Source organism: Dyadobacter crusticola DSM 16708, assembly GCF_000701505.1.
Taxonomy (GTDB): domain Bacteria; phylum Bacteroidota; class Bacteroidia; order Cytophagales; family Spirosomataceae; genus Dyadobacter; species Dyadobacter crusticola.
Genome location: NZ_JNJB01000012.1, coordinates 57,672 through 115,342, shown reverse-complemented (window position 1 = coordinate 115,342; position 57,671 = coordinate 57,672). Strand labels below are relative to the sequence as shown.

Genomic DNA, 57,671 nt, shown 5'->3' with positions numbered 1-57,671 from the left:
TCACTCATTACCTGCTCCGCTAAGTCGATCGGCGATGCAGCGTTTCTCCATTTTTCATCAAAGTAAGCCGCAGAGTCGCAACGGATCGAGTAGGGGCGGCCGTCCAGATCTCCGTAGTAATTCCCGTCTTTATGAACTACCGGCTTCATGAAATTCAGAAAAGCGGCGAAACCTTTCGCAAATAACAGCGGCGGCTGGTCGGAGTGCTTGTAGTGTTCCAGCAAGGTTGGGATATTCCGCATTTTCATCTTTGCGGTGTATTGTACGGTAATATCAATCAGCTGGTGCCTGATAAATGGGTTGCGGAAACGATCCAGCACCTGACTTCCGAACTCACGCGCGCGAACAGGATCTACCGGGTAAGGTATCGCCGGAGCGAGCTCATTGAGCATCAGATTTGTGACGAAACTAGCTGTTTCCGGCGTCTCCATATTCTCGCGCACAGTTTCCAGTCCACGCAAAAAGCAGAGTCCCGAAGACAGCGTATGTGTACCATTAAGCAGGCGAAGCTTCAATTCGCGATACAGGTCAATAACGGGCTCAATAACTACGCCGCTATCCGCTTCTGCAAAGCTGAGCACCGAGCGGATATAAGCGTCGCCTTCAATTGCCCAAAGGCTGTATACTTCTGATATAATCATCAGATCATCCTGAAAACCGAGCTTTTCTGAAAGTTCTTCAATGCTTTCTGCGTCAGGTTTGCCGGGAACAATGCGGTCTACCAGTGAGCTGCAAAAGTGATTTGAATTTTCTAGCCAGCTGATAAATGCATCTTCAAGCTGGTGACGGGAGGCTTGTTCGATGACAATGGAGCGCAGCTTTGCCCCATTTCCCACTATTAGTTCAGTAGGTACAATCACCATTCCCGATTCTTCCGACCCGCCAAATGCTTTGAAACGCTCATATAAATAGGCGGTCAGTTTGCCTGGGAAAGAAGCAGGCGGCGAGGCAAAAATATCGTCATCGGTGAGCTGAATGCCTACTTCTGTTGTATTTGAAATGACAATTCTTATCGCAGGGTCAGTAGCGCACTTCAATATGTCGGCCCACTCGGCACCGGCGCTCAGGGTCCGGCTGATCGATGTATTGATCACAGTCTCGTCAACTTGCCGGCCATTCTCAATACCGCGAATGCTATGCGAGTATAGGTTTTGTTGTTGTTTAAATGCGTCCGTTCCGCCATTATTGGTGGATTTCACTACCACAATCCTCCCATTGAAAATTCCTTCCTGATTTGCTTTGTTCACGAAATAGTCAGGGAGTCCGCGCAAAAGCACGCCAGTACCAAACTGAATGATTTTTTCGGGCAAAGCGAGCAGCTGCCGGTGGTTCGGCAGCAAGTCAGGACGTTGATCCAGAAGTTCGGATGAAAGTTGCGGTAAGGACATTTTTAAAGAAGTAAGTACATTAATGTGACGCCAATTATAATTATTAACCCCTAATAAAAAAGAGACGCCATTTCAGCGCCTCTTTAACTAGATAACTTCAAAAAAACCGAGCCTAGGCATCGATCGTAACAAAACCGCTTTCTTCTTTTTCTTTCCGCTCTTCCGGGAAAACAAACTTGATAGGATTCTTAACCGTCTCCGGAAGCAATGCAATCGCAAGTACTTCATCAATCGTGTCAACATAATGGAATGACAGATCCTTGATGTAATTCGCCGGTACTTCTTCCACATCCTTGCGGTTTTTAACACAAAGAATGATCTCTTTTACACCCGCTCTGCGAGCTGCCAGTATCTTTTCTTTCACACCTCCCACTGGAAGCACTTTTCCGCGCAGTGTTATTTCGCCCGTCATCGCAATGTAAGGCTTAACCCGGCGCTGCGTGAAAATGGACGCCATTGAAGTCACCATGGTAACCCCGGCCGAAGGTCCGTCTTTCGGTACCGCGCCTGCAGGAACGTGTACGTGAAGATCGTAGTGGTTGAAGATCCGGTAGTCAATGTCGAGCCTGTCTGCATTCGCTTTCAGGTAGGACAATGCAGCTACCGCCGATTCTTTCATTACATCCCCCAACTGGCCGGAAAGCGTCAGATTGCCTTTTCCGCGGCTCAGGCTTGTTTCAATAAAAAGTATCTCACCACCCACCGAAGTCCAGGCGAGACCTGTAACAACGCCGGCAAAATCATTGTCCTGGTAAAGATCCTTGTCGAATATTTCGGGTCCGAGGAACTTCTCAACATGATCAGCCCGGAGTGTCTTTGGATATTCCTGCTCCATTGCCACAGATTTGGCGATTTTCCGCACGACGGTACCCACTTTTTGTTCAAGGTTCCGCACACCGGATTCTCTTGTATATCCCTCGGCAATGCGCAATAATGCAGTATCGTCAATTTTCAGGTCGCCGGATTTCAGTCCGTGATCTTTGCGCTGCTTCGGTACGAGGTAGCGTTTTGCGATCTGCAATTTCTCTTCAATCGTATAGCCGGTCATTTCGATGATCTCCATCCGGTCTCGTAAAGCGGGATGGATTGTGTCAAGCGAGTTGGCAGTTGCTACAAACAATACCTTCGAAAGATCGTATTCAACTTCCAGGTAGTTGTCGGTAAAAGAAGAGTTTTGCTCGGGATCAAGAACTTCCAGCAATGCAGAAGAAGGATCACCCCGGTAGTCGGAGCTTACCTTATCTATTTCATCCAGGATAAAAACCGGATTTGCAGAACCCGCTTTTTTGATGTTCTGAATGATCTTACCCGGCATTGCACCAATGTAAGTCTTTCTATGACCACGGATTTCAGCCTCATCGTGAACTCCGCCGAGCGCCATCCGGATGTACTCCCGGTTCAATGCTTTGGCAATGGACTTACCCAACGAGGTTTTACCCACTCCCGGAGGTCCGTAAAGACAAAGGATAGGTGCTTTCAAATTACCCTTCAGCTTCAAAACCGCCAGGTATTCGATGATCCTCTCCTTTACTTTTTCCAACCCGAAGTGATCGGCGTCGAGTACTTTCTGCGCTCTTACCAGGTCAAAATTGTCTTTGGTATATTGTCCCCAAGGCAGGTCCACCAGTGTTTCCAGGTAATTCATCGTCACCGGGTACTCGGGTGCCATCGGGTTAATGCGCTGGAGTTTATTCAGTTCTTTGTCAAAGTGAATGCGAACCTGGTCAGACCATTTTTTCTGACTGGCTTTCAGGCGGATTTCGTCGAGATCCCGCTCAGGACTATCCATTCCCAGTTCGTCGTGCAAAACTTTGATCTGCTGGCGGAGGAAATAATCCCGCTGCTGCTGGTCAATATCCGAGCTCGCTTTCGTCTGGATTTCCCTTTTGAGTTCCAGCATTTCAATTTCCCGCATCATATACTGAAGCAGAAGTGTTGCCTGCTTGTGTCCGTTTCTTTCTTCGAGAAGCTTCTGTTTATCAGCTACTTCTACATTGATGTTGGAAGAAAGGAAATGGATCAGGAAAATGGGGCTTTCGATATTGTCTAATGCGATGCGGGCTTCCTGAGGTATCTCCGGGTTTAGCCGCATGATCTTGTGTGCTCCGTCCCGCAATGACTGAAGCAGCGCCTTCGACTCTTTTTTGGTCGGGCCAACGAATGAATCCTCTATCGCACGCACCTCGGCTGTGAGATAAGGCTCTTCATGGATGATATTTTTGATCTCAAAACGCTGCCTTCCCTGTACGATAATCGTCACATTTCCGTCTGGCAATGTGATCATTTTCAGAATTTGGGCAACTGTACCAATGTTGTAAAGATCTTCCGCAGTAGGATCCTCCTTGTTAGGAATAGCCTGTGTCACGGCACCAAGTATCCGTTGATTGATATCAGAATTACGATATATCTTTTTAACCAGACGAATCGCTTTTTGGCGCACTACAGTGACAGGAATAACCATTCCCGGAAAGAGTACAGTTTGTCTGATTGGTAAAATGGCAAGTTCATTCGGGAGTTCAAAAGGCTCATCGGAACCGTCGGGTCCGCCAAGTGGAACAATTTCGAGGCTATCCATGTCGGAATCAGACATCAGTAGCCGACTATATAAGTCAGAAGGTTCAAATTTCATAGGCATTCTGTCAAAATGACAGATAATCTTTTCCCAATATATAAATAAGGCCTTTCAAAAGAAAGGGAATAATAAAACAAAATAGCTATGCCAATCGTTACCTGTCAGGTTGATTTTGGCCGGTTTCAGAGCGCGTGTATCGTCTGGCCTTTTTTGAAAAGGAAGGTCTTTTTGTCTGACAAAAGCTTCAAATTCGTCATATTCACCTGGTCATCGAACACCTCCAACAGCGTGCTGTTTTGTAGACGGTAACCCTCGGTTTTTCCCTGAAACGGAATTTCCAGATAGATCCAGGTTGCATCCTCTTCCTGCTCTTTTCCCACATAATGCATAGCCACGGGATTTCTGTTCGCGTCAGTGAGCACAAAGCCTTTCCGGATGTACTTTTCAACCAATTCATCGTTTTTGTCATTGTCTTTAACAACAAAACGCTGGTTGCCGTTGCTCCGGGACAACCCCTTTTCAAGATCATCAGTAAAAATCCGGATGCTTACCTCAAAAGACTTTTGAGATGGATTAAACTGCATGTGCGTCACCGATACGTGGTATTCGTGTTTCGGTGAGAAAGAGGGAAGAAGGAGGATGGAGGAAAGGAGGATGGATAAAAGAACAAGGAAAAAACGAAGGCTTTTCCCTTTCCTCCATCCTCCCTTTCCTCCTGATATCCCTTTAAAAAACAGCTTTCCAAACATCATTGAAGATCGCAAAAGCCATCAGGCCGAGCAGTAAAACCATACCTACTTTCTGTGCATTTTCGAGGAATGCATCAGAAGGTTTACGGCCGGAAATGAGTTCGTAAGATAGTATAACCGCGTGACCACCGTCCAGCGCGGGAATTGGAAGTGCATTCATAAATGCAAGTACCATGGAAAGCAAGCCGGTAAGATACCAGAAGCGGCTCCAGTCCCATACCCCGCCGAACATACGCGCGATACCGATCGGTCCGCTCAATGCTTTGGAAGCTGAAACTTCACCACGGAAGATCTTGCCAAAACCCTTAATGTTATCAAAAACTACATTGAATGCATCCTTGGTACCCACGGAGATCGCTTCGCCAAGTGTGTATTCAACCGTCGTATATTTCAAGAGACTGTTTCTGTAAAATCCGATTGTCCCGTCTTCCGAAACATTCATTGGAATGCTTTTCTGTGCACCGGCTCTCTGAACAACAATGGTAACCTGCTTGCCTTTCACCTTGTTCAGCTCGTCTTGCATTTGATGGAAAAACTGGATCGGCTGTCCATTCAGCGAGAGTACCTTATCGCCTGTCTCCAAACCCGCTTTCTCAGCAGGCGAACCTGGGATCAGTTCTCCGATTGTAAACGGTTCCTGTGCACGAATGAAATTTCCTTTCTCTTTTGGATCTGAGAGTTTCTCGATGAAATTGTTTGGTATCTCAACGACCACTTCTTTTCCGTCGCGGTTAACTGTATAGGAGCTGTTGCTGCCCAAAAAAACTTCCGAGCTCACGATCTCACTGAAATTGGTAAATGGTTTTCCATTCACCTTTACAATCTTATCGCCGGTCTTCAACCCGATTTCCTGTGCAAGATCACCTGCAACAATACCATATTTGTTAACCTCCGAGCTCGAAAGGAACTGATCTCCCTCGCGGTATGCGATCAGGATGAAAATGAAAATTCCGACAATTACATTCACGATAATACCTCCCAGCATAACGATCAGGCGCTGCCAGGCTGGCTTTGAGCGGAATTCCCAGGGTTGTGGCTCCTGGTTCATCGTAGCGGTATCCATCGATTCGTCGATCATACCCGATATTTTCACAAAACCTCCCAACGGAATAGCGCCAATCCCATATTCTGTTTCGCCCCGCTGGATACTGAAAATTTTAGGAGGAAAACCGATAAAGTACTTTTCAACCCGCATTCCAAACATTTTGGCCGCGGCCATATGTCCCCACTCGTGTAGTCCTACCAAGATGGACAAGCCCAGGATGAGCTGTCCGGCCATTATTAATACTTCCATTCAGGTGTTTTCGTAATCGTTATTGGTAATTTATTTTATAAAGCTTATCCGGGCGGATATGCACTCTCCGCATTAGAAACGTAAATGTAATCAGTAAAGTTACGTAAAAGCTTTGATTAGGCTAAAAATGGCCTTCACTCTGATGCAGCGGTATTTTTATCCGGAAGCGCTATTTCTATGCCCATCATCCGCATTAATTCGGAGGCATTAAAACTGCGGCAAATTCCCTTGTAAAGCCGGTAATCAAAATGCAGTTTGCCCTCCTCTACATCGGAGCGGAAATGATAATTATGCACGTACTCCTCTGTTTCTCCCCATTGACCAAGTTCCAGATCATGCGTGGAAACCAACCCGGAGGCATTTTTTCCGTGTAGTTGCCGGATCAGTGCCTCAGCGCCACGGTGGCGGTCTGCGGAGTTGGTACCTTTCAGGATTTCATCAAGGAGGTAAAAAACAGGCGCTGCATTTTCACTGGATAGTTCGAGCAGTAATCTGAGCCTTTTTAATTCTGCGTAAAAGGATGATGTGCTTTCTTCGAGCGAATCCTGGGTGCGCATACTGCTGAAAACGCGCAACGGCGAGCAGGAGAATGCAGTTGCACTTATCACAGCGCCAATCTGCGCCAGCACCAGATTAAGCCCGATTGTGCGGAGGAATGTACTTTTTCCCGACATATTGGAGCCTGTCACCAGCATTGTTGCGCCGGTGCCGGTTAATTCAAAGTCGTTGCTTACGCGCTTTTCCGCCGGGATAAGTGGGTGGCCCATTGATTTTGTCTGAACAAAAACGGCCGCGTGTTCAGCTACCTGGGGTACTATGTACGTAGGATTCGCAAATGCGTGCCCGGCCAGCGAGTTCATTGCCTCCGTATCTGCAAGCACATCGAGCCAGTGCCACATTTTCGATTGATTGGACTGCTTCCAATTTTCCAGCCCAGCGAGGCAATGCACGTCCCACAGGGTAGGTATACCTACAAAAATTCCGAAAAATGGATTGTTCCGATAGTCGAGCCGCTCGAATAGTGCGCCTGCACGGCTCAGGGATAGGGAAGAGCCTTCAATCAGCGCCTTTCTTTTGATCCACCAATCTGATTGATAATGCGCATTCTCTGCTATTTTCAACAAGTCTGCGTAAGCGACCAGTGTTTTGCCCAGCGTTGTTGTCTTGTTTGTAGTGACCTGGATAACAGCCTGAAACTGTCTCAAAATATAGAAATGAATCCCAAAGCAGACCAGTACTGCCCAAAATGGAACGATTTGCGAAACAGCCAGAATGATTACCGCCAGGGTTAGCAGCGGGAACCATCGCATTTTCAGAAGGGTCACAAGTTTGGGGGCGAGCGTCTCGGTAGACCAGGCGCGGAATGCACCTACCTGCGCCGCTGCATGTTCGTGAAGCAACGCAGTTGCTTCCCAGGTTTGCATTAGCTCCGGATGTTGTTTGAAGTCAGCCGAGGCTTGTTGGCGGGCCTGTATATCGCCAGGAGCTGCGTGATTTTTGAGCCAGTTTGAAAGTCTTTTACTTCCCTCTGAGGTGCGTGTGCGGTTCAGCAGTTTATAGAGTGAATAATCGCCGAAAATATCGAGGTCCGATAAAAAAGCGTGTTCTTTTTCGGTGTACTGCATTCCATTATCGGTGCGTTTGAAGCGCAGTGAAAGTCTTTCCAGCTCGTCTTCATTCACCGTTTGCAAGTTTTTATGAAAATCGCGGGTCTGCTTCACCTGCTGGTGTTTTCGCATGAGAAACAAAAAGGCAATAAGCAGTCCCGCGATCGCAATTGCCCAAGCTGCCTGGCCCGAGTGGTTCCATATCCAGGCAGAAAGAAGTATCAGAACAAATACAGCCAGGCGGGCCACAGAAAGTTGGTTAGACTTCGCTTGTGCTGCCGCTTCGGCTACACGGGCTTCGCTGAGTTTGGCTTCAAAAAAGGTTTTAGGAGCAGTTTGTGCGGTTACGTTTTCCATCAATTGCTTTGGGCAGTTTCAAACTGCAATTTGATCAGATTGGCGTACAATCCGTTATCCAGCAGTGATAATTCATTGTGAGAGCCCGATTCGGCGATCATTCCCTCCCGGATTACATAGATCATATCCACTTTACGGATAGTGGCCAGCCGGTGCGCAATCACAATCGTGGTGCGATCTTTCATTAACTCGTCCAATGCAACTTGTACCAGCTTTTCAGACTCGGCATCCAATGAGCTGGTTGCTTCATCGAGGATCAATATTTTCGGATTTTTGAGAATAGCGCGCGCGATTGCAATGCGTTGCCGCTGACCGCCGGAAAGCTTGATACCTCTTTCGCCTACAACAGTTTCAAATTTTTCTGGAAACGATTCGATGAAGTCCAAAGCGTAAGCGCGTTTCGCCGCGTCGTAAATCTCTTCCCTGGTTGCATCGGGCTTTCCGTAAGAAATGTTTTCGTAAATGGTGCCGCCAAAAAGCATTACCTCCTGCGGCACAATTGCTATGTTTTTACGCAATTCAGAAATCCCGAAGTCGGAGAGCGGTTTTCCATCAATCATAATTTGTCCCGATTGATAATTATAAAAACGCATCAGCAACTGAACAATCGTAGACTTGCCCGCGCCGCTGTATCCTACCAGGGCAATTTTCTCACCGGCATGAATGCGGAGCGATATCCCTCTTAGTACGGGCAGATCGGGGCGGGAAGGATAGGAGAAATGTATATTATCGTACAAAATATCACCGCGAACCACACTTGTGCCCGCATTCCTTGCTCCGTCAATTGTAATTTCAGGCTCTTCTTCCAGGATTTCAAAAACCCGTTCCGACGCACCGATGGTTTTATTAACCTGCGCATACAAATCTCCCATTCCGCCGATGGAAGCACCGATGAACGTGGTATAAAGGATAAAAGTAAACAGATCAGAAAGCCCGAACTCTCCTGCCTGCACCAGTCCGGCCCCGTACCAGATCACGGCCACAATGCCGCCGAACAATGCGAAAATGATAAAGGATACAAACCCGCCGCGAAAGCTGGCCGCGTAGAGGGAAAGCTTTACTACCCTTTGCAGGATAGTCCCGTAGCGCGAAACTTCCAGCGGCTCGTTGGTAAATGCTTTGACAACGTGAATGGACTGCAACGTTTCTTCAACCACCACATTAGCCGCGGCAAGTTCATCCTGCGCCTTCCTGGAAAGCTGCCGCATTCGCCGGCCAAAGAAAACCGACGCAACTACCAGCACCGGAAAGGTGGCGAGCATGAAAAGGGTCAATTTCCAGGAGGTATAAAAAAGGATCGCCATACCGACCACAAGTGTCGCGATTTGCCGGAAAATCTCTGCCAGAGTAAATGAGAGTAAGCCCTGTAATTGGGATACGTCGGCAGTAATGCGACTTGTCAGCTCGCCCACGCGCCTGGATTCCAGGAACGTAAGCGGCAGGGTGATGATCTTGCTGAAAACGTCCAGGCGAATGTTCGTCATCGCCATTTCGCTTACTTTGGTAAACAGGTAGATCCGGAAGTAAGAGAATATAGCCTGGCAAACCAGTATAACGAACAGGAAAATTGTGATCTGGTTGATCGTGTAAGGAGATTTTCCTTCAATCACTTCGATGATACTGCCCACAAGTTTCGGGAATGCAAGGGAAGTGCCTGTTGATAATGCGAGGAAAATCAGTCCTATAAAAAACATCCCGCGGTAAGGCCGGAGATATTTAAACAGACTTACTGTGGTTTTAAGACCCGCCCAGCTGATCTTCCGTACTGAAAAGAAAGAAGTGGGTGTATTGGTTTGCTCATTTGTAGCCATCGGAATCGGACATAGTGCATGAGAGGTGCGGTGCGCTCCCCCGAATATACGTTTGTATGTGGGGCAGCAAAAGTAACTAATAAATCAATGGTTGCGGTACCGTATGAAAACGGGTGTGGATCAGTGGATCGCCAGATCCTGATCTTGCTGGCGGTATACAGGCTTGCGAATCTCCTCGTACCAGTTTCTGACCAGTTCGTAGCAGGGAACTTCTATAAACCGGGTTACCAGGTAGGCCGCCAGAATGCAAAGGGCCACGGTCAGTACAAGCGCGGGATAAATATGCAACCCGAAATTGGTAGTGAGCTTCGAAATGACCTGCAAACCTACATACTGGTGAATGAGGTACAAAGAGTAAGATATCTTTCCCAGGAAAAACAGCGGGCGCAGATTGATGAATTTCAGGTTCCCGGTAAGGATCAGCGCGAAAATCATATGAAATAATGTGATCGCAATGCAATGCCCGAAAAACGAAATATGGTACTGCGAAGTGCCGCCTTTGTCGTGCAGGTAAAATGCTGCCGCAAGACTGAAAAAGAGCAGCAGCATGTTCTGTTTGATGTTTTTGCCGCCATTTAGTCTGAAAAACAAGATTCCCGAGAAGAAAAGCGGGAAGTGGTTCAGCAACTGGATCTTTTTGATTGCAAATGCGTAAAAGCTGAAATAATAGCCGCTGAAAAAGTGAAATGCAACGATTGCGACAATTGTAAGCGCACCAATTTTTTCCACACTTTTGAGTTTGTGTGAAATGAAAACCGCAAGAATCCACAGGTAGAATATGAGTTCTACCAGCAGCGTCCAGTAAGATCCATCCAGATCCTCAACTCCGAAATAGGCGGCTGCCATTGTGGCATTTGCAAGAATACGGGTGGGATTGATGTTCGCAGGCTCTATAAGTACCGCAACAAAGGCGGTGATCAGCATACAGTACCAGAAGGCCGGATACAACCTGGCAAAGCGTTTCACCACGAAATCCTGCCATTTTTTTGTATTTTCAATGGATTGAAAAATAACGAAGCCGCTGATCATGAAGAAAATATCAACCGCGGTTACCCCATAGCTGAACTCCCAGCCAAGCAGCTGTTTGTTGTTATTGATCGAGAAGTGGAAAATGACAATACTCAGCGCCGCAAGCCCCCGCAATGAATCCAGTTCCGTAAACCGGTGTTTTTTGACCGTATTAAGATCAGGAGAATAGTTAAACATAAACGCACTTGTCTCTGTGGAGCCGATTAAATATTGGGGAATATTTTACGCTGTTATAAGAATTTACGCTGTTATACGAAAATGGCAAAATTTCCGGTTTTTTAAAAGTGCTCAGTAGAAAAAACGGATCTTTATTTGAGTATAATAGTTTTAAGAACAAGGAGTTATAAACTTTTAATAAATTCTCCTACTTGTAAAGCAACCCTGCCAACTCTTTGCCCGTATTAGGGATAAAAAACAAATAGCATGCCCGAGTATAACTCCGCCGTTCTTCATGAACTACTCGCCGGCTGTTTACAGAGAAACCGCCGTAGTCAGGAGCTGTTGTACAAACAGTTCTACGGCTATGCCATGAGCATTTGTTTGCGCTATACACGCAGCCGGGAGGAGGCCAAAGAAATACTCAACGATTCGTTTTTGAAGGTTTTTACCAAGCTGGAAAGCTTTGATACAGACCGTTCATTCAAAACGTGGTTGAGCAGGATCATCATCAATACAGCACTTGACCATTATCGTCAGGAGATTCGGAGGGATGTGTTTGAGAATGTGGAAATTGCGGAAAATGTGTCCGTAGATGAAACAGTAATCAGCCGCCTTTCTCACGAAGAGCTGATGGGGTTGATCCAGAAATTGACACCCTCCTACCGGATTGTTTTCAGCTTATCGGTTATTGACGGCTATACACACGAAGAAATTGCAGAACAGCTGGGCATTTCGGTTGGAGCGTCAAAGTCTAATTTGTCGCGTGCAAGAGAAAAACTAAGAGAAATGTTATCCAGGATAAATATCGACGATTATGACAGAGTTACCAGATGACGAACTGGACAAACTCTTCAGAAAGTCTTCAGAAGAGTTTGATCCGCAGTATGATCCCGAAGATTGGAATAGTCTGAGGAGGAAGCTGGACCAGCAGGACGGCCGGACTGGCGGAGCGTGGTTTAAAAAGTGGTGGCCGATAGGATTGTTGCTGCTACTGATCCCGGCAGGGATTGTGGGATACCTGTGGCGTGAGAATGCAACGCAGAGTGATCGTGCAGCAAATGAAAAAGTGCTTCCAGGTAATGCGAAGTCCGGTTTTAGTAAAGAGCAAGAAACGCCGGCAGTGGGAGATAATGGAAAGTTGACAGATACAGAATCAGATAAAACAAACAACACCGAGGCAGAGAATGCAAATGCGGCGACAGTTAAAGCAATCCCGAATTCCCCTGAAACGGGCAATGCGACAGAATTGAAGAAAAATGAAAATAGGGTAGCAACAGGAAATACTGAAAAGACTTTTAGTAAGCCACTCTCTCGATCAGAATTGAAAGCTGCTGATGTAAAAAGCAGTCCATTATTGCCCCGGAGCCGATCTAAGGCAGGCGGAGTGTACTTAGAGCCTAACCGCTCAAAGACGGAAGGAGGCGACGGGGCTCTTATTTTGAATGCTGACGAAAATGCGCGCAGAAATAATCCTAACGGAACCAGTGCCTCCGAACTTGGGGCAAGGCAGGCTACTGGTTCCAGCGGGGTTAAGTCCAGTGCTGCCAGGTCAGCAATTAGCGAGAGCACGACAAAGGAACGTGCAGGTGAATACGCGACGGAACAAACCAGATTCGGGGATGAAGCTGACGGATTTCAGTATAATGTCATGAGTTTGCCAAACAAACCTGTAAACTGGCAAAATCAGATTGCTTACCCGAACATTGGTGTTCCTGCAACTGAGCTGGTTAAGTCAGATACAGAAGTTGAGGCAGATAAGAAAAAGGAAGAAGTGGCGCAGGCAAAATGGGCTGTGAGATTTGGGTATTCACCTGATTTGAGTACAGTTGGAGGTGAAAAGCTCACCAAACCAGGTACTGCGGTATCACTGCTTGCTGAGTTGTCTATTTTGCCGCGGCTATTTGTTCAAAGCGGCGCTGTATGGAGCAGAAAAGACTACCGGGCTAATGGAGGAGACTACATTTTGGATCCAAGGTGGGGCTACTACACCAAGCCGGAAAGCATTGAGGGAGTTTGTAAAGTATTGGAAATTCCCCTGAACCTGAGATACGATATTGTTTCCGGCAGCAAATCAAGAATTTTCGCGGGATCAGGGCTGTCGTCTTACTACATGCGTGGAGAGAAATATAAGTACAACTATAAAAACCCTTACGACCCGCACATTAAGTATAAGGATTGGCAGGGCAAAACAGGCTGGTACCTTTTCAGCCACCTCAATGCATCCGCCGGATATGAATATAGGGTTTCAGATAAACTCTCTCTCGTCGCAGAACCTTATGCAAGAATGCCGCTGAAACGAGTGGGCTACGGGAAAGTTAATCTTTTCACTGCCGGATTCTGGATTTCAGTTCGCTATGTACCTGCATTCAGGTAAATCCCGGAATTACCGATACCAAATCAGAACAACTAATTTAAATTTCAAACTATTCACCATGGAGACTACAAACCAAGAGAAAATGAAGCGGGGAGAATTTCTGAGAAGTCTGGGATTGAGTACCTCAACATTAATGGCTTTTTACTGTATTGGTACAACAATGACCGCCTGTGGATCGAGCAATGAAGACGATCCTGCTCCGGTGGACCCGGTTGTCGACCCGAGCGGTATCACTGGCACGACAACAGGCAATGCGATCAATTTCACCATTGATCTGACCAAAGTAACCAACCTGAAAACGAAAGGTAAGTTCGAGATTATCGGCGATACGATCGTGGCGCTTACTGACGCGGGAACTTATGTGGCACTTGCAAGAAGATGCACACACGAGGGTACCAATGTACAATACCGTTTGGCGCAAAATGATTTCTGGTGCCCGAATCACCAGTCTGAATTTTCTACAACCGGCGCTGTAGAACAAGGCCCTGCAACTACTGCGCTCAGAACATATAAGACCAGCCTGTCAAACGACGGCAACACTGTTACAGTTACCGCATAATATCACTGCATCTATGAAAATGCTCCGCTTTGTACTACCATTGGTGGTTTGTACAACAAATCTCTATGCCCAGGACGATCTGCTGAATGAACTTTCCCAACAGGATAGTGCGCAACGGGTCCCTGTGACGGCCACCTTTAAATCTACCCGGGTTGTGAATGGACACTCGGTGGAAACGATGAAAAAGAAGCATCTCGATTTCCGGATCTCGCACCGTTTTGGCCGGCTGAACTCAGGCGCTTACCAGTTTTTTGGACTCGACCAGGCGACAATGCGAATGGGATTTGAGTATGGACTTACCGACGATTTCATGATCGGAGTGGGCCGGAGCACATCCCAGAAGGTTTATGATTTCTTTGGAAAATATAAGCTGCTGAAACAAAGCACAGGCGCGCATTCCATTCCGGTTTCTGTAACGCTTTTTGGAGGTACAGGTGTCGCTACTGTGAACAAGGAACTGGAATTTCAGGATAAGCTGTACTACTCCGCGCAGGTACTGATCGCCCGGAAGTTTGGGGAGCGGCTTTCGCTGCAACTCTCGCCCACATATCTGTTCAGAAATAAACCTGAAATATCGGGTGATGAAAAGTTGCTGCTGGCTGTCGGGATTGGCGGCAGGTTCAAGCTTTCGAAACGCGTCTCGCTCAACGGAGAATACTTTTACACGGCCCGGGAGAAAAACACGCGTACCGCGCCTTACCACGATTCAATGTCGTTCGGAGTTGATATCGAAACAGGCGGACACGTTTTTCAGCTGCATTTTACCAATTCGCTGGGGATGATCGAAAAGCAGTTTATAGGAGAAACGACAGGTTCCTGGGGTAAGGGTGATATCCATTACGGCTTCAATATTTCCCGGACTTTCAGTTTTGATAAAAACAGTAAAAGGCGGAAATCAACAGATCAATAACAAACTATGAAACTTCACTTATTGTGCGCGGTAGTTCTGACTGCGCTAGGGATCGCTATATCTTCTCCGAAAACATTTGGACAAGGCGGCAAGTTTTCTACTTCCACGGGTAATACCCGTTTTTCATCGGAAACACCTTTGGAAAACATCAATGCAGAAAATAAAAAGTCGCAGGCTATCCTGAACACTGCCAATGGAGAAATGGCGATCCGGATGAACATGCGCGATTTCGTTTTTCCAAACAAGCTGATGCAGGAACATTTCAATGAGAACTACATTGAATCCGACAAATACCCCACAGCCACATTTACCGGGAAGATTGATAATGCGCCTGATTACACCAAAAACGGTCAGTATGATGTATCTGCAACCGGTAAGTTCACAGTACACGGAGTAACCAAAGAGCGGACTTTAAAGGGTAAAATGAAAGTGGATGGGGATAAGATTACTATTACTTCCAGTTTTGAAGTACCACTTACGGATCACAAAATCGAAGTCCCGCAAGTTGTTTTTGTCAAAATCGCGCAGGTGATCCAGGTAAAGGCTGAATATGTTTTAACAGCTGTAAAAAAGTAGTACTTACCTTCTTCGTCTTCTTTTTGAAGAGGTCTTTTTCCGTACAGGCGCTTTTCGTACACTCGCTTTCCGCACTGCCGGCTTGCGCACCGGCGTGGCTATTTCTTCCTCTTCCACATCGTCTTCACTGGCGACCGGCGCATTACTACTTTCAGTAGTCGGAGTTACATAACTGCGGGATGTTTTGGAAGTGAATGGAAGCTGTGAGCTGAGGATCTGTTCAATATTAGAAGTGCTGTTGATCGCTTTCAGCCGGAAACTGTACGAATAGGCTTTGGCGGGAAGCAAATATTGTTCGTGTACTCTGGGCGACCAGCTGTCGTCTCCCCCGAGTCCCATTTGTGCGAGATCAATGTTTACAGTTGTGGAAGTACCACGAGCAAGTACAGCTGCCCGCTTTTTGGCGGCAAGTAAATCCTTGTCCGTATAATCGTGTACGTTGAAGCTGAATGCCGAATCGCTGGCTGCGAGCAAGCCGTTTCCTTCTGCATTCACCACAGTTGCCCAGCGCACTTCTGTTTTGTTTCCATTCTCCTGCGGGGTAATGTAAGGGAAATGCTGGTCAGCGACTGAACCTGCATAAATGCCGATTTTTCCGCTTGTTTTTCGGTCCGCATAAGTTTCATGCGGGCCGTTTCCATACCATTGCGTTTTGTTAAAGGTAGCCGGCATTTGCAGCTGAAATCCGACCTTTGCCAGCGTCGGCCACTCACCTGTTGGTGTGAATGTATTCTGCACGTAAATATCTCCGGAGGTATAAACAATGTACTCCGAATTCACTGCCATTTCTCCTTTCAGGCTTTTCAGTTTTTGGGTCAAAGTAACGCGGTAAGCTTGTGAAGTAAGGCGCTGCGTTTTGATATCACTGGATGTAATTTCCAGCGTATCCAATGCGGCGTTGCGCCAGCGGCTTGCGTAACTTTCGGCACTGCCGCCTTCGTCATTATCAGTCGGTACCCGCCAGAAATTGGGGAAAGGTCCCGCTTCCAGCATTTCGTCTTTTTTGTTTTTGAAAGAAATAATGCGGCCTGCATTCTTATCGAATGTAACCGAAAAATCGTCGCCACTCAGCTGAACGCGACCTGCGCTCAGCTGCACCACGCGCAACGGTCTTTCCCCATATAGATTCAGAACAGGTCGCTCCGGGGCTGGCTTTACAACAGGTACCTGGTGCCAGGCTACTTCATGCCCTTTCGCAGCCCAAAGTGCGGGTTCTTTTAACCTTACACTTAGATTCAGAAAGTATTCGCTGTTTGGTTTTGAGGTTGCAGGAAGCTCAAATGGGATATTGATCTGCTGCTTTTGTCCGGCTGGGATATTCAGATTGGTTATCGTTCCGCCTTTCCCAATTGCCTTTCCATTCTCCTGTAACGACCAAACCAGCTCGTACCCGCTAAGCGATTGAAAATCGTACTTGTTGGCGATTGTTACCTGCGTTTGTCCCGGCCGCAAAGTGTCGGGTACTTCGAATTTTATGTATTGATATACTTTTTTGACCTCGCTTAATTCCGGCTGCGGGGTTCTGTCGGGATTTACCAGTCCGTCGCCTGCATTGGCTCCGTCGATGTAATTGAAATAGTCCCAGTAAACAGTTCCGTCTGGTCTTTTCAGCTGTAAACCCTGGTCAACCCAATCCCAGATAAAGCCCCCCTGCATGGTTGGCGATTTTTCGATCAAATTCCAGTATTCGTTCAAATTGCCAATGCTGTTGCCCATTCCGTGTGCATATTCACAGATGATCAGCGGCCGCGTTTTATCTTTTTTGACCAGCTCTGTCATATCCTGCGTCGAAGGATACATTACCGAAATAATGTCAAAACTGCTCAGGGTAGTAGGTTTATAGTCCTTTCTTCCTTCGTAATGAATGGGGCGGGTTGGATCGGCGAGGCGAATGAAGTCGGCCATTGAAACAAAGTTCTGCCCCATTCCCGATTCATTGCCGAGCGACCAGATAATAATCGACGGGTGGTTTTTATCTCTTTCCACCATCGCATTGCCCCGGGCCAGAAATGCAGGTTTCCATTGCGGGTTATCAGCCAGAATAACGTTTTGTCGCCAGAGTTCGTGGCTTTCAATATTGGCCTCATCAATTACGTACAGGCCATATTGATCGCAGAGATCGTACCATTCCGATACATTGGGATAATGCGAAGTGCGTACTGCATTGATATTGTGCTGCTTCATCAAAGTAATGTCCCTGATCATCGACTCACGGCTGATCACGCGGCCAGTTTCAGGATCGAACTCGTGGCGGTTAACGCCTTTGATCGTAATCGCTTTTCCATTAACGAGCAATTGTCCGCCTTTAATCTTTACCTCCCGGAATCCGACGCGCTGGCTCGCCGTTTCAAGCACTTTCCCGTCCGAGTTCATCAGCTGCACGGTCAGGGTGTATAGGTAAGGTGTTTCAGCACTCCATTTGATCGGCGCAGCTATTGGTACATCCACCCGCACAGCCCCTTCTTTACCGGTTTCCAGGGTACCTACCATTTGGCTCACCGGCGTGGTTACTACCGTTTTGTTGGCATCGTAAAGTGTAAAGAGTACCTGATGTGCATGGATTGCCTGTTCGCTATAATTTTTAATATAAGCACTCAGTTTCAGTGTTGCATTTTCATTGTTTGCGTCTAGAATTGTCCGCACCGAATAGTCGGTCAGGATTACTTTTGGTAAAATCAATAAGTTGACATCGCGGAAAATACCTGAGAGGCGCCAGTAGTCCTGATCTTCTAAGTAACTTCCATCTGACCAGTTGATTACCTCAACTGCCAGGTGGTTCAGTCCGGGTTTTACATCCTCTGTTACATCGAATTCAAATGGCGTCATACCGTCTTCATGGTAACCAATCGCGACGCCATTTAACCAAACATAACAAGCCGACTGCACGCCGCCGAATTGCAGGAAAATCTGCCTGTCTTTATTGTCCGCAGCGACTGTGAATGTAGTCCGGTACATCCCCACTGCATTGGTATCGGCTGTAATCCGCGGTGGAGTTGCTTTGAATGGATGTTTGATGTTGGAAAAAATCGGTCGGTCGTATTTACGGCCTTCCCGCGCGCCTACTACCTGCCAGTTGGAAGGGACCGGGATATTGTCCCAGTTGGAATCAGGAATATTCGGGTCAAAGAAATTGAGCTGCGCTTTCGATGGGTGTGACGCCCATTTGAATTTCCAGGTACCATTGAGTGACTGGACAAATGGAGATTTTTTGCTCAAAGTCAACGCACTCTTTTCATCTGGATAAGGCGTGAAATCGGCACGCGGTTTTTCTGTATTAATGCTGATCACCTGCGGGTCCTGCCACTCCGGAACAGCCTGAGCGCGCACTTCTGAGAGAAAGCAGGTAACGAAAACGAGAATGACAGACGTGCAAAAACGGGTATGAAAAGACATTTTTATCAAGGTAGATATAGGTATGTGTCTGTTAGTGTTCGGCTGTTTCGGCCGGTTCTTTTTTTGATAAAATTATGGATAATCAAAAAGAAACAGATGTTAAAGCAGGGAATGATCAAGTTTTATTTGAATAATGGCTTTATTTGCCCCGACACGTAAATGCTCTTTTCATGTTGTTAGCGGTGGATGTCGGCAATACCGACACGGTTTTCGGACTTTATCAATTTGGCTCCTGGGAGCACCTGTGGCGAATGCGGTCGCTGCCGCAGGAAAGTGAGGCGCATTATGAATCTAAGCTGCGGCTGCATTTCCTGGAAGCTGGGCTCTGGTTTGGTGACATGGAAACGGTCGTGCTGAGCAGCGTAGTGCCTGCATTAACGCCCGTGATTTTGAAAATGCTCCGGTCGCTGTTTGGTGAACATATCATTGTGGTCGGTCCGGATATTTATCCTGACTTGGAAATAGAAATCGACCACCCGCACGAGATAGGAGCAGATCTGATCGCCAATGCAGTGGCGGTGAGATCAAGATATCAGCAAAATTGTGTGGTGGTGGATTTCGGTACCGCACTTACATTTACAACCGTATCCAAAGACAGCAAGATCTTGGGCGTGGCGATTTTGCCGGGACTTGTCACTGCTGTAAAAGCGCTTTTTGCAAACACGGCGCAGCTCCCCGAAGTGCCGCTTGTGCTTCCTTCCACGGCAATCGGAAAGAACACAACGGAGGCGATCCAGGCCGGTATATTATTGGGATATGAAGGTCTGGTGAAGTCATTGATCAGCCGCATTCGTGAAGAACTTGGCGGTGAATGCATTGCCGTTGCAACGGGCGGGCTTTCTTCCATTATCGAAACCCTGAAAGATGAATTCGTTGAAATCGACAATAAGCTTACATTGGACGGACTGCGTGTAATTGGCGAAAAGGTCAAAGGTTAGCCTATGAAAATACCGGTTTCGATCAACTTCAAATCCCCGACGGGCTGGTTGTAAATGTATGTCCAGCAGTAGAAAAGACCTCCCGTCTTCAAATGCACAGGTACCTTTTTTCTGAGGTATAAACTTGCGGCTTCATCTTCCATAAGATCCTCATATTCATCTAAATCGCGTAATATTTCCGGCGATGTAAGTTGAAAAACTTCCCCATAAACCTTTGCTGAACTATCAGGTGCGAAAATTGCACCGGGATACCATTCCACCTGATACAGAAGTCCATGAAAAAAGCCCTCATCAATGAACAGGGAATGTGCATGCAGCTGCTGCGCCACAGGGTTTTTAAATCCTCTTCTCAAAGTTCCGTAAGTAAACAGATAGGGCAGATCTGGCATTGACTTCTGTTTTAAAATCATCAGTTTTTGGCAATAAATTTTAGAACTTTTCCATTCTGAATATATACGCCAACTAAATGTAGTTACATATCGGGTGTATTTTTTTTATATTTACATGTAAGCCGTTCATCTAATTCAGACAAAGTTATGTACGAAAAAAACCTTGGTACAAAACAAAAAGCGTTAAGAATCAATCTTGATCGCAGGATTTATGGCTCTTTTGCAGAGATCGGGGCAGGGCAGGAGACAGCAGCATATTTTTTCAAGGCGGGAGGCGCTTCGGGCACAGTTGCAAAAACGATGTCAGCCTATGATATGACTTTCAGCGATGCCATTTACGGTACGGAAGAGGGCGGAAGGTATGTGGTAGAATCACGATTGATGAAAATGCTGAATCGGGAATATAACCTGGTCGAAAAGCGACTTTCTGAGAAGAGAGGCGAAGACAGCCAGTTTTTTGCATTTGCCAATACCGTTGTTGCATTGAATTTTCAGAAAACCAATGAATCGCACGGCTGGATTGGGTTGCAGTTTCAGCTGACGCCCATGGGGCCGACCAACTATGTTGTTATCCACGTCCGCATGCGCGACGATGAGAATATCCTTCAACAGCAGGCGCTGGGAATTATAGGGGTGAACCTGATGTATGGTTGTTTTTTCTACTACAAATCACCGGAAACACTGCTGCTTTCATTGATGGACGATCTGACGACTGATCGCATTGAAATCGATATGGTACGTTTCAGCGGACCTGATTTCGTGAAGGTTGACAATCGTTTGATGAGCCTGCGGCTGGTTAAAAACGGATTTACTGATGCCGCATTGTTTGGCAGCGACGGCGGCGTTTTGCAGCCTTCGGAAGCTTTGTACAAAAAGCACATTCTCATGATGCGCGGCCGGTTACGACCGATCACGAATGTACATATAGACCTGATCAGCAACGGACAAAAGCAATTTCTGGCCGAGCCTGATGTAGACGAGTCGAAAGTTGTACTGATTTCCGAGCTTACATTGCATAACCTGAAAGCCGGCGACCGGGATATCGACGAAAAGGATTTCCTCGACCGTGTCGACATTCTGTGTTCATTGGGGCACATGGTAATGATCTCCAACCACCACGAATATTACAGGCTGGTAGCTTATCTTTCGAGACTTACCAAGCTGAAAGCAGGCTTACTGCTGGGTAGCCCGAGCTTGCAGGATATTTTCGAGGAAAAGCATTATGAATTCCTTCCCGGCGGCATTCTCGAATCGTTCGCAACGCTGTTTAGCCGAAAGGTGAAGCTGTTTATTTACCCGACATTGCAGCCCGACGGATCGGTTTACAGTTGTGAGAATTTCGTGGTACCTGCCCATTTGCAGCCTCTTTTCCAATATCTGATTATCAACGACAAGATCGAGGATATCCGGAACTATAACAAGGAGCACATGCACATTACAACGGACAGTGTACTCGAAAAGATCAAGCGCGGCGAACCCGGCTGGGAAAAGCTGGTACCTGAGAACGTAGCGCAGATCATCAAAGAAAAGTCACTTTTCGGGCTCCCGAATGAAGATAACTACGTAGATACCGTTAAACAGATCCACCAGGCTGTTGGGAATCTTTGATCTTTGATTGCCACGAATGCACGAATTGCTTTTGTGTTAATTCACGGTCCGCCGTAGCGGTGCATTCGTGGCAATAATATGAAGTAACTAACCTCAAATCCAGGCTTTTGGCTAAAAGCATTTCTGCAAATGGCCCAAATCCTGAATCCTCCCTCTACATTCTTCGGCAGGCTCCGCTATCTTGGACCCGGCTTCATTTTGTCGGCCGCCATTGTTGGCTCCGGCGAGCTGATCGCTACTACTGCATTAGGTGCAAAGGCGGGCTTCGTGATGTTCTGGATTATCATTCTAAGCTGTTTGGTCAAAGTGGCATTGCAGCTCGAATTTGGTAAGAATGCAATCTATTCAGGCACTTTCATCATGCACAACTTCAACCAGCTGCCCGGGTTGAAGCTCGGGAAAGCGCATTGGAGTATCTGGCTGTGGCTTTCACTGCAAGGCCTGAAACTGTTACAGGTGGGTGGCATTGTAGGAGGGGTCGCAATAGTGCTGCACATGGCTTGGCCTGGTATACCTGTAAATGCCTGGGCGATCATCTCTGTTTTACTTACGTCTTTTTTGGTATACAAAGGGCGTTATGGCATAGTTGAAAAAGGCTCGCTGGTGATGATCATGCTTTTTACTTCTGTCATACTGACCTCACTCTTCTTACTGCAGGATACCGAATACGCAATTGCGTGGCCGGATATCAAGTCGGGACTTGAATTCACACTTCCTGCGGGAATGGTCGCTACTGCATTCGGGGCGTTTGGCATTACTGGAGTTGGCGGCGACGAGATCATGTATTACAATTATTGGTGCATTGAAAAAGGCTACGCAGCCTATTCGGGTCCAAATGATGGCAGCAAGGAATGGAGCGAGCGGGCAAAAGGCTGGTTCAATGTAATGTATCTTGACGCAGTATTGTCAATGGTTGTTTATACAATCGTGACTGCGGCTTTTTACCTTTTGGGGGCGGCTGTTCTGCATAGCCAGGGTACTGTTCCGGAAGGATACAAAATGGTTGAAATATTGTCCGGGATATTTACCGTGACACTTGGTCCCTGGGCTAAAACCCTCTTCTTAGTAGGCGCATTCTTCGCATTATATTCCACTTTATTTACCGCCACTGCGAGCTGGGCGCGTGTTTGGGGCGATGCTTTCGGACAATTAGGCTGGATGAAATTTGATACAGAAGCCAATCAGCGCGAAGCAATCGGTATCCTTTCCTGGGCTTTGCCTGCTGTCTGGTGCGTGTTATTCCTATTCTTCCAGTCGCCAGTTATGATGGTAATACTCGGCGGCATTGCCACATCTATTTTACTGCTGCTTATTGTTTACGTGTCTCTTGTGTTCCGCTTCCGTGAATTGCCGGCCGCATTGAAGCCTTCATCCGCGTACGACGTGTTTTTCTGGGTTAGCGTAATTGCTATTCTGACGGTAAGTGCATACGGAATTATACAAATTATATAATGAGATAGTACCAAAGCATCAAACCATCGTACTTCTCCATAGCGCTCGATCAACGAGAGTTTGCGTGTTAGTCAGCTTCCTAATTACAACTTACCATAGATAGTCTAGTCTTAAACTCTTGTATATGAAAAAGGAAAACGAAGTTTCAAGGAGGGATTTTATCAAAAATTCAACGAGCGCTGCTGTTGCATTATCGATCCCTTACATTGTGCCAGCAAGTGCATTTGGTGCAAATGACCGCGTGAGAGTAGCTGTTTTAGGGGTTAATGGAAGGGGGAAAAGTCACATAGCGGGTTTCAACGACCTGAGCAATGTGGAGGTCGCAACTTTGTGTGACCCGGATAACAATGTTGTGCAGCTGAGAGCGAAGGAATTTGCTGAAAAAACGGGTAAGAAGGTTAAAACGGAAACCGATCTTCGGAAGGTTTTTGAGGATAAATCCATTGATGCAGTAAGTATCGCAACACCGAATCACTGGCATGCGCTTGCTGCGATCTGGGCATGTCAGGCAGGCAAAGATGTATATGTGGAAAAACCCGGTTCACACAATCTTCATGAAGGGCGCAAGCTGGTGGAAGCTGCCCACAAATACAAACGCATTGTGCAGCACGGCGTGCAGCTGCGGAGCTCGGAGGCATTGCAGGAGGCTGTGAAACATTTACGCGATGGATTGATCGGCAATGTATATATGGCGAGAGGTTTGGTTTACAAATGGCGACCGGATATTGGTGACAAAGGTACGGAGGCTATTCCCGCTGGATTGAACTACGATCTATGGACCGGTCCTGCCGAAATGAAGCCATTTTCCAGAAACTATGTGCATTACGACTGGCACTGGCATTGGAACTATGGCAATGGAGATATTGGTAACCAGGGAATCCACGAAACTGATATGTGCATGTGGGGATTGGGAGTCGACACTTTTCCTGAAAAGATTACCTCGTCTGGTGGTAAGTTTTTGTGGAACGATGCGAAGGAAACGCCCGAGCTGCTGACCTCTTCCTTTGTTTATCCAAAGGAAAAGAAGATGATCGAGTTTGAAGTACGCCCGTGGATGACAAACGATGAAGGCGGGGCAGGAATCGGCAATATCTTCTATGGATCTGAGGGCTATATGGTTGTGAAGGGTTACGATTATTACGAAACGTTTTTGGGAAAAGAAAAAAAGCCCGGCCCGACTCGCAAAGCCGGCGGAGATCACTATAAGAACTTCATTGATGCCGTAGTTGCGAAAGATCCGAAACTATTGAATGCACCTGTTGAAACGGCCCACTTATCGTCTGGTCTGGCACACCTGGGAAACATCGCCTACCGGACAGGAAAAGCATTAACTTTTGATCCAAAAACCGAAAAGTTCGTTGGAGACGAAGACGCAAACAAGCTCCTGACCAGAAAGTACCGAGCGCCTTATTCTTTGCCGGAGGTGGTTTAGAAGTTGGTCAGTTTTTCCGGTGGATAATCGATAAATAGTACCAGTGCATGTATTCTGATTCGGGTTTAATAATTAGCTAACTTGCATTTACATTAAACCTAAAAACAAGGAAGCACACACATGCAACATCATGAAATAGACAGGTACCTTTCCAATGCGAAGGAGATTTTAACGACAAAGGCCAGGAAAGAAGGAAACGAGTACCAGGATATTAAATACGTTCAAATGGCATCGGGTACCGCCTACAATGCAGCTTTGATGATCGCTGATGAATATCTCAAACGCAAAGAGGGAAGCAAATTCGTGAAGCCTAAAAGCATTGAAGATTACAGATGCAGGCTGAGGAAGTATAACAAAACGCTGCTTTCCTATTTAAATGAAGCTTATGACACGCTTCATCTTGCAGGATATTATCATGGCACGCCTTCTGTGAGGACAATCCGGGAAGGCATGGATGCTGCTTACAAAATGCTTGCTATGATCAGTTAGTGCTGCGGCATTGCAAAGCAAAACGCCGCCCAAGGATACTTGGCCGGCGTTTTGCTTTGAGTAGGTATGCCATTCAATCTCAAAGAGACTTGAAATCGAAAGTTTCGAGGTATTTCGTAGTGAAATTGCCGGATTTGAAACCTGGATCATCCATTAATTTGATGTGGAAAGGAATGGTTGTCTTAATTCCCTCTATCACAAACTCCTGCAATGCACGTTTCATGCGGGTAAGTACCTCTTCTCGCGACTGTCCGCTGACGATCAGCTTGGCAATCATCGAATCGTAGTTCGGAGGAATGGTGTAGCCGCTGTAAACGTGGCTGTCAATCCGTACTCCGTGACCGCCTGGAAAATGCAGGTTCGTGATTTTTCCAGGTGCTGGCCTGAAACCATTTGCCGGATCCTCCGCATTGATGCGACACTCCATTGCATATAGCTTCGGAGTATAGTTTTGTCCTGAGATCGGATAACCTGCGGCAACTTTGATCTGCTCTTTGATCAGGTCGAAGTCAGTCACTTCTTCCGTAATCGGGTGCTCTACCTGGATACGGGTATTCATTTCCATGAAATAGAAATCACCGTGCTTGTCGACAAGGAACTCAATTGTTCCTGCACCCTCATACCCGATTGCCTGCGCACCTTTGATCGCAGCAGCTCCCATCTTTTCACGCAGTTCAGGCGTAATGATCGGGGAAGGAGTTTCTTCAACCAGCTTCTGGTGACGGCGCTGAATGGAACAGTCACGTTCCGACAAGTGGCAAACCTTACCGAACTGATCTCCGATGATCTGGATTTCAATATGGCGGGGCTCTTCAACGAACTTTTCAAGATATAAACCGTCGTTCCCAAATGCGGCTGCCGATTCGGTGCGTGCATCGTTCCATGCTTTCTCAAATTCATCAGGCTTATTGATAATCCGCATCCCGCGTCCGCCGCCGCCGGCAGTGGCTTTGATAATGACCGGATATCCAATGCCTTCTGCGAGTTTTTTGCCGTGCTCGATCGAATCTAACAAACCTTCGGAACCTGGAACAACCGGCACACCAGCCTGGATCATGGTCGCTTTTGCGGTTGCTTTGTCGCCCATGCCATTGATCTGCGCTGCTGTTGCACCAATGAACTTAATGCCATAATCTGCACAGATTTGCGAGAATTCGGCATTTTCCGATAAAAATCCGTAGCCCGGATGGATTGCGTCGGCACCGGTAACTTCGGCAGCAGAAATAATATTTTGAATGCTCAGATAGGACTGACGGCTCGGAGGAGGACCGATACAAACGGCCTCGTCCGCAAATCTTACGTGGAGGCTGTCCCTGTCAGCAGTGGAGTAAACAGCTACCGTTTTAATGCCCATTTCACGGCAGGTCCTGATAACCCGCAGGGCTATTTCACCCCGGTTGGCAATGAGTATCTTTTTAAACATAAAGTCGATTTGGTTTTGCAGACCTTCTCTCGCCTCAGGCGGGCTCTACAATAAATAGAGGTTGGTCGAATTCGACAGGTGTGGCGTTTTCAACAAGAACTTTTACGATTTTACCTGAAATTTCAGATTCAATTTCGTTGAAAAGCTTCATTGCTTCAATCACACAAACAACCTTGCCGGGTTTGATTTCGTCTCCGATACTTACGAATGCAGGGGTATCAGGGCTGGATGCGCGGTAGAATGTACCGATCATCGGGGATTTAATTGTAATCAGATTGGAAGAGCTGGACTCTGCAGGAGCAGTTGGCTCAGTCTGGGCGGAATGCGTTACTGCTGTTGTAGGTACAGGCGGGGCAATTGCGGGAGCCGCAGTTACATTCGCTGGAACTGAAGTAGCTGGTGCAGCAGGAGCTGAACCGTAACGTTTTACCTTGATCTTAAGATCGGTAGTTTCAATATTCACTTCATCAAGTCCCGACTGGGCAATGAAGTCAATCAATTTCTGGATTTCTCTGGTTTCCATTTATTCAAATTTAAACTGTGGTGATCTCAACCTCAAAGGCTTGATAATAAGCATCTCGCAAAGGCCATTTACCTCACAGATTTCAAAAAGTTATGATTTTACTCTTTCTACGTAATCGTAAGTACGGGTATCAACTTTGATTTTCTGACCTTCTTCGATAAACAGAGGTACCATTATGCGGGCTCCTGTTTCAACTTCGATGGCTTTCTTTGGAGAGTTGGCAGTATCTCCTTTCAGGCCGGGTTCGGAGTAAGTTACTTCCAGCTCAACAAACGGAGGCAGCTCACAAAGTAAAGCCACATCATTTTCAGTGTTGATGAGGATTTCCACTTCCTGGCCTTCTTTCATTAAATCTGCATTGGTAACCAGTTTTTCATCGATCAGAACCTGGTCAAATGTTTCAGCATTCATGAAGTTATATCCAACCTCATCCTTATATAAATACTGGAATTTATGTCTTTCAACACGAACCGGTGTGATACCTGCGCCGGATGAAAAGGTGTTATCAAGTACTTTTCCGGAGGTAAGGCTTTTCAACTTGGTGCGGACGAATGCATTACCTTTTCCGGGCTTCACATGTTGAAATTCAATTACCTGGAAAAGATCATGGTTGAAGTCTATCACCAATCCGTTGCGCAAATCTGCAGTAGTTGCCATATAATTAATAATTAATATTAAAGTCAGTAGTCAGAACAATCTATTTCGGATCATAAGCCCATTTCAGGTAAATGGAGCCCCAGGTAAAGCCGCCGCCAAATGCAGCGAGAATGAGATTATCCCCTTTTTTGAGTTGTGATTCATAATCCCACAAACAGAGTGGGATTGTTGCAGCAGTAGTGTTCCCGTATTTGTGAATGTTCACCATCACTTTTTCCATTCCAACACCCATTCTGTTGGCAGTGGCTTCAATAATACGCCTGTTAGCCTGGTGCGGTACCAGCCAGCTTACATCTGAACCTTTCAGACCGTTACGGTCCATGATCTCAGCTGAAACGTCAGCCATATTTGTAACAGCAAACTTAAATACCTGTGCACCATCCTGAAACACGAAATGCTGGCGCTTTTCAACAGTTTCGTGGGTGGGAGGGAAGCGGCTTCCTCCTGCTTTTTGGTTAAGGTAAGGGTATCCTGCGCCATCGGACCGAATAATCGAGTCCATAATGCCATTACCCTCAGAATTAGGTTCCAGCAAGACAGCGCCCGCGCCGTCACCAAACAAGATGCAAGTTTTTCTGTCGGTATAGTCTACAATGGCAGACATTTTATCGGTACCGACAACAATGATCTTTTTATATTTTCCGGTCTCAATAAATTGCGAGCCGAGTGTCAATGCATATAAAAATCCGGAGCACGCGGCCTGAATATCAAAGCTTCCTACATTTCGGATACCTACCATATCGCAGATCAGGTTAGCTGTGCAGGGGAAAATGAAATCAGGGGTCGTTGTAGCGCAGATTAACAGATCAATTTCTCCTGGTGCGGTATCTGTTTTTGCCAACAAACCTTTCACAGCCTCAGCACCCATATGTGAACTTCCCAAGCCTTCCCCTTTCAGAATACGCCTTTCTTTAATACCCGTTCGACTTACAATCCATTCATCGTTTGTCGCAACCATTGTTTCCAACTCGGCATTCGTCAAAATATAATCAGGCACATACCCTTGTATTCCTGTTATAGAGGCTTTTATATGGGTCATGATAAATTAACTATTCAAAATCCGAATAGATTTTGGTAAAAAGGAAAGTTGCTGTTTAATCATAGGTGGTTCCGACTAATTCAGTGCTTGTGAAATATGCAAGTATGCCCTGGACTTAACCTGTTTGTAAGCCCAGCCAATCATGTTCTTGATTGCCAGCGGAGACGAAATTCCATGGGCGATCATGACATTTCCGTTAACACCTATGATAGGACTGCCGCCAATTGATTCGTAGTTTGTCTGATCGATGAAATCGTCCTGGAAACCTCTTTTCCTGGATATTTCATACAAAGATTCACCCAGCTTAAATAGTATATTGCCGGTAAAGCCATCGGTGACAATGACGTCAGCTTTGTTTGTGAAGAGATCTTTCCCTTCTATATTTCCTATGAAATTGATGCGTTTGTTTTGTTGAAGGAGGGGGTAAGTCGCCTGGGATGTGAGCGAGCCTTTTTGCTCTTCCTCTCCGATGTTCATCAAAGCCACCCGAGGGCGCTCTATCTGAAAGGTGTATTGCGCGAATATGGATCCGATCTCACCAAATTGTGCCAATACTTCTGGTTTGCAATCTGCATTGGCACCGATATCAAGCATAATAGAGTGACCTCCACCTACCTGCGGTACAAACCCAGCAATAGCCGGTCTTAGGATTCCTTCAATAGACTTTATGCTAAAAAGGGCGCCAACGTGCATTGCTCCCGTGTTTCCTGCGCTGCAGAATATGTCAACTTCTTTTTCCTTCAGAAGCTTGAATCCAACTCCGATGCTGGAATTGGGTTTTTGAGAAAGGGCTTTCGTAGGATGCTCGCCCATTTCAATAACATCTTCTGCGTGAACGACGTCAACATTAGAAGGGGTGAAATTGTGTTGATTGAATATTTCCCAAATCACATTTTCACGTCCGATTAAAACGATTCGCGCCTCGGATGGTAGCTCAGAAGAGGCTTGAATCACCCCTTCAACAATTGCATGTGGAGCTAAATCTCCCCCCATAGCATCTACCGCAATTTTCATTTACACGCTGTTATTTTAGACAAATAAGTTAGAACTCGAAGGTGTAAATTTAGCAGATGTGCCGTAGTAAAAAAGAATTTCGCAACAACTTTTATAGGGCTGCTGCGAAATTGATATGTTCACCGACTGATACTAAACTGTTTTAGTATAGTTTTCAACTACTACTTTTCCTCTGTAAACAAGGTTGCCTTCGTGAACGTGGGCGCGGTGTAGTTGGTGGATTTCTCCTGTTGTTGAATCTGTGCCAAGCTGCTTTCCGGTAAGGAAGTCATGCGCTCTGCGTGTATCGCGACGTGTAGTGGAATGTCTCCGCTTAGGATGTGCCATGATGCTTTATTTCTATTTGTTTTTGTTTCTTTTAAAATCCGTCGGCTGAAGCCGGCGGCCATTGACTATTATCTATTTCCGTCGGCTTCAGCCAACGGAAACGGGTTTGTCGGGACTGTTATTCGCCTTTTAGCTTTTTCAAAGCCTCCCAGCGAGGGTCCACCGGCCCTTCTTCTTCGGGTTCCTCATCGTTGTTTTCAGCAGATGAGTAAACTAATATCGCTTCTTCCTCATCATCTTCCAGGTCAAGGTCGTCTTCTTCTGTCCTTAGACTCGGATGTATTTTCTTTGTTGGAAGCGACAACGCTATAAAGTCAAATATATAGCGCGCAACGTTGATCCTGTTAGTATTCCTGTTGATGATCTCGATTTCCTCTGTAAGCTCTTCATCGTGGTCGCCGAACTTTAAAATAATGCGCTCGTCGGAGTTAATGGGCTCTTCAAAGGGTTCAAGACTTCTGTCACAGGTTAATGTAACTGCGCCTTCCGTGTGGAACCGAAGCTGGATCATGGTGGCCGATTTATTCAAAACAACATGCGTTTTGAAGTGTCCGTGCTCAATCAGATCCTGTTCAAGTTCTTCGAAAAAAGCGTCTCCTGATTCCATATCATAGTCATACTGTTTGTCCTCCAAACCGTAAATGTCTATGTTGTATTTAGTTAGCTCTTTCACTTTCTCGCTCAAAAAGGAGTGCAAAGGTAATGTGTTTGATATTAATAAAAAAGATGTGACGGAATTTTGTCAAATCTTCCTCGCTGGATTTCCAAAGTAAGTTGCACCGGCAGCTACATTTTCAACTACTACGGAACCTGCGCCTATTCTCGCGTTTTTGCCAACTTCAATTCCGGCTACTATCACTGCGCCGGAACCGATGAATGCGCCATCGCCTAAAAGTACGCGGTCATTAATGATAGCACCTGTTCCGATCGTAACAAAGTCGCCGACGCGTACTGAAGTATCCAGCAACGCGCCCGTCTGAATCAGACAATGGTGTCCTACAACAGTTTTCGCACCTATGATTACTCTTGCACCGATGAGATTACCGTGGCCGATGGCAGACATTCCGGAGATCACAGCTGTGTCGTGAACGGCATTCACCGGCATTACCTTGTACTCTTCAGTCAGTGTTTCAACCAGTCTTTCCCTCACCACTTTATCTCCAATCGCAACGAAAGCTTCACATTTGGACCCGAGAATACTCAGATAACCTGTATCATCAGTGGAGCCGATTACGTTTACGTCACCAAATTCCTTACCATGAAGCTCTGCGGTATCGTCGAGAAGGCCGTAAACGATTACATTATTTCTTTTAAATATATCCAGCGCCTGTACTCCCAGGTCGCCTGCGCCAAAAATTAAAACTGGGTTTTCCATAATTGTGGTTAATAAAAAGAAAAAGTCTCCATTTGCCTGAAGAGTTCAAATGTTGACAAAAAATCAAGCCACTCTTTGTGGGGTATACTTAAAGTAATGTAACGCGAAAGACCAGCGGGCTGCCGTAAGGTGACAAGTTGGTAATTGCAGCAGCAGGCCCGGCAGAGTTGTCTACCTGATTGTAGTAATTGAGATTATATAATAATGTAAAGTGAACAGCCTTGGCAATGCGGCCGCCGGTAGGTACCGAATACGCAGCGCCCAGCATAGGAGACACGATCCATTGTCTTTTTTGATAATTTCCTACCACATTCAATGGTTCCAGCTCCGCAATCAGGTTGACCGGCTTAATTACATTGTACATCAAAAAGCCTTTTCCACCATAGTAGCTGTATGAATCGAAGTAGCGTTGCTTGAAAAACATATAAGTCACACCAACACCTCCAACCAGCTTTTCAGTCAGTTCGTAGCCTACCATCGGCGATAGATTGATGTTAGTGAATGTGCCAAGGCTCAGCCCGAAGCCACCACCCGCGCGCAGCCTTTCCTTGAATGGAAGCTGTTTGAAATCAACTTCTTTTTTCTTCTCCGCAAGCCGGTTTGTGTCTTTCGGGGTATAATCCTGTCTTTGATTGGGAGTTTCCCTTCTCAGTGAATCCGGGCGATAGTATTCGTCATTTTGAGCAAACAAATTGACGCTGGTCAGGATAGTTAACAGAAGTGTGCAGCTCAGGAGGATTTTGCTTTTCATCTTAAAATCATTTATTTTATCCTATTAATAACTGGTAACGATCCAGCCTTTGTTTTTGGTTTATCAGATTTTCCCGCCGAGGCCCCTCTAATACTACTCGAACCTTTATGCATTATCACATTTCCGTAGCAAAGCCCCAGTCACACCTTATTCTTATTACTTATACGATTCCGGAAATTGACAATGATGTTATTGAAATCCAGCTACCTGCGTGGCGGCCCGGCCGGTATGAACTTCAAAACTTTGCCAAAAATATTCAATTTATCGAAGCTATTTCTGTCAGCGGTGATAAACTGCCCATTCATAAAGTAACCAAAGATCGCTGGCAGGTTGGAACAGCCGGTCAGAAAGAGGTCAGAATACATTATTCCTACTACGCAATCAGTCAGAATGCAGGTACCAGTTATGTTGATGAAGAGCTCTGGTATCTGAATTTTATCAACTTCTGCATGTACACGGAGGGCCGAATTTCGGAACCTTACCAGGTTCACCTCGACTTGCCGGAAGGATACACAATTGCCTGCGGCTTACCTTCTGCCGGGCCTAATACCTTGGCAGCACGCGATTTCTATCAGCTGGTCGACAGCCCGCTGCTCGCTTCCGAATCTTTGCAGAAGTGTGAGTACTATGTGCGGGGAGTGCAGTTCAAAATATGGATGCATGGAAATCTCAAACCCAACTGGCGCCGCATTGAAAGAGATTTCCGGTGCTTTTCACGTGAGCAGATTGCAACAATGGGAGAGTTTCCCGAAGAGGATTACCACTTTCTCAACCTGATCCTGCCAACTGCATTCTACCATGGCGTTGAGCACCAGAACTCAACTATGATCGTACTCGGCCCAGATGACGAGGGTGAAGGCTTATATTTTGACTTACTGGGCGTGAGTTCACACGAGCTGTTTCACGCCTGGAATATTATCCGGATCCGCCCGAAAGAGCTGTTACCTTATGACTTTACCAAAGAAAACTACTTTCGAACCTGCTTTGTAGCCGAAGGTTGTACAACCTACTATGGTGATCTTTTCCTGAAACGCGCCGGTGTTTTCACAGACGAAGCTTATGTGAAGGAATTGCAGGTATATATGAAAAGGCATTTCGAAAACAGTGCGAATGCATCTCAATCGCTGGCCGAATCTTCATTTGATCTGTGGCTCGACGGTTACGAAAAGGGAATACCTAACCGCAAAGTTTCAGTGTATCACAAAGGCGCCCTCGTCGCATTGATCCTCGATCTGTATTTACGCAAAAAAACCAATCACGAACAATCGCTCGACGACGTAATGCGGTTGCTTTGGGTTCGTTTTGGGAAACCATTCATAGGTTATTCCATCGAGGATTACATCGATATTGTGGAAGAAGTAGCAGGCGAAACAATGGAATGGTATTGGAAAGAATGCATTTTCACAAATGAGCCGCTTGAAACCCGCCTTAATGAAGCATTGTCGTTTGTTGGATTACAAATGTCGGTTTTCAGCAATGGAAATATTCAGCTGAATGTAATGGACGATTTCCGTGGCAAATTGCAAAGAGATAAGTGGCTGGCAACAACGCAGGTGCTGACGGCGCAGGAGGAGGAAGAGGAGGAGGAGGAATAAATGGCCGACGGCTGACAGCCGAAGTTCACTTTAAAATTTCCTCCAAGCTTGCCCGCAAATCCGGATACTGATATTTAAAATCTGTTTCTTCTTTAATCCTTTTACTGATCAGGTAGCTGCTCCCTAATACCACATTCGCCATTTCACCAAAAACGAGACGCAATGCAAATGCAGGAACATGCGGTGCCCATTGTGGCTTGTTCAGCACCTGACAGATCATTTTCGTAAATTCTTCATTGGTAACCGCATCAGTGATGGCATTGTAAGCTCCCTGCCATTTTTCATTTTCAAGCGCGTCGATGTACATATTGCAAAGATCATCCATGTGAATCCAGCTGATCCACTGTTTCCCCGAGCCAAGTGGAGCGCCAAAACCAAATCTGGCAGGTGCGGCAATTTGTTTTAATGCGCCTCCTTCGTTACTCAGTACAATCCCGGTACGCAGCTTCACGGTTCTAATTCCAAGCGCTGCGATCTTATCAGCAGCTTTTTCCCATTCAACTGTTACGTGTGATAAGAAATCCTTTCCTGGCGGGAAGTCCTCTGTATTTTTCACATCGCCGCTATCTTCACCATAGTAGCTGCTGCCCGAAGCTGATGCAAATGCAGCGGGACGAATATTCTTTTCCTTCAACTTTTCGGCTATCAGCTGAATCGTATCGACCCGGCTGGAAATAATGGATTTTTTCTGTTCGTCTGTCCAGCGCTTTTCTGCTACGCCGGTACCTGCCAGGTGGATCAGGAAATGCGTATTTTCCAGCGCCCCTTCTTCAATGTAGTTTTTTGAAATATCCCATTGAAATACTTTAACAGACGGAATCGGCTTCTTACTCCGGCTGAGATACGCTACTTCGTACCCTTTGGCGAGCAAAAGCTGTGTCAGCCGCCTGCCGATCAGGCCGGAGCCGCCTGTGATCAATACTTTTTTTCCCATATAAGGAGATGTAAAAATCTATACCGGCTGACTGTCCGGAGTTGTTAAACCATCTTTTGGTGCCTCCTGCTCAATTGCTTTGGTGACGCGATCTACCATTTCTTCCACGGATTCATCGGGTAAAAAGTGCATTGGCGCTTTAAAATGGACTGTCAGGCGTGTATTGCGTTTTTTAAACCGTAAGCCTTTTTTGTCAAAAGCTCTTCGAAAACCATTGATCACCACAGGTACCACGATCGGCTGGTGTTCTTTAATGAGGTGGGCGGTGCCCTTACGTACAGGGGCATACGGTCTGGTGGTTCCTTGCGGAAAGCTCACTACCCACCCGTGGCTCAGCCCCATTCCGATCCGGTCCTGTGCCGAGTTATCGAGCTGTCTTTTTACATTCTCGCCATTCGCCCGCCACGATCTTTCAATGGTAATCGCGCCGCCCATGCTGAATAGTTTGGGTAAAATCCCTTCCTTCATCGTTTCAGACGCAGCTACATAGTAACATCTCGCACGGGGCGAAAAGAGATAAAACGGCGGCCGGATCGTATCCTTGTAGCCCCATTTGGCAGCGCAGAAAATATGAAAGAATGCAATTACGTCAGCGAAATAGGTCTGGTGGTTAGACAGGAAAAGTACGCCATGATCGGGCAGATCGAGGAGCTGATCGCCGCCGATGATTTCTATTTTATTAACCGCAGTGTATCTGTAGTAAGTGAACCAGCCGAGAATGAATATCAATAATCTTTTGAATATCAAATAATTACCAAATGGATCTTTTTCGAAAATTCCAAAAAAGTCGAGCCTGACGAGCCACCGCGGCAGGAGACTGAATGTTGTCTTTTTCAAATTCATAGTGTCAGGGAAATGTACTTCAAAGGCGACAGGTTTTTTGGAACTGTTCATCAACAACTATTATACCAACAGATCGTAATTTAGGTAATAAGCGGAGTTAATAGGAAATATATTTAATTGCAGGTCCAACGGTCACACCAGCCGGAAGAATTGGCATGATTCTTTCAGATCTTCTAAGGCACAAACGTTTGGACCGACCCCTTTTATAACAATCATTTTTTGAGTTTGTATGAAAATGAAATTTCAATTTCACATTCTGCTTGGTCTTGCAGCAGCAAGCCTATTTACCGGATGTTCTAAAAATCCTGTCACGGGTAAAAAAGAAATTATATTCATGTCCAAAGAAAAGGAGATCGCGCTCGGCGCTGAATCACACCCTTCTATTGTGGCTACAATGGGTATTTACGACGATAAAAACCTGCAATCCTTTATCAATGAGAAAGGAAAGGCAATGGCGAACATCTCGCACCGCCCTGATTTACCTTATCAATTCTTCATTGTGGACTCGCCTGTCGTGAATGCATTTGCTGTGCCTGGCGGTTACGTATACTTCACAAGGGGTATCATGGCGCACTTCAACAATGAGGCGGAATTTGCAGGTGTACTTGGTCACGAAATCGGTCACATTACTGCCCGTCACTCAGCCCGGCAGCAAACATCACAGATCTTCGGTCAGGTAGGTTTGCTGGCAGGAATGGTGTTATCGGAAACAGTCCGCGGATTGGCCGAGCAAACGCAGCAGGCGCTGGGTTTGCTGCTATTAAGTTACAGCCGCGAGCACGAAACGGAGTCGGATAAAATCGGCGTGGAGTATTCCAGTAAAATCGGATACGATGCGAAGGAGATGGCAGACTTCTTCGGGACTTTGAAAAAAATCAGTGAAAAAGCAGGACAAACTATCCCGACTTTCCAGTCCACGCACCCTGATCCGGGCGACAGGAAGAATAAGGTAGATAAACTGGCTATACAATACCAGACAGAACACCCGGGCAAGTACAGTGTTAATCGCGATGCTTACCTGCGCAAGATTGAAGGCATAATATATGGTACGGATCCAAAGCAGGGTTTTGTGGAAAACAACCAGTTTTACCATCCTGAGCTGAGGTTCCAGTTTCCGGTACCGAGCGGTTGGCAGTATGAAAATTCGCCTGCCCAGTTTCAAATGGCTTCTAAGGACGGAAAGTCGATGATGCTTTTTGCGATGGCCGAAGGTAAGTCGCTGGAAGAAGCAGCGCAGACTGTTGTGAAAAATTACAGCTTGCAGGTTTCTGAGAATAATAAAACTACGATTAACGGAAATCCCGCCATAGCAATGATTTCGCAGCAGGTAGCACAGGCGCAATCCGGGCAAGCAGCTGCCAGTGCGATTCAGGTGGCAACCTGGCTGATCCAGTACGGAGGAAATATTTACGTGATCCACGGTGTGGCAGCGCCGGCCAACTTTGCCGGTAACCTGGGTACATTCAGGAATGTAGCACAAGGTTTCAAATCGGTAACCGACCAGAATATCCTGGGTCGTCAGCCGGAGCGTATCCGCATTAAAACAGTGCAGCGCGACGGATCTCTCAAAGATGCATTGAAAGACAACAATCAACCGGACAACAAAATGGACGAACTCGCGATCATCAACGGAATGTCGCTTTCGGACAAAGTAACCAAAGGAATGCTGATCAAGACGCTGGGAAGGTAATAGTAATAGAACTATTCTGCTTTTGTCACCCTAAGCGCAGTCGAAGGGGACGTTACTCACCATCAGTAGCGCCCCTTCGACTCCGCTCAGGGTGACAATTTTTTTTTAAAAGCCACTCACCTAACAATTTTCGCCATTCACAAAACTTTTTACCTGAGCATTTGGTTGATATGTCAACACAATATACATTTGCACCATCATGAATGCGACACTTAATAAATTTCCCTGTTTGAAAGATGAAATGAAAAACTCGCTACAGTTTAAGCTGGGGCTTGTTACCAAGACTGTTTTTAAAAGAATGAATGCGCAGCTCGTCCAGGAAGGTATTCCGGTATTGGCTGAGCAGCTGCCGATCCTGATGGTTGTATATTTCCAGGAACACGCAATGACGCAACAGGATATAGCAAACGTGCTGCAAAAAGATAAAGCGGGCATTCAGAGGTCGGTACAGACTTTGCATAAAGACGGATTTTTAAAGATCGAAAGTGATATAGAGGATAAAAGGAAGAATATGGTTTCACTGACTGCGAGCGGTAAATTTGTCTGTGAGCGCATTCAGGCGTTGGTAATCGCCTTTGATAACCAGGTAATGGAGCATTTTACCGAGGAAGAACGTAAGACTTTTATCGGCTATCTGGACAGAGTAGCTGAGGTCATCGAAAAATAAAAAAATTTATATAAATAGTTGATATGTCACCAGTAGACGTGTCAACTATTAACATTAGCCACAATTAATAAATCAGAACAAATGAAACGAGCATGGATTATTGCAATCCTCACCATAGCGGCAACTTCCGGGAGTGCCTGGGCGCAAACCCGGCTGAGCCTGAAAGATTGCATCGCTTACGGCATAAAGAATAATGGAAATGTCAAGATAGCGCAGTACCAGGAGAATATTGCTGTGCAACAGGGTAGGGAAGCGCTCGCGAGCTATTTGCCGCAGGTAGCAGGAAGTGGTGCGCTGGATGACAACATCAAGCTCCAATCTACTGTACTGCCGGGCGCGCTTTTTGGCGGGGAAGACCGACGGGTTGCACTTGGTACCAAGTACTCCACGAATGTTTCGGCGCAGGCAGATCAGGTGATCTTTGACCGCCAGCTGCTCGTTGGGTTGAAGGCCAATAAGCCGAATATCGAGAATGCGGAACTGAATTCACGCAGAACGAAGGAGAATATTATTTATAATGTAACTAATGCTTATTATCAGGTATTTGTAACACAGGCGCAGATTGATTTGCTGAGAGATAACCTGGAAAAGACGCAGCAGATACTCGGGACTTTGCAGCTGCAGCTAGACAATGGGGTTATCAAGAAAGTAGACTATGACCGTACGCAGGTAAGTTTAAACAATATTAAATCCCAGCTCACTCTGGCGGAAAGCAACCTGATCTTATCCCAAAATCAGCTGAAATTTCAAATGGGAATGCCGCTGGGCGAGCAATTCGTTTTGACGGACAATCCTCTAAGCCAGCCATTCAAATTGGTAGAGCCGGAAAAGCTGGATGTAGCTAACCTGACCGACTTTAAAATCCAGAACATCAATATGGAATTGCAGGCGCTTGAAAAGGAGCGGATCAAAGCCGGGTACCTTCCGAAGCTTTCTGTTTATGGAAGATATGGTGTTCAGTCGCTGGGCCAGAATCTGGGCGAATCGTGGGGTAACTGGTTTAGTTTCGGTGCAATTGGTGTCAAACTTTCCATTCCGATTTTTGATAGTTTCAGAAGAGATGCACAATACAAGCAGGCTGATTTAAATCTTTTGACCCAAAACGAACAGCTGAAATTGAACGTGCAGAATTATGAGCTACAAAATCACAACGCCACAACCCAGCTTCAGAAAGCAAAACTGAACCTGGTAAACGATGAAAGCAACGTGACTTTGGCCAAGGAAGTGTACGACGTAACAACCCTTCAATACAAAGAAGGTACCATTACGCTCTCGGACCTGCTGAACGCAGAAACTTCCTACAAAGAAGCCCAAAGCAACTATATCAACTCGATGCTGAGCTATTACCAAGCGAAACTAGGTCTCGAACAATCACAGGGTAGTTTAAATGCTTTTTATACGGGCTTGCCTTAAAAGATTTTAGGTCAAGAGAAAGTCATCAATTGTCATTTAGTTGTCAGTAAGTCATTTATAGTTTTTTGAAAGAACATTCAATCATTCAGTCATTCAATCATTGATTCCATGAAAAGGAAAATAATCATAATCGGCTCTATACTCGTAATCGGTCTTTTGATCGGGTTTCGTTTGGTAGCGAATAAGTCCAAGATGGACGCGAAGAAAGTAATGCCGGATAACAAGAATGTCACCATTCCGGTAACTGCAGTGGCGGTGAAAGAAGGCAGTACAAATCAGGACCTGATCCGTACAGGTAGCCTGATCCCGTTTAAGGAAGCCGAAATTATGGCGACTTCCGCAGGTAAAGTTTTGTCGGTTAAATACGACCTCGGTACCTACGTTTCACAAGGTGCGACCTTGGTGAAGGTGGATAGCAAACTCAAAGAGCTTTCACTGGAAGCAACTGAGCTGAACATCAACAAGCTGAAAAAAGACACCGAACGCTATTCAAAGCTTCTGGCGGGAAATGCAGCGACGGAAGTGCAGGTAAATGATACCAAGTACAATTACGAGAATGCATTGAACCAGGCTGAGCAAATCAAGCAGCAAATCAATGATGCTTCCATCGCAGCGCCGATCAGCGGCCGCGTGATCAAGAAGAACATCGAGCCGGGTGAGTTTGTAAACGTCGGGACTTCACTAGGAACGATCCTGGACGTGTCGCGCCTGAAAGTGCAGGTAATGATCTCAGAAAATGATGTTTATAAATTGAAAGAGGGTCAGCACGTGGAAGTAAGCACCAGCATTTTCCCTGATAAAAAGATCGACGGCGTGATCTCCTACATTGCGCCACAAGGCGACGAATCGCACAACTATCCGGTTGAAATCGTGATCAAAAATTCAAATCAACTGCGCGCGGGAACATTCGTGACCGTGGAGTTTAAGCAGAAAAGCAGCCAGAATGCATTGCTGATCCCAAGAAGTTCATTGGTTGAGAGCGTACGTAATCCTTATGTGTACACGGTGGAGAACGGCATTGCAAAACAGCGTAAAATTCAGGTGGGCCGCGAGCTGGGCGACAATATTGAGGTTTTGTCGGGTTTGAAATCAGGCGAAACGGTGATTACAACTGGCCAGATCAACCTCAGCGAAGGTGCAGCGGTTAATGTCACTAAATAGTTTTCATCAGTAAACGAATAAAAAAATGTCAATCACCGAAGTAGCAGTAAAAAGACCGCTCTTCATCATAGTAGTATTCACGGTGTTGATACTATTTGGTGTGATCAGCTATAAACAATTGTCCTACAACTTGTTGCCTAAGTTCGAGGCGAATGTTGTGAGTGTCATGACGACGTATCGCGGTGCAGCTGCGGACGAAGTCGAAACCAACGTAACCAAACACATTGAAGACGCCGTGTCGGCGATTGAAGGTTTGGACCAGATTAACTCAACTTCTCAGGAAGGCGTTTCTTCTGTAATTATCCAGTTGAAGCAAGGTGTAAGCGTGGATTTAGCGCAGCAGGAAGCGCAGCGCAAAGTAGAGCAGGTGATTTCATTGCTGCCAGACGATGCCGACCGCCCCGTGATCAATAAATTCTCGACTGACGAGATCCCGGTTTTGAGAATGGGGGTAACTGCAAACCTTTCGCCCTCCGCATTGTATGATCTGATCGACGAGAAACTGAAACCACAGCTTTCGAATGTTACCGGAGTAGGCCAGGTGACGATCATCGGTGGTACCGAGCGTCAGATCCAGGTGAATATTAAGCAGGATAAATTGAAAGCATATCGCTTGTCGATCGCGCAGGTTTCAGCAGCGATTAACAATGCCAATACTTCTTTCCCTGCCGGTCAGGTTAAAACACAGGCAGATCAGCTTTCCATTCGTTTTGACGCTAAGCTGACAACTGTTGAGAATCTGCGGAATGTAATTGTGGGCCGTAACAACTCGGGCGGACAGATTTTCCTGAAAGATATTGCCGAAGTATACGACGGAACTGCCGACGCAACTGCGGTGAACCACATTAATGGTCGCCCGTCTGTGGCATTGCAGATCCAGAAACAATCCGATGCAAATGCAGTAGATGTAAGTAAGTTGACGCGCGAGCGTTTGACGACTTTGGAAAAGCAATATGCTTCCGCCGGTCTGAAATTCAACATTGCATCCGACCAGTCGATTTATACATTGGCCTCTGCTGATGCGGTTGTATTTGACCTTGGGCTTGCGGTTTTGATCGTTTCTATCGTCATGTTGCTGTTCCTGCATAGTGTCCGCAGCTCCATGTTTATCCTCGTGGCCCTGCCTTCCTCCATGATCCCGACCTTCATTTTGATGAGCCTTTTAGGTTTCTCACTCAATTTGATGACGTTAATGGCGCTTTCGCTGGTGGTTGGTATCCTCGTCGATGACTCGATCGTGGTTTTGGAAAACATCAACCGCCACATGGAAATGGGCAAAAGCAGGTGGCAAGCCGCATTGGACGGACGTGCAGAAATCGGTTTTACAGCCCTTGCGATCACATTAGTGGACGTTGTGGTATTCGTGCCGCTTGCATTGACGCAAGGTCTGATCGGTAACATTTTGAGAGAATTTTCCCTCGTGGTCGTGTTCTCGACATTGATGAGTTTGTTCGTATCATTTACCTTAACTCCGTTGCTTGCTTCGCGTTTTGGTAAAATAGAGATTTTGGATAAAAACACACTTTGGGGCAAGCTGAATCTAGGTTTCGAAAGATTTTTAGATCGCATTAAAGACGAATACGGTCGCATTCTGACCTGGGTTTTGGGCCATAAAAGATACATTTTCATTTTGTCCCTGATCCTGATTGTAGGCTCCATTGCATTGGTTCCGGCGGGCTTCATCGGTGCTGCTTTCATGCAGCAAAGTGACCGCGGTGAGCTGAATGTGTCTATCGAGTTGGCGCCAACAGCTTCTGTTTACCAGACCAACCAGGTTGCACAAAGAGTAGAAAAACTGCTTTTGAGCAGAAAAGAAGTAACGAAAGTCTTCACCAATGTCGGCTACAGTAGCACCGGTTTGGGAACTACATCCAACAGTAACATTGCCGATTTAACGGTTCAGTTGGTTGATAAAGCCGAACGTGCGATGTCTGCCGAGGATTTTGGTACAGAAGTCCAAAAAGAAATTCTGCAAATTCCTGGCGTGAAAGTGACTGTTGCACCAACTTCGATCACCGGTAATGCCAACCAGGCGCCAATTCAGGTGGCTGTAAAAGGTACCGATATGGCGACGATCCGTAAAACTGCAGAGCAGGTGAAAGAAGTGGTAGCTTCAATCCCGGGTACTGCCAACGTGGACTATTCTGTGGACGATCCCAAACCGGAGGTAGGCGTGCAGCTGGACCGTGAGAAAATGTCACAACTTGGCATCAATGCCGCAGAAGTAGGAGCTGCATTGCAGACTGCATTCCGTGGTGACGACCGTTCGAAGTTTAAAGAAAACGGCAAAGAATACGATATTATGGTTACGCTGGACCAGTTCGACCGTTCCAAAGCGGACGATATCCGCCAGCTGACATTCGTAAACAGCGCCGGACAAACGTTCGAATTATCCCAATTCGCAACCGTGAAAGAGGGAATGGGTGAAAGTGTGTTGCAGCGGATTGACCGTCTGTCTTCAATCACCATCAACTCACAGGTGATAGGTCGCCCATCCGGTTCAATCGGTGCTGATATTCAGGCCAAAATGGCGAGTGTGAAACTTCCCGAAGGCGTCTTCATCGAATACCGCGGAGACCTGAAAAACCAGGCCGACGCATTCGGAAGTCTTGGTTTGGCGCTTGTACTCGGTATCGTGCTCATTTACCTGATTATGGTGGCGCTTTACGAAAGTACCATTTATCCATTCGTTGTATTGTTCTCGATCCCGGTTGCATTGGTCGGTGCATTAACCGCGCTGGCGCTTACAATGGAAAGTTTGACTATCTTCTCCATAGTGGGTATGATCATGTTGCTCGGTCTGGTAGCCAAAAACGCGATCCTGATCGTCGACTTTACGAACCAGTTGAAAGAAGAAGGTCACGCATTGAAGGATGCATTGATAGAAGCGGGTAAAGAACGTCTCCGTCCGATCCTGATGACAACTATCGCGATGATCGCAGGTATGCTGCCGATCGCATTGGCTTCGGGTGACGGAGCTGAGGTGAAAAATGGTATGGCGTGGGTGATTATTGGTGGTCTGACAAGCTCATTGCTGCTGACGCTGTTCCTGGTACCTAGTGTGTACTATGTGGTGGACAGGGTTAAGGAGCGGCTTGCAAATCGTAAAAAGAAAAAGCAGCAACGACAAGAACTTGTTTTAGAAGCGTAAGCTTGTGTCGCAAGCAGCCAGAGTAACGGCTTAATTATTAGTTTCCTCCTTTAATAACACAAAGATCTCCTCAAGGAGATTTTTGTGTTTATAGGCAAATCAAAATAACATGCAGGTTAGTAGAAATAGATGTAAGATCAGACTATACCTAGTTTCACTTCACCAAGAGGACGTTCCCGAAAAATAACCCTGCCGCTCCTACCAGTCACTTAATACGTTCTCATTCAGTTAAGCTTCTTCTTTTGTACGAGATAAATTATTGTTTAACTACAAAAAGTAAAAAGATGAAGCTAACAAAACTATTTCCGGTCGCATTAGGTATGGCCTGCGCGATGCTGCTGAGCAGCTGCTCAAAAGAAGACGCGCAAGCGCCACAACCGCTGGTTGAAGGTGCGAACGGACACTCGAATGCCAAGACGAATGCAGGGGAGGTGGTTCTTCCAACTTTTTCCCACACGATCAGCCCTGAGGTAAACTGGAATCTTTTTCCAAGAGGCTGGGAAAAAACATATCATCTAGGGAACACGGCACCAGTAGACGCGGGCTCATCTTCTTTGACCAGTCTTTGGGGTCACGCAAATAAGCCGTGGACTAAGCCACTGCCATTACTTCCGTCCAACGCGACGGCAAAATCAATCCTTACTGTAAAAAGTTATGGTACAAATACGACAACTTCGCTATACCGATCCGTTGTGACAACAACAATAAAGGATCTTATACCTGAAAAGACGTATTCTATTACCTTTTATGTAGCAAGCACAGTTCATGGTGAAATTCCGTTCAATAGTACAGATCTCCCTACTTATGCGAAAGCCGGCTACGTCAAACTATATCCCTATGAAAATGGATCAGCAATCGAGACAACGGTTGATTTGACAGGAAAAGAAGCACAGTGGGTGAAGAAAACCATTACATTCAAACCTACCAGAAATTATGCTATGTTTTTCTTCTCAGGCCTGACTCCTGCAGCTGGTAAACACTCCTATATCCACCTGTTTGTTGACAACAACTCAATTAAAGAGCTGGTGACCTTCCAGCCAGGTGTAGTAGTAATGTAGACTCACTTTCAGCTTACAAAAGCAGATGCCGTTTCAGTGTTACTGAGGCGGCATTTTGTGTTACAGTTTTCTTAATTCTTCGCTGATCCGGTGACTGGATCGAAATATAGTTATTGCCGCTTTCCTGATTTTAGATTCCATTTCCACGAACTATCTTGAAGAACAATCCCGCAATAATTACAATTCAGCAATTACAATTTACCTCTCCAAACTGCTTGAATGCCGCAGAATAATCTCAACAGTCCCTGTACTCACTGTAGAGGGTTCCATTAAAGCTTAATATCTTCTTTTGTAGCCGTTAACAAAACAATTGTTCACTTTAAATTTTTAAAAATGAGTCTCGTACAAAAATTACCCATCGGTTTGGGCCTTGCTTGCATGATCATGCTGAGCAGCTGCTCGAAGGAAGATGTACAGGTACCAACACAATCTGCAACAGAGGAAATCAAGAATTCTAACCTGCGAACATCAGGCAATGGTCTCACAGTAGGACAGACAGTTGTAAATGCATCCCCGGTTTTTCCGAGCACAAACAACTCAGTAGGCTTGAATACCTTTCCATTCTTCTGGAGTAACTGCCCCGGAAATCCGAATCCCGCTGCATACCCGAGCGGTACTTCAACCCTGTGGCACTTATGGGGCGATCAATCTATGCCTTGGCAGCTGGCCTTGCCAGAGTTTCCGTCAGATCCGACTGCACACTGTGTCGTGACTGTTACATCTGCCGCACTACCAGGGGCAACAGTTCATAAGGGCTCACGGGCGCAGACAACCATCAAGAATTTGATTGTCGGGAAGAAATACACTATCAAATTTTGGGTAGCAACAACAAAGCGGGAAGTAGGCACTACTTATGCAAAAACCGCAGTGGTATATCTTGGGCGCCTTGGTTTTGGGCCTACAACCATTTATCCCATCAGTTTAACAAACAAGAAAGCAACCTGGGTTGAGCAGTCGATCACGTTTACAGCTGCTAGCAATGAATTGCCATTCTCCATTGCAGCTTATAACGAGAAGGAAGGTCTGCTTTCATATGTTCATGTTTTCGTCGGTAAAAACGCGATATCACAAGTGAACTGAAAGAGTGCCTTAGTGTTTGAATAATTTGCGAATGAATGTTATAACAAAGGCCGCCCAGAATTTCTGAGGCGGCCTTTGCTTTTTAGTATCATCCTATCTCACTTCCACTTTTCCTTCATCCAATATTCTCCCACCACCTACCTGGCGCAAAATTCAACCAACTTTCCGTTCAACTTTCTTGTAAGTGTGAACGGTGAATTGCGGTGGCGATTTCCATTTACATTAACCTGCAGTAGCTTGATCAAGGCTTTAAGGTCTTGCTTGTTAATAATATCTAAAATCGGGCAAGCTTTTAAATTCCATCGATAATCACAGCCTCTTCCAGCCAGCTGGCACGAACTATCTTAAACAACAATCCCGCAATAATTACAATTCAGCAAATACAATTTACCTCTCTAAAAACCCCGATTGCCGCAGAATAACCCTAACCATCCCTGTACTCACTATAAGAGGTTCCATGACAGACTAGTGTCTTCTTTTGTAGCCGTTAGCAAAACAATTGTTCAACTTTAAACTTTTACAAATGAATCTAGTACAAAAATTACCAATTGGTTTGGGCCTGGCTTGCATGATGCTGCTGAGCAGCTGCTCGAAGGAAGATGTGCAAACGCCTGAGCCGAAAGTGGCAAGCGTCAACGAGCATTCCAACGAGAAGACGGCGTCGCCTCCATGGGTTTTTGGGACAAAGGGCTTTCCTGGCCAAAATATTCTTCCCGGATTTTGGGAAAGGAACGATAAGGTTGGTTACCCCAGTGATCCGACATTATATCCGGTAGGTACATCCAGTCCTTCCCATTTATGGGGAAATGCTTCAATGCCTTGGCTGCAACTTCCATCGTTAATTCCAAACCAGCCCTGGAATTCGTTTATAACAGTAAAATCGTCCACCGCCTTTGACGTAAAAAAACAGAGCAGGGTTAAAACCAAGATGGGCGGTTTGACGCCTGGAAAAAAGTATGCACTTAAGGTGTATGTTGCTACCACACTTCCGAAGATTCAAGGAAGAAACACACAGGTTCCACATTATGCAAAAAGCGCGGTTGTCAGCGCACTGTATTCAAATCAGACTCCTCAGGGGCTTGTTGTAGATCTTACAAATTCAAAAAATACCTGGGTTCCCGTTACCTTGAATTTCACAGCTATTGCGCCTGAAATGGATCTTACTTTCAGATCGAATTCTGCGAAGGAGGGAGAATTCAGTTATGCGCATATTTTCGTAGGAAGTGGCGTTATCACGCAGCTAAATTAGGAGGAATTCTTTTCTTTGGATCAATAAAGAGGGCCGTTCCAAAAATCTGGGACGGCCTTGTTCTTTGGATGTTTTTGTGAGCGGAGACCGGCAGTTAATTGTTCATAGAGTACGTATTTCTAGGCGTCAATCCCGCAATAATTACAATTCAACAATTACAATTTACCTCTCCAAACTGCCTGATTGTTGCAGAATAACCTCGGACGGCCCTGCACTCACTATAATGCTTTAGATCCCAGCGTAGTACTTTGTTTTGTAGCTAGGTACGAAATGAATGTTTAACTTAAATTTTATCAAAATGAACTTAGTACAAAAATTACCGATTGGATTTGGTTTTGTTTGCATGCTAATGCTGAGTAGCTGCTCGAAGGAAGACGTGCAAACTCCCCAGCCACAAATTACAGGTGTGAACCAAAGCTCGAACCTCCGAGGTGGGAGTTGGATAGATGTTTTGCCACAAATGCCCTCGACAACGGGTACATTGGGACTCGGGGTGTATGCGCCAGGATGGAGGAAAATTTATGATCAACTTCCAGCCGGCCCGCAACTACTACCTTCAGGAACTTCGAACTTTAAGTATCTATGGGGTAACCTGAACTCACCTTGGAAGAAGCCCTTGCCGCCGATTGCGGGAGTGCCTAGTACAGCCTCTTTCCTCACAATTGGAGCGATTCCAACCAATGATCAATGGTCAAATGCGGCAATCGGAGAAGCAAAGCTTCGTCACTTGAAGCCTGGCAAGAAATATGTCATTACTTGTTATGTAGCAAGTTCCATCGCTAGCGAATCCGAGGCTTATCCCCGAGTTATTATGATGCAAGTATCCAAGTGTATTTCGGACATTATGCCAAAAGGCGATTGCATTTTAAATGGCAGTGGCGCTATTCTAGTTGAAGAGCAGGGGGTTTGGTCAAAGCAAGAAATATATTTTGATGCCACTAATGCTGAAATGGCCGTTTATTTCCGTGCTTTTGCAAGCAATCTGGACGGTAAGACAGGGTATTTCAATGTTTTTGTAGATAATAACTCAATTAAGCAGCTGAACTAACCGATATTTTTGCTTCATCTTAGATAGGGAAGCGGCTTACATGGCCGTTTCCCTTCATTTTATATTGGTGTGATTAGGTGCTCACTTCCACTTCTCTCCCAAAACCTTCATCCAATACCCTCCAACAACCGACCGGGCGCGAAAGCCCACCGACTTTCCGGTGGTAGTTTCGTGCCAGTCGGAAAGTGGGATGCGGTCGGAGGTTTCTATGGCGTATTTGTAAACGGGCTTGATGAATGTTTCGAAATCCTTGGGATTCTTTGCCAATGTCGCTGTCCAGATGATCCAGTCGGATTTAGAGTACGTTTTGCGGCTATCGAGTGGGAGTCCGTAAGTTTGCTGTTTGGTCAGGTAATACTTGATTTCTTTCTCAGCTACGGTTTTTGGGAAAACGTTTAGCCCCAGGAGTTCATCCCATATCAAATTGTATTTCTGGCTCCAAGAATCCTTGTTATCGAATGTAAGCGCATAGTGATCGCCGCTGTCGGCCAGCTCCATCCACTTTTGAGCAAATTCTTTTACCAATGCATTTACCTCGGCTGCTTCCTTTGTTTCCCCAAGCTGTTCGGCCATTTTTGCGTAAGAAGCCAAACCCATTATCGCCTTGATCGACAAGTTTGCATTCCGCGCCAGGTGACCGGCGAAGTCGTCTGTGCAAAGCTGATTGGCTGGATCAAAACCTTCTTTTTTGAGATAGTTGGCCCAAACAGAAAGGACTTTCCAATGCTTTCTGGCAAAATCAATGTTATTCTCGGCTTTGCAGATCGCGTAAGTCAAGGTGAGCATGTTGCCGGATTCCTCTACGGGCATATCCTCGCCGTAAGTCTGTCCATTCGCGAGCGGGTAAGTGCCTACATCATGCGCCGCGAAAGGCTTCGTCCATTTGCCGCTTTCGGAATAATAGAAAATCGGTTCCAGCATTCCTTTTAACAAAGTTGGATTGTAAAGCAGGAAAAGTGGTGCCGAAGGGTAAGTCACATCAACTGTCCCGATAGAGCCATTGGAAAAATTTTCTTTTGACAAAAACAAAGGTGATCCTGCGGGATCCGCAACCAGCTTGTGAGCAGAAATTGCCTGCCGGTAAGCCAGCAAACAAAGTTCCGCGTATTCCTTTCCGCCCGCTTTGAATGCATCCTGGTAGATCATCTGATCCGTCGCTTCGCAGTCTTTCAGAATTTTCGCAAAGTCCGTTTCAGCGCTTTTAAGCTCGTCTTGAATTGTCTTATTACCCTCCTTATTCCACCACGGCAGCAGGTTTTTATCAAAATATTGAACGGAATACTTGTCGTCATAAGCTACCATTACGTGCAGGGACTGGCTTTCCGCATTCACATCCTTAGAGGCAAGTACAACGCCCATTGACTTGGTATCTGCATTTGCAGCCGCCGTCTGATTAGCTGTGATTGTTCCGTTTTTCGAGAAGGACTGGATTAGTTCAGCAGGTGAACCCAGCGCCGAACTTTTCACCGAAGAAGCAGGAGCGGCGAGATAGGCGTGGCCCCAGTCAATGCGAACGTCGTCGCCTTTTCTGCCCAGCAGCTTTTGTTCAACATTGCCGAGGGATAGGATCGTAAGTCCATTCTGGCTTTCACTTTTGCCGGTTACCTTCTGACTATTATCATTCACAGCCCAAAGCCCCGAAACTGAATTCAGAATCTCGGCAGAATGCGTTTTTGCATCAGTAGATTTCAACTCATAAACCACATAGTTGACCGGCCGGGAAACCATATTCAGGTCTTTCAGGATCAACGGCGCCACAAATCGCACTTTCAGCTCTACCGGCCCGGCTTCGAACTTGTAAATGCTCTGCGTGGCAGTTATTTCAAAGCTCTTTTGTGTCGCATTCGCCATTACATCAGGTCCTTTTGGCGCGATTTCGTCCACAATTCCTACGTCGATGTAGCCGGGTCCCGCGCCATTTTTACAATAAGCCGCAATTACATTCTTGCCTTTCCGGAGTGCCTTCCTGGCTGCGTCGCTGATCGGCTTTGGCTCGTAGTCACCTGTAAAACAAGGTGCGCATTCAAATGCCGAAACGCCATTGATATAAACCTGTACATCATCGTCGTGGAATATATTCAATGCAGGTTTCTCCAAATCCACTGTTGTTAACGTAAACTCGCGACGGTACCAAACTTCATTCGGGAAAATGGTTCCGGTTTTCAGCATTGCGTCATTCCGTTCTTTAGTGCCAAAAGGCGCATCGCCGGTCTTCCAGCCGCTATCATCAAAGTCTGTGTTATACCAGGTATCCGCAGGTTTTGCAGTGCTGAACTTCGCCCTGTATTTCGCGTCTTTCGCGGTGGGGAGAATGGTTTTAAAAACCGGATTAGCTGCTCCCAAAAACCGGTAAGTTTTCCCGTCAACACGGATCAGTCCATCCATCGGATGCGGCTTGCCAGTCCAATGTTTCGTCACGGAGCCATTCAGCTGATCACCAAATGACCAAACGCTGGTATATGGATCAATGGTAACAAGCGGGGTAGCCGGCGGACGGAAGGTTTGGGCAGAAAGTGATAAAGAGGTAACAAAAAGCAGCAAAAAAGACCAGTACTTAGTCATGAAGCGGTATGGTTTAAGAAACGATTCCGTCTTCTGAAGAAGACGGGCAATGAAAAGAAAAGATAATTGAGATTTCAAGCAAAAGCATCCTAAATCCATTTCCGTCGGCTTCATCCAACGGGAGACGGGATATGGGGTATGGGGACCAGTTTATTTTTTGAATGCCGCTTTCCCGCTATCCAAAAATGCGGCGAATTTGGCTGGATTTAGATCGTAATTTTTCGGGGCGACGAGCAGGTTGCCCTCATGATCAACCAGGCAATAATGCGGCTGCGCATTGTTGTTGTATTTTACAATTTGCAAGTCTGCATTCTGTGCGCCGATTGTCTTTTTGACTTTGTTGTCATATTTGGAAGTATACCATTGTGATTCCGGCAGCTCTGTTTTATCGTCGACATAAAGTGCGACAATCACATAGTCGTTCCGCAGTCTTTGCAGTACCGCAGGATCAACCCAAACCCTAGCTTCCATTTCGCGACAGTTTACACAACCGTGCCCGGTGAAATCTATAAAAACGGGCTTGTTAACTTTCTTTGCATATTCCAATGCTTCCTGATAGTCGAAAAAACCATTGAGCTCGTGGGGTAAATGGAAAAGATCGGAATACTTTCCGGCTATTTCGCTGCTGTTGCCATTCGCTGCGGCACCGGCATTTCTTTTATTTAAGTCAAAATCCAGAGATGACTGCGGTGGCAGGTATCCGGCCAAAGCTTTCAACGGCGCGCCCCACATACCGGGCAGCATGTAAATCACAAACGTGAATGTAATAATGCTGAGCAGTAGTCGCGGAACGCTAACTTTTTCCAAAATGGAATCATGTGGGGTCCTGATTTTACCCAACAAATAAAAACCGAGCATTGCGAAAATCACAATCCAGAATGCGAGGTAAATTTCTCTGTCCAGCAAACCCCAGTGGTAAACCTGATCGGCGATACTGAAAAACTTCAATGCAAGCGCCAGTTCCAGAAAACCAAGACATACTTTCACCGTATTCAACCAGCCGCCGGACTTTGGGAGCGATTTCAACCATTGTGGAAACAATGCAAATGAGGTAAATGGAATGGCAAAAGCAGCCGAGAATGCGGCCATTCCAACAATTGGTTTGACTACTTCGCCGCCTGCTGACGCTACCAGTAAGCTGCCCACGATCGGGCCGGTGCAGGAAAATGAAACGAGTACCAATGTAAATGCCATAAAGAAAACACCTGCATATCCACCCTGGTCAGCTTTCTGGTCCATTTTGTTGACAAAACCACTAGGCAGAACAATCTCGAACAATCCCAGGAACGAGAGTCCGAATACAATGAAAATGCCGAAGAACAGCAGGTTAGGCAACCAGTGCGTACTTAAAAAGTTAGCAAATGCAGGCCCGTTCAAACGAGAAACAACAGTACCTATCAGTGTATAGATAAGGACAATCGAAATGCCGTAGATGAAAGCTTTTACCTTTCCCTTTTCCTGGTTGGTAAAATAGCTGACCGTCATTGGAATGATCGGAAATACGCAGGGAGTAAGCAATGCGACAAGCCCCGATAGGAACGCTGCCAATGCAAATGCCCATAGCGATCCGTCTGCGGCATCATTTTCGGTGTTTGCAGAAGCGGTAGGAGCTTTGTCAGTAAGTATTGAAGAACCGCTGTCAGCAGTAGCTGGTGCAGGAGCAGTAACTACATTTTGGGAAGTGTCCGCGGAGGCAACAGTCGTTTCAGTGGAAGGCGTTTCGGATGAAACTGTGCCGCCGGCCGCCGCTACTTTCAAGCCTTTGAACTCGAAATCTTCTCCACCCGGGATACATAGTCCGGTTACGTGACTGCAGGTCTGGTATTCAGAAGTACCTTTTATAACAGGGTTATCTGCGAGGATTTTCACAGTTTGCTTGAAAACAGCTTTTCCTTCAAAATACTTTACATTTCCATTCCATACTTCTTCAAACTTCGTCTTCGGATTCTGCGGTTTAAGCTTCCCGACCACTTCAAAAGTGTTGTTCTTTTCAAAAGTGAAAGTCGTGAGCATTGGGCCCAGATCAGGATCAAAGTCGGAGGAGTACATATACCAGTCTTTATCGATCGTTGCGGTAAAAACAAGATCCACGGTTTCCCCTTTTTTCACGTCAGGCTTCGAGAATGAATAGCTCCATTGCGCCTTGGCTTTCTGGATCTGGGCAGAAGCGGTAAAGGAAAGAAGGAGGAAAAAGCTCAAAAAGAGGAAAATACTGCGTTTCATATCGTTTTGACGGACTGATATATTCGATGAAAGGACATTATCTATTGAATTAATAGAGTAAATGCCGGGTCTTAATTGAACGTAATTTTGCCAAAAAAATTCATCAATCGAAATTCCGGTTTCCCGCCGTACCGCTTTCTGCTACCTTTGTGCCCGCAAAATCAATTTCAGCCCAAACAGTTAGCATGTCACAGTCTCTATATATTGTTAAAATCGGCGGCAACGTAATCGATAATCCCGAAGCGTGTTCACGCTTTTTAAATGCATTTGCTCAGCTGGATTCCTTGAAAATCCTGGTGCACGGCGGCGGAAAGGTTGCTACGCAGGTTGCGGCCAAATTGCAGATTGAAACTGAAATGGTCGACGGGCGGAGAATAACCGACAAGGCAATGCTCGATGTGGTAACAATGGTATATGGTGGGTTGGTCAACAAAAACCTCGTTGCGCAATTACAGTCGCTGGGCTGCAATGCAATCGGCCTTACCGGCGCCGACGGCGGGATTATCCGCTCTGTAAAAAGACCCGTGAAAACGATCGATTATGGTTTTGTAGGAGATATTGAGTCAGTGAATGCAGGCCAGATCTCCGCATTGCTTAACAGCAGCCTCATTCCATTGATCGCCCCGCTTACTTATAGCGCGGAAGGGCTGCTGCTCAATACCAATGCAGATACAATGGCATCGGCCACGGCCGTGGCGCTTGGGGGGAGCTATAATGTAAACCTGATTTATTGTTTTGAGAAAAAAGGAGTGTTGTCCAATCCGGAAGATGACGACTCAGTTATCCCGAATCTGAATCCCGAAACTTACGCATCTTATAAAGCTTCCGGCGCTATAAATAAAGGTATGATCCCCAAGCTGGACAATGCATTTGCCGCATTGAATGCAGGCGTAAAGCAGGTGACGATCTGCCACGCCGATGAATTGCAGCATGCAACCCGCGCGTCCGCGGGTACGGCGATAACATTATAGACATTTTGCATCTGCTCCTGTAAGGCTGCTGCTTCTCGATGGTAATCGTAAGTAGTAGCCTTCTTTTCTTTTGCGATTTTCCGGGTTAGCAATAGATAATTTCTACATTATTTATCTTTTCAATACCTAATTCATAATTTTTTTTAATAACATTCGCCTTGATTAAAAATTAAATATTAAAATTGTGTTAATTTTAATCCTCAACTAATACGCAATTCCAACTATGCGAAAAAATTTACTTCGGCTTTTCGTCATGTTCTTGATGGTAAGCAGCCCTGTAATCGCTCAAACGGTGACTGGGACGATTAAATCGGGATCAGACGGCTCCACTTTACCGGGCGTTTCGATCCTTGTAAAAGGTACTACAAACGGTACCACCTCTGATGCGTCTGGAAATTTCTCGATCGCGGCAACTTCGGCAAACACATTGGTTTTCTCCTACATTGGCTACAAAACCATTGAAGCTCCTGTTGGAAACAAGACTGTACTCGACGTGGTACTATCAGAAGACGCTAACCAGCTTGGCGAAGTAGTAGTAACTGCACTTGGCATCTCTAAGGAGCAGCGTGCATTGGGTTACGCTACTGCTATCGTCAATAACGAGGCTTTGATCAAAACTGCTTCGCCAAACTTCGCAACAGCACTTTACGGAAAAGCGCCCGGTGTAACAATCAATGCAACGCCCGGTGGCGCTACTTCGGGTGTAAGTATCAACATTCGCGGTTTCAGCTCCATTACAGGTAATACTCAGCCGCTGATCGTTTTGGATGGTATCCCAATCCGTAACGGTGAGGCGCGTAACGGCGATTTCTGGGCTGACCAGCGTTTGCGCGGAAACGGTCTTCTTGACCTAAACCCGGCCGATATCGAAAATATTTCGGTGTTGAAAGGTGCTTCTGCTGCTGCGCTTTACGGTTCGGAAGCGGTAAACGGGGTTTTGCTTGTTACTACCAAAACAGGTAAAGGCAAAAAAGGGCTTGGTGTTGATTTCAATGCAAGCTATAATGTTGACAAAATCGCTTACCTGCCACGTTACCAGGATGTAAGAGGCCCGGGTTATCCTTTGAACTACAACAATGGCGGCCAGGATGCAGCAGGTTTCATTTACTATGATGTAGATGGAGACGGTGTAAAAGAAACGAGAGGCTTGCTCGGTGCAAGTGTAAACTTTGGTCCTAAGTTTGATGGACAGCCGGTTATGGCCTGGGACGGAAAGATCAGACCCTATTCTCCATCAGGAAACAGCTACGCAGATTTGTTCGAGAATGCGAGCAGCTCAAACATCAACCTTTCTATCTCGAAAGCGACTGATAATGCAAATATCCGTTTCTCGTTTACCCGTCAGGATAACGGAATGATCAGTTATAAATCTAAAAACAGCAAGAATATCGCGAACCTGAATGCGAGCTTCAACCTTAACAAAAAGCTGAAAACGGATTTGATGGTCAACTACGTTAATCAATATACTTACAACAGGCCCTTCAAAGTGGATCGTATGATCAACAACTTTACGGGTATGATGAACCGTTTTGAGTCGGCTGACTGGTACAATGACAGATACCAGACAAGTTTGGGCTACAAATTCGTAACCGGTGCGGGAACGCAGAGTTTAACCCCGAACGAAAACATTATCTACAATGGTTTTAAATCGGATATCGCAGATTACGTTTGGAATACAAGAAAGAACCAGTATTTCGAATATTCAGACCGCGTAATTGCAAGTATCACCCAGCACTGGGACATTCTTGATAACCTTAAACTGAGAGGTCGTATCGCAACGGACTGGACCAGCGAGAGAATGGAAAACCGCGAATACAGCACAGTTCCTCTTGCATTTGGTTACTCAGGTAACTTCGGAATGGACAACAACCTTTACAACAACGTATATGGTGATCTCCTTCTGACTTATACCAAGAAAATCGGCGAAGACATTACATTATCTGCATTGGGAGGCTACACGGCGAACAGAACACTGAACACGTTTGTCCAAAGATCTACCAACGGTGGGCTGAGCACAGAAAATTTCTTTGATGTTTCAGCTAGTGTAAACATCGCAAATGGTAAGCAAACCAGAAGCAGATACCTGCGTGATGCTTACATGGGAACGCTTAACTTCGATTATAAGAACCTTTTCTTTGTTGAAGGTACAATCAGAAGAGACCGTACATCTTCATTGGCGCCGGGCAACAATGCATTCGTTTACCCGTCTGTCAACGCCAGCTTTGTATTTTCTGATGCATTCGAGCTTCCACGGTTTTTTAGCTATGGTAAACTGCGCGGCTCTTTCGGTATTGTAGGTAACTATCCTGAAATCTATCGTGCGAACGTAGCATTTAATCAGGGTAATCTAAGTATCCAGCAGCAAGGTGGTGCGTCGGTTCTTTATACTTACATGACCGACGAGCGCGGCAATGACCTGATCCGTCCTGAGCAGAAGCGTGAATTTGAGTTCGGTTTGGAAACTAAATTGTTCCAGAACCGTATAGGATTGGATATCGCTTATTACAATGCACAGATCGTAGACCAGATCCTTCCGCTGAACATCGCAGCTACAACGGGAGCAAGAACCATTCTTGCCAACATCGGTACTTTGAGAAACCAGGGTGTGGAAGTTGCATTCAATGTTAGCCCGATCAGAGCTACCAACCTGAACGATTTCAACTGGGATCTTACTGTGAACCTGGCAAGAAACGTAAACAAAGTAGAGAAACTGGCAAATAATTCAACCGAATTGCTGCACGCTGACTACGACGGAAACGCTGCACAAGTAAGGTCAATTGTTGGTCAGCCAATGGGAGATATTTTCGCACACGGTATTCTTAAAAATAGCCAGGGGCAAAATGTAGTAGGACCAAACGGTCTGTACCAGCTGGACGGAGCAAACTGGATTAAAGTAGGTAATGCAATGCCGAAGCTGACTGGTGGTGTACTGAACACATTTAGCTACAAGAACTTCACATTGGACGCGGTAGTTGACTTCAGAGTAGGCGGGCACATTATGCCGACAGGGATCAACTGGATGACCTCAAGAGGTCTGACAAAGGAAAGTCTTACCAATATGGACAAAGAGCACGGCGGTCTTTCGTACTACGTAGATGCTAACGGAAAAGGAGTTCAGACGACAGAATCAGCTGGCCCTGCCGGACAGCCGGTTTACCACGATGGTATGCTAATGGATGGTGTAACTGCGTCTGGCGAAGTGAACACGAATGTGGTTTCTCAGGCAACTTACTACAACTCAACTTACAACTGGGGCGGTCCTCAGTACGGTAATGCACGTTACGAGCTGTATGTTCAGGAGAACACGTACTTTAAAATGCGTGAGCTTTCATTGGCTTACCGCCTGCCTTCCAACATCGGAAGGAAATTGGGTGCTCAAAATATCTCGCTTTCGGTTTTCGGACGTAACCTTTTTTTCCTGTACAGAACTGTGAAAGACCTGGATGCAGAGCAAACCAACATCAGTTCAAGATGGTATGAAAACATCACGAATGCAGGAAGTAATCCATCTTTCCGCACAATGGGTGTCATGCTGAGAGCCAGCTTCTAATTTCTAAAAATGATCAAGACAATGAACAAGATACTTTCATTCATATTAGCCGGGTTATTATTCGCAACAACCGCTTGCGAAGAGTCCGAATTTACTGAGAGGTATGCGGATCCATCCAAAATCTCAGAAACCTCTGTTGAAAAACAGTATACAGGTATTATGTATACCAACCGTAACTGGGTATTGCCAGCATATGGTAACTATTTTGTGACGTTGCGTACTTCAATCAACCGCTACACACAATCCGTTGGTTGGCCCTTCGAATCAGGTAATTATGTACC

The 57,671-nt window shown here is 46.0% G+C and carries 45 protein-coding genes (2 of these 45 cut by a window edge); 23 read left to right on the top strand and 22 right to left on the bottom strand.

What is annotated here, in order from left to right:
• The 7 genes from Q369_RS0116450 to Q369_RS0116420 form a co-directional block, all read right to left on the bottom strand.
• Positions 1-1,388, bottom strand: partial view of a tagaturonate reductase gene (locus Q369_RS0116450; RefSeq protein ID WP_035333586.1) — the 5' portion only. Its footprint begins 109 nt before the window's first position; 1,388 of the gene's 1,497 nt are visible here — the first part of the coding sequence; the start codon lies at positions 1,386-1,388; the stop codon falls past the left edge of the window.
• 112 nt (positions 1,389-1,500) lie between these two features.
• On the bottom strand, positions 1,501-3,978 hold the full coding sequence (gene lon, locus Q369_RS0116445) for an endopeptidase La (protein ID WP_205624331.1): 2,478 nt from the start codon (positions 3,976-3,978) through the stop codon (positions 1,501-1,503).
• Between the two features lie 164 nt (positions 3,979-4,142).
• On the bottom strand, positions 4,143-4,712 hold the full coding sequence (locus tag Q369_RS27790) for a DUF6702 family protein (protein WP_157488214.1): 570 nt from the start codon (positions 4,710-4,712) through the stop codon (positions 4,143-4,145).
• Entirely contained in the window at positions 4,687-6,003 is a 1,317-nt protein-coding gene (gene rseP, locus Q369_RS0116435) for an RIP metalloprotease RseP (RefSeq protein ID WP_031528882.1), read from the bottom strand. Before rseP ends, Q369_RS27790 begins: the two co-directional genes overlap by 26 nt.
• A gap of 134 nt (positions 6,004-6,137) precedes the next feature.
• The gene (locus tag Q369_RS0116430) at positions 6,138-7,967 is read right to left on the bottom strand and encodes a MutS-related protein (RefSeq protein ID WP_031528881.1); all 1,830 of its coding nucleotides are present in this window, start codon (positions 7,965-7,967) and stop codon (positions 6,138-6,140) included.
• Positions 7,967-9,778 (bottom strand): ABC transporter ATP-binding protein, encoded by a 1,812-nt coding sequence (locus Q369_RS0116425; protein WP_031528880.1) that lies wholly within the window; start codon positions 9,776-9,778, stop codon positions 7,967-7,969. The genes Q369_RS0116430 and Q369_RS0116425 overlap by 1 nt, the downstream gene beginning before the upstream one ends.
• Before the next feature lie 120 nt (positions 9,779-9,898).
• Positions 9,899-10,984 (bottom strand): acyltransferase family protein, encoded by a 1,086-nt coding sequence (locus tag Q369_RS0116420; RefSeq protein ID WP_031528879.1) that lies wholly within the window; start codon positions 10,982-10,984, stop codon positions 9,899-9,901.
• A 246-nt stretch (positions 10,985-11,230) separates the two neighbouring features.
• Here Q369_RS0116420 and Q369_RS0116415 point away from each other — a divergent pair, with 246 nt between their 5' ends.
• Genes Q369_RS0116415 through Q369_RS0116395 form a run of 5 tightly spaced genes read left to right on the top strand, consistent with a single transcriptional unit; the run spans position 11,231 to position 15,385 of the window.
• Positions 11,231-11,800, top strand: coding sequence for an RNA polymerase sigma factor (locus tag Q369_RS0116415; RefSeq protein ID WP_031528878.1), 570 nt, complete (start codon positions 11,231-11,233; stop codon positions 11,798-11,800).
• A complete protein-coding gene (locus Q369_RS0116410) occupies positions 11,781-13,340 on the top strand; it encodes a putative outer membrane beta-barrel protein (RefSeq protein ID WP_031528877.1) in 1,560 nt (519 codons plus the stop codon). The genes Q369_RS0116415 and Q369_RS0116410 overlap by 20 nt, the downstream gene beginning before the upstream one ends.
• A 58-nt stretch (positions 13,341-13,398) precedes the next feature.
• On the top strand, positions 13,399-13,899 hold the full coding sequence (locus tag Q369_RS0116405) for a QcrA and Rieske domain-containing protein (protein WP_031528876.1): 501 nt from the start codon (positions 13,399-13,401) through the stop codon (positions 13,897-13,899).
• Between the two features lie 13 nt (positions 13,900-13,912).
• The gene (locus tag Q369_RS0116400; RefSeq protein ID WP_031528875.1) at positions 13,913-14,809 is read left to right on the top strand and encodes a DUF5777 family beta-barrel protein; all 897 of its coding nucleotides are present in this window, start codon (positions 13,913-13,915) and stop codon (positions 14,807-14,809) included.
• 6 nt (positions 14,810-14,815) lie between these two features.
• Positions 14,816-15,385: a YceI family protein gene (locus Q369_RS0116395; protein ID WP_031528874.1), complete on the top strand. Its 570-nt coding sequence runs from the start codon at positions 14,816-14,818 to the stop codon at positions 15,383-15,385.
• Positions 15,386-15,388: 3 nt separating this feature from the next.
• Here Q369_RS0116395 and lacZ read toward each other — a convergent pair whose 3' ends face one another.
• On the bottom strand, positions 15,389-18,778 hold the full coding sequence (gene lacZ, locus Q369_RS0116390) for a beta-galactosidase, LacZ type (RefSeq protein WP_035333583.1): 3,390 nt from the start codon (positions 18,776-18,778) through the stop codon (positions 15,389-15,391).
• 170 nt (positions 18,779-18,948) lie between these two features.
• Between lacZ and Q369_RS0116385 the strand changes: the two genes are divergently transcribed.
• On the top strand, positions 18,949-19,716 hold the full coding sequence (locus tag Q369_RS0116385) for a type III pantothenate kinase (RefSeq protein ID WP_031528872.1): 768 nt from the start codon (positions 18,949-18,951) through the stop codon (positions 19,714-19,716).
• On the opposite strand, the gene Q369_RS0116380 is transcribed toward Q369_RS0116385, so the two are convergent.
• On the bottom strand, positions 19,713-20,105 hold the full coding sequence (locus tag Q369_RS0116380; protein WP_031528871.1) for a gamma-glutamylcyclotransferase family protein: 393 nt from the start codon (positions 20,103-20,105) through the stop codon (positions 19,713-19,715). The genes Q369_RS0116385 and Q369_RS0116380 overlap by 4 nt on opposite strands.
• Before the next feature lie 147 nt (positions 20,106-20,252).
• Between Q369_RS0116380 and Q369_RS0116375 the strand changes: the two genes are divergently transcribed.
• From Q369_RS0116375 to Q369_RS0116360, 4 genes are all read left to right on the top strand, one after another.
• Positions 20,253-21,713 (top strand): nicotinate-nucleotide adenylyltransferase, encoded by a 1,461-nt coding sequence (locus Q369_RS0116375; RefSeq protein WP_031528870.1) that lies wholly within the window; start codon positions 20,253-20,255, stop codon positions 21,711-21,713.
• A 129-nt stretch (positions 21,714-21,842) separates the two neighbouring features.
• Entirely contained in the window at positions 21,843-23,165 is a 1,323-nt protein-coding gene (locus tag Q369_RS0116370) for an Nramp family divalent metal transporter (RefSeq protein ID WP_031528869.1), read from the top strand.
• Between the two features lie 124 nt (positions 23,166-23,289).
• Positions 23,290-24,597 (top strand): Gfo/Idh/MocA family protein, encoded by a 1,308-nt coding sequence (locus Q369_RS0116365; protein WP_031528868.1) that lies wholly within the window; start codon positions 23,290-23,292, stop codon positions 24,595-24,597.
• Positions 24,598-24,717: 120 nt separating this feature from the next.
• Entirely contained in the window at positions 24,718-25,086 is a 369-nt protein-coding gene (locus Q369_RS0116360) for a DUF5618 family protein (RefSeq protein WP_031528867.1), read from the top strand.
• A gap of 79 nt (positions 25,087-25,165) precedes the next feature.
• On the opposite strand, the gene accC is transcribed toward Q369_RS0116360, so the two are convergent.
• The 9 genes from accC to Q369_RS0116315 all read right to left on the bottom strand — a co-directional run bounded on the left by accC (position 25,166) and on the right by Q369_RS0116315 (position 32,195).
• The gene (accC, locus tag Q369_RS0116355; protein ID WP_031528866.1) at positions 25,166-26,509 is read right to left on the bottom strand and encodes an acetyl-CoA carboxylase biotin carboxylase subunit; all 1,344 of its coding nucleotides are present in this window, start codon (positions 26,507-26,509) and stop codon (positions 25,166-25,168) included.
• A 34-nt stretch (positions 26,510-26,543) separates the two neighbouring features.
• Positions 26,544-27,032, bottom strand: a complete 489-nt coding sequence (gene accB, locus Q369_RS0116350) for an acetyl-CoA carboxylase biotin carboxyl carrier protein (protein WP_031528865.1) — start codon at positions 27,030-27,032, stop codon at positions 26,544-26,546.
• Between the two features lie 90 nt (positions 27,033-27,122).
• Positions 27,123-27,689, bottom strand: coding sequence for an elongation factor P (gene efp, locus Q369_RS0116345; protein WP_031528864.1), 567 nt, complete (start codon positions 27,687-27,689; stop codon positions 27,123-27,125).
• A 40-nt stretch (positions 27,690-27,729) separates the two neighbouring features.
• Complete coding sequence (locus tag Q369_RS0116340; protein WP_031528863.1) at positions 27,730-28,728, bottom strand: beta-ketoacyl-ACP synthase III; 999 nt, start codon at positions 28,726-28,728, stop codon at positions 27,730-27,732.
• 75 nt (positions 28,729-28,803) lie between these two features.
• A complete protein-coding gene (plsX, locus tag Q369_RS0116335) occupies positions 28,804-29,742 on the bottom strand; it encodes a phosphate acyltransferase PlsX (protein ID WP_031528862.1) in 939 nt (312 codons plus the stop codon).
• A gap of 132 nt (positions 29,743-29,874) precedes the next feature.
• Positions 29,875-30,069, bottom strand: coding sequence for a 50S ribosomal protein L32 (gene rpmF, locus Q369_RS0116330; RefSeq protein ID WP_082489058.1), 195 nt, complete (start codon positions 30,067-30,069; stop codon positions 29,875-29,877).
• A gap of 118 nt (positions 30,070-30,187) precedes the next feature.
• The gene (locus Q369_RS0116325; protein WP_031528860.1) at positions 30,188-30,766 is read right to left on the bottom strand and encodes a YceD family protein; all 579 of its coding nucleotides are present in this window, start codon (positions 30,764-30,766) and stop codon (positions 30,188-30,190) included.
• Between the two features lie 45 nt (positions 30,767-30,811).
• Positions 30,812-31,444: a NeuD/PglB/VioB family sugar acetyltransferase gene (locus Q369_RS0116320; RefSeq protein ID WP_031528859.1), complete on the bottom strand. Its 633-nt coding sequence runs from the start codon at positions 31,442-31,444 to the stop codon at positions 30,812-30,814.
• A gap of 88 nt (positions 31,445-31,532) precedes the next feature.
• Complete coding sequence (locus tag Q369_RS0116315; protein ID WP_031528858.1) at positions 31,533-32,195, bottom strand: hypothetical protein; 663 nt, start codon at positions 32,193-32,195, stop codon at positions 31,533-31,535.
• Positions 32,196-32,302: 107 nt separating this feature from the next.
• On the opposite strand from Q369_RS0116315, the gene Q369_RS0116310 reads away from it, so the two are divergent.
• Positions 32,303-33,790, top strand: a complete 1,488-nt coding sequence (locus tag Q369_RS0116310; RefSeq protein ID WP_031528857.1) for a M61 family metallopeptidase — start codon at positions 32,303-32,305, stop codon at positions 33,788-33,790.
• A gap of 25 nt (positions 33,791-33,815) precedes the next feature.
• On the opposite strand, the gene Q369_RS0116305 is transcribed toward Q369_RS0116310, so the two are convergent.
• Together Q369_RS0116305 and Q369_RS0116300 are read right to left on the bottom strand one after the other, a co-directional pair.
• Positions 33,816-34,724: a TIGR01777 family oxidoreductase gene (locus tag Q369_RS0116305; RefSeq protein WP_031528856.1), complete on the bottom strand. Its 909-nt coding sequence runs from the start codon at positions 34,722-34,724 to the stop codon at positions 33,816-33,818.
• Between the two features lie 18 nt (positions 34,725-34,742).
• Positions 34,743-35,567, bottom strand: a complete 825-nt coding sequence (locus tag Q369_RS0116300) for a lysophospholipid acyltransferase family protein (protein ID WP_031528855.1) — start codon at positions 35,565-35,567, stop codon at positions 34,743-34,745.
• A gap of 229 nt (positions 35,568-35,796) precedes the next feature.
• On the opposite strand from Q369_RS0116300, the gene Q369_RS0116295 reads away from it, so the two are divergent.
• The 9 genes from Q369_RS0116295 to Q369_RS0116255 all read left to right on the top strand — a co-directional run bounded on the left by Q369_RS0116295 (position 35,797) and on the right by Q369_RS0116255 (position 48,084).
• Positions 35,797-37,257, top strand: a complete 1,461-nt coding sequence (locus Q369_RS0116295) for a M48 family metalloprotease (protein ID WP_031528854.1) — start codon at positions 35,797-35,799, stop codon at positions 37,255-37,257.
• Between the two features lie 241 nt (positions 37,258-37,498).
• Positions 37,499-37,924 (top strand): MarR family winged helix-turn-helix transcriptional regulator, encoded by a 426-nt coding sequence (locus tag Q369_RS0116290; protein ID WP_229206863.1) that lies wholly within the window; start codon positions 37,499-37,501, stop codon positions 37,922-37,924.
• 81 nt (positions 37,925-38,005) lie between these two features.
• A complete protein-coding gene (locus Q369_RS0116285) occupies positions 38,006-39,337 on the top strand; it encodes a TolC family protein (protein WP_031528852.1) in 1,332 nt (443 codons plus the stop codon).
• A 108-nt stretch (positions 39,338-39,445) separates the two neighbouring features.
• Positions 39,446-40,498 (top strand): efflux RND transporter periplasmic adaptor subunit, encoded by a 1,053-nt coding sequence (locus tag Q369_RS0116280; protein ID WP_031528851.1) that lies wholly within the window; start codon positions 39,446-39,448, stop codon positions 40,496-40,498.
• A 25-nt stretch (positions 40,499-40,523) separates the two neighbouring features.
• Positions 40,524-43,649 carry an efflux RND transporter permease subunit gene (locus Q369_RS0116275; protein WP_031528850.1) on the top strand — a complete coding sequence of 1,042 codons (3,126 nt, stop codon included), beginning with the start codon at positions 40,524-40,526 and terminating at the stop codon, positions 43,647-43,649.
• Between the two features lie 284 nt (positions 43,650-43,933).
• A complete protein-coding gene (locus tag Q369_RS0116270) occupies positions 43,934-44,707 on the top strand; it encodes a hypothetical protein (protein WP_157488212.1) in 774 nt (257 codons plus the stop codon).
• 333 nt (positions 44,708-45,040) lie between these two features.
• Positions 45,041-45,787 carry a hypothetical protein gene (locus Q369_RS0116265; RefSeq protein ID WP_031528848.1) on the top strand — a complete coding sequence of 249 codons (747 nt, stop codon included), beginning with the start codon at positions 45,041-45,043 and terminating at the stop codon, positions 45,785-45,787.
• A 523-nt stretch (positions 45,788-46,310) separates the two neighbouring features.
• Positions 46,311-47,036, top strand: coding sequence for a hypothetical protein (locus Q369_RS0116260; protein ID WP_031528847.1), 726 nt, complete (start codon positions 46,311-46,313; stop codon positions 47,034-47,036).
• Positions 47,037-47,334: 298 nt separating this feature from the next.
• Positions 47,335-48,084, top strand: coding sequence for a hypothetical protein (locus Q369_RS0116255; protein WP_157488210.1), 750 nt, complete (start codon positions 47,335-47,337; stop codon positions 48,082-48,084).
• An 81-nt stretch (positions 48,085-48,165) separates the two neighbouring features.
• Here Q369_RS0116255 and Q369_RS0116250 read toward each other — a convergent pair whose 3' ends face one another.
• Together Q369_RS0116250 and Q369_RS0116245 are read right to left on the bottom strand one after the other, a co-directional pair.
• Positions 48,166-50,646: a glutaminase family protein gene (locus Q369_RS0116250; RefSeq protein WP_031528845.1), complete on the bottom strand. Its 2,481-nt coding sequence runs from the start codon at positions 50,644-50,646 to the stop codon at positions 48,166-48,168.
• Positions 50,647-50,796: 150 nt separating this feature from the next.
• Positions 50,797-52,869, bottom strand: coding sequence for a protein-disulfide reductase DsbD family protein (locus Q369_RS0116245; RefSeq protein WP_031528844.1), 2,073 nt, complete (start codon positions 52,867-52,869; stop codon positions 50,797-50,799).
• Positions 52,870-53,054: 185 nt separating this feature from the next.
• Between Q369_RS0116245 and argB the strand changes: the two genes are divergently transcribed.
• The 3 genes from argB to Q369_RS0116225 all read left to right on the top strand — a co-directional run.
• On the top strand, positions 53,055-53,840 hold the full coding sequence (gene argB, locus Q369_RS0116235; protein WP_031528843.1) for an acetylglutamate kinase: 786 nt from the start codon (positions 53,055-53,057) through the stop codon (positions 53,838-53,840).
• Between the two features lie 223 nt (positions 53,841-54,063).
• Complete coding sequence (locus Q369_RS0116230; protein WP_031528842.1) at positions 54,064-57,390, top strand: SusC/RagA family TonB-linked outer membrane protein; 3,327 nt, start codon at positions 54,064-54,066, stop codon at positions 57,388-57,390.
• 21 nt (positions 57,391-57,411) lie between these two features.
• A protein-coding gene (locus tag Q369_RS0116225) for a SusD/RagB family nutrient-binding outer membrane lipoprotein (protein WP_031528841.1) crosses the window boundary here: on the top strand, positions 57,412-57,671 show its beginning. The gene runs 1,354 nt beyond the window's last position; the window shows 260 of its 1,614 coding nt (coding positions 1-260); its start codon is at positions 57,412-57,414; its stop codon lies beyond the right edge, outside the window.

Bases quoted from the DNA above. Each gene is read 5' to 3' on its own strand.
- Q369_RS0116370 (WP_031528869.1), top strand. From the start codon at position 21,843: ATGGCCCAAATCCTGAATCCTCCCTCTACATTCTTCGGCAGGCTCCGC.
- Q369_RS0116305 (WP_031528856.1), bottom strand. From the start codon at position 34,724: ATGGGAAAAAAAGTATTGATCACAGGCGGCTCCGGCCTGATCGGCAGG.
- Q369_RS0116270 (WP_157488212.1), top strand. From the start codon at position 43,934: ATGAAGCTAACAAAACTATTTCCGGTCGCATTAGGTATGGCCTGCGCG.
- Q369_RS0116285 (WP_031528852.1), top strand. From the start codon at position 38,006: ATGAAACGAGCATGGATTATTGCAATCCTCACCATAGCGGCAACTTCC.
- argB (WP_031528843.1), top strand. From the start codon at position 53,055: ATGTCACAGTCTCTATATATTGTTAAAATCGGCGGCAACGTAATCGAT.
- Q369_RS0116250 (WP_031528845.1), bottom strand. From the start codon at position 50,646: ATGACTAAGTACTGGTCTTTTTTGCTGCTTTTTGTTACCTCTTTATCA.
- Q369_RS0116375 (WP_031528870.1), top strand. From the start codon at position 20,253: ATGTACGAAAAAAACCTTGGTACAAAACAAAAAGCGTTAAGAATCAAT.
- lacZ (WP_035333583.1), bottom strand. From the start codon at position 18,778: ATGTCTTTTCATACCCGTTTTTGCACGTCTGTCATTCTCGTTTTCGTT.
- Q369_RS0116395 (WP_031528874.1), top strand. From the start codon at position 14,816: ATGAAACTTCACTTATTGTGCGCGGTAGTTCTGACTGCGCTAGGGATC.
- Q369_RS0116340 (WP_031528863.1), bottom strand. From the start codon at position 28,728: ATGACCCATATAAAAGCCTCTATAACAGGAATACAAGGGTATGTGCCT.
- Q369_RS0116315 (WP_031528858.1), bottom strand. From the start codon at position 32,195: ATGAAAAGCAAAATCCTCCTGAGCTGCACACTTCTGTTAACTATCCTG.
- Q369_RS0116290 (WP_229206863.1), top strand. From the start codon at position 37,499: ATGAAAAACTCGCTACAGTTTAAGCTGGGGCTTGTTACCAAGACTGTT.
- Q369_RS0116245 (WP_031528844.1), bottom strand. From the start codon at position 52,869: ATGAAACGCAGTATTTTCCTCTTTTTGAGCTTTTTCCTCCTTCTTTCC.
- Q369_RS0116360 (WP_031528867.1), top strand. From the start codon at position 24,718: ATGCAACATCATGAAATAGACAGGTACCTTTCCAATGCGAAGGAGATT.
- Q369_RS0116415 (WP_031528878.1), top strand. From the start codon at position 11,231: ATGCCCGAGTATAACTCCGCCGTTCTTCATGAACTACTCGCCGGCTGT.
- Q369_RS0116365 (WP_031528868.1), top strand. From the start codon at position 23,290: ATGAAAAAGGAAAACGAAGTTTCAAGGAGGGATTTTATCAAAAATTCA.
- efp (WP_031528864.1), bottom strand. From the start codon at position 27,689: ATGGCAACTACTGCAGATTTGCGCAACGGATTGGTGATAGACTTCAAC.
- Q369_RS0116260 (WP_031528847.1), top strand. From the start codon at position 46,311: ATGAATCTAGTACAAAAATTACCAATTGGTTTGGGCCTGGCTTGCATG.
- Q369_RS0116400 (WP_031528875.1), top strand. From the start codon at position 13,913: ATGAAAATGCTCCGCTTTGTACTACCATTGGTGGTTTGTACAACAAAT.
- Q369_RS0116430 (WP_031528881.1), bottom strand. From the start codon at position 7,967: ATGGAAAACGTAACCGCACAAACTGCTCCTAAAACCTTTTTTGAAGCC.
- Q369_RS0116420 (WP_031528879.1), bottom strand. From the start codon at position 10,984: ATGTTTAACTATTCTCCTGATCTTAATACGGTCAAAAAACACCGGTTT.
- lon (WP_205624331.1), bottom strand. From the start codon at position 3,978: ATGTCTGATTCCGACATGGATAGCCTCGAAATTGTTCCACTTGGCGGA.
- Q369_RS0116320 (WP_031528859.1), bottom strand. From the start codon at position 31,444: ATGGAAAACCCAGTTTTAATTTTTGGCGCAGGCGACCTGGGAGTACAG.
- Q369_RS0116230 (WP_031528842.1), top strand. From the start codon at position 54,064: ATGCGAAAAAATTTACTTCGGCTTTTCGTCATGTTCTTGATGGTAAGC.
- Q369_RS0116295 (WP_031528854.1), top strand. From the start codon at position 35,797: ATGAAAATGAAATTTCAATTTCACATTCTGCTTGGTCTTGCAGCAGCA.
- Q369_RS0116255 (WP_157488210.1), top strand. From the start codon at position 47,335: ATGAACTTAGTACAAAAATTACCGATTGGATTTGGTTTTGTTTGCATG.
- Q369_RS27790 (WP_157488214.1), bottom strand. From the start codon at position 4,712: ATGATGTTTGGAAAGCTGTTTTTTAAAGGGATATCAGGAGGAAAGGGA.
- rseP (WP_031528882.1), bottom strand. From the start codon at position 6,003: ATGGAAGTATTAATAATGGCCGGACAGCTCATCCTGGGCTTGTCCATC.
- plsX (WP_031528862.1), bottom strand. From the start codon at position 29,742: ATGAAAATTGCGGTAGATGCTATGGGGGGAGATTTAGCTCCACATGCA.
- Q369_RS0116410 (WP_031528877.1), top strand. From the start codon at position 11,781: ATGACAGAGTTACCAGATGACGAACTGGACAAACTCTTCAGAAAGTCT.
- Q369_RS0116405 (WP_031528876.1), top strand. From the start codon at position 13,399: ATGGAGACTACAAACCAAGAGAAAATGAAGCGGGGAGAATTTCTGAGA.
- Q369_RS0116385 (WP_031528872.1), top strand. From the start codon at position 18,949: ATGTTGTTAGCGGTGGATGTCGGCAATACCGACACGGTTTTCGGACTT.
- Q369_RS0116280 (WP_031528851.1), top strand. From the start codon at position 39,446: ATGAAAAGGAAAATAATCATAATCGGCTCTATACTCGTAATCGGTCTT.
- Q369_RS0116265 (WP_031528848.1), top strand. From the start codon at position 45,041: ATGAGTCTCGTACAAAAATTACCCATCGGTTTGGGCCTTGCTTGCATG.
- accC (WP_031528866.1), bottom strand. From the start codon at position 26,509: ATGTTTAAAAAGATACTCATTGCCAACCGGGGTGAAATAGCCCTGCGG.
- Q369_RS0116425 (WP_031528880.1), bottom strand. From the start codon at position 9,778: ATGGCTACAAATGAGCAAACCAATACACCCACTTCTTTCTTTTCAGTA.
- Q369_RS0116275 (WP_031528850.1), top strand. From the start codon at position 40,524: ATGTCAATCACCGAAGTAGCAGTAAAAAGACCGCTCTTCATCATAGTA.
- Q369_RS0116310 (WP_031528857.1), top strand. From the start codon at position 32,303: ATGCATTATCACATTTCCGTAGCAAAGCCCCAGTCACACCTTATTCTT.
- Q369_RS0116380 (WP_031528871.1), bottom strand. From the start codon at position 20,105: ATGCCAGATCTGCCCTATCTGTTTACTTACGGAACTTTGAGAAGAGGA.
- Q369_RS0116300 (WP_031528855.1), bottom strand. From the start codon at position 35,567: ATGAATTTGAAAAAGACAACATTCAGTCTCCTGCCGCGGTGGCTCGTC.
- accB (WP_031528865.1), bottom strand. From the start codon at position 27,032: ATGGAAACCAGAGAAATCCAGAAATTGATTGACTTCATTGCCCAGTCG.
- rpmF (WP_082489058.1), bottom strand. From the start codon at position 30,069: ATGGCACATCCTAAGCGGAGACATTCCACTACACGTCGCGATACACGC.